Below are 55,813 nucleotides of genomic sequence, written 5' to 3' on the forward strand. Positions count from 1 at the left end.
ACAGGAGTTATGGGGATTACTGCTGGCTTATAATCTTATACGAGTAGCAATGACTGAAGCCTCTTCACGCAAAGGTATCTGGCCTAATCAACTAAGCTTCAGCGGGTGCTCTAGCGCAGTGGTTGCGTTCCTTCTAACAACAGGGCTTACAAGCCCCGGGAAGCTGCCCGTGTTGTATGAAAATCTTATCAATCAATTGACTTACTATGTGCTCCCGACACACCGAGAAGACAGGTTATATCCGCGATGTGTTAAACCTAAACCGGGTAAGTACCCCGCTAAAAAGAAAAATGCCAGTCAGCTTAACTGACTGTCATTAGCCTCATGGCGCCTTTTTCGTTTCCCAGATTACTCAGTGGTTTGCCTTATACTTCCGTCTAATATTCACGGCTGGGCGAATGGGGTATTTTCAAATGCCTGCTAATTCTTTGCTGCAATTGTAGAAGCATTGGTGTGTTCTCCTTTAAGATGATTTACTCTGTCTAAAAACATCAAAGGAAATAAAAGATATGAATCGGAAGTTGCTGTCACTTGTATTTGCTGGCCTAGCCTCTTTTACAGCTAGCGCTAACCCCATTAACGTTGATGAACTGGCTAATAAAGTTGAGCCGGACGTTATTAATTGGCGCCATCATTTTCATGAGTTTCCAGAGCTGTCGAACCGCGAGTTCAAAACCGCTGAGTATGTGGCTGATTACCTTAAGAGCCTAGGCTTACAAGTTCAAACTGGAGTGGCAAAAACCGGTGTGGTTGCCATTCTAGACTCGGGCAAGCCGGGTCCTGTGGTTGCGCTGCGTGCAGACATGGATGGACTTCCTGTAAAAGAGCAAAACGACCTAGACTATCGCTCAAAGCAAGTAGGCGAATATAATGGTAAAGAAGTGCCAGTGATGCACGCCTGTGGTCACGATACGCATATGGCTATGCTCATGGGTGCTGCAAAAATCCTTACTGAAATAAAGGGTGAATTAAAGGGTAAAGTGAAATTTATCTTTCAGCCTGCAGAAGAGGGCGCCCCCGCTGGAGAAAAAGGCGGTGCTGAAGTTATGGTGGCAGAAGGCGTATTAAAAAATCCTGATGTTGATGCTATTTTCGGTTTGCATATTAATGCCAACACCGATGTGGGCAAAGTGCGCTATAACGCCGGTGGCACTATGGCCGCAGTAGATCCGTTCAAAATTGTTATCCACGGTAAGCAAGCGCATGGCGCTTATCCGTGGAAAAGCGTAGACCCAGTAGTTACTGCTGCGCAAATGATAATGTCTATTCAAACCATTGTAAGTCGTGAATTAAAACTGATTGACGACGCGGCAGTGGTATCGATTGGCTCAATCCATGGTGGTAACCGCTCTAACATCATTCCAAATGAAGTGGAGATGGTTGGCACTATCCGTACTCTTAACGAAGCCGCTCGCGATCATATTTACGAGTCGCTTCCACGCAAAGTAAAAGCGATTGCAGAGAGTATGGGTGCAGAGGCAGAACTTACGTTACCACTAGATTACTATTACCCAATTACCTATAACGATCCAGAGCTTACAAAAGCCATGCTACCTACCATGCAGCGTACCGCTGGCATTGAAAACACATTGCTTTCCAAGCCGGTAACCGGGGCAGAAGACTTTTCATTCTTCCAAGAGCAAGTTCCAGGCTTATACGTTTGGGTGGGCGGTAAGCCGCTAGATGTATCAGAAGAAGACAGCCCCGCTCATCACACGCCAGAGTTCTATGTTGATGATGAGGGAATGAAGCTGGGTGTTAAGCTGCTTACTAACTTTACTTTAGATTATATGGCGCAAAACTAACACTGGCGGCTGGAGACATGTATTGAAAATTGGTAGTAATTCGTTTTCCATTTCATGGTCTCTGGCCTTCCAAGCATTAATTGTATGTGTACTTGGTGCAAGTTTAAATGCCCTCTCTCCACCTTTTGACAGCACTGGGATAGCCGCATTTGGTATAGGAGCGGCAGTTTACGCCTCTCTTCGCTTTTCCCCTTTTATTTCAATTCCCATTGCACTGCTAACCAGTCTTCCATTGTGGTTAAACGAAGGCAGCATTGTAGGTAAAGAAAGTCTCACTCTTTTGCCAATAGTACTTAGTTTTTTCGGCTACGATAAATCGCTAAAGCAGGTGATTAAAGTAGGCGCAGGTTTCTGGTCTATCGTCTTTTTACCCATTTTGCTGTTAGAACACTCTCTTTTCGATGATGACAACGTGAACATGGTGTTCTCGGGTGTTTTAGTTACTTGGGTCAGCGGTGTATTTGGCTTAATCATCGGCCATTTCGCGTACTTAGCCATTTATGGTCTGAAGCGGCAAACTTCGTACAAATCCGAGCGGGTCACGCTTCACTTTCTCTTCGGGTATTTTTTCTCTGGATGCTTCTTTGTCGCTTCTATGGCGGTGATATATCTGTCAGTAAGCCTGTTTCAGCATCAACAAGAACGGCAAATTCACAGTTATATGACCCAGCGCGTTAAAGTGCTGGAGTTTCAGCTTTCAAATTTTTTACGTCATCATCAAAATGCTATTACCGCCACAGCAAAAGTACTTTCTAATAGTGGTTCGGAAAAAAACGACGAAAACACCGCAGCCAAAAATCTACAAATTGTGGCTTCTAATAACCCTGAATTTTTAACCTTTTTGGTAGCCAATGAAGATGGTGATATTACGCATGCCTATCCACCAAGCATGTTGGAAAAAGCAAAGCGAAATGGGCGGCCCAATGTGTCTTATCGGCCTTATTTTTATGAGGTAATGCAAAGTGGGGCGCCATTCTTATCTAACGTTTTTCAAGGCCGTGGCTTTGGTAACGACCCCATTGTCGCGCTATCTGCGCCTATTTTAGATAGTAATGGGTCGCCTAAAGGTATTGTAGAAGGGTCATTATCACTAAAGAGCTTTCATGCTATTGATAACCTTAGTCTCGGTGGATTCTCGATGTTAATCGAAGATCAAAAGGGTGAGGTAATTTACGCCTCCGAGGCGTTAGCGTTAAAGCCCTTAACTAAGGCACCGTTTTATTCATGCGAGCCTAAATGTGCCATTGAAGTTGATAATGGCCCTCAAGGTAAGACGTGGCTTAGATTTACTGATAATGTTTCTTTTGCTAATTGGGAGGTTAGCTATTATTTCGATAAACGGCTTTTGATGGCATCAATGAGTAGTTATTTACTCAAAGATTTGCTTTTATTACTGGCCTTATCTGCATTCGGGACCTTTACAGGCTATGTAGTAGCGAAAATGGTGGGAGCACCCATTCGCCGTCTTATTCGCTACATAGCAGACTTCGAACCTACACAGCAACAAGGAAAAAAAGCGCCGCAAAGAGCACTCCACATTCAAGAGTTATCGTCACTAAGCGATGAGTTTATGCGCTTAGAAACCCGCTTGTTAGGTGCTTTTGATGAGCTTAAGAAAGCGCGAGAAATAGAGCAGGGGCTAAACGTAGAACTTAATGAGTTAAACCAGTCTTTAGAAAAACGTATAGAGGAAAAGACTGAGCATTTAGCGCTAGCGTTGAAAGAAGCTGAAGCTGCTAACGTTGCCAAAACCCAATTTCTTGCCAATATGAGCCACGAGATAAGAACGCCGATGAACGGTATCGTTGGCTCTTGCGAATTGATGTTAGACAATGACCTCCCCGAGCATATCGCAGTGAGAGCAAAAACGATTTCTCGTTCAGCTACTAATTTACTGATTATTTTGAACAGTATTTTGGATTGGTCGAAAATTGAATCAGGAAAAATGCTCAGTGATATCCAGCGCTGTGACATTCGTGAGTTGCTTATTGCTTCCTGTGAACTTTATCGCCATACAGCGCAGGTTAAGGGGTACGACATTGCGCTTAATATTAAAGACAATGTACCCGATGCTTTAAACATTGATGCTGGAAAAGTAGCTCAGGTTATTAATAACCTTCTTAGCAACGCGATTAAATTTACCAATGAAGGTGAAGTTTCGGTTGACGTTAGTTACGCGCACCAAGGGCTTAAAGTTTCGATACAGGATAGCGGCATTGGTATCGCTCCGGAAAAAATACATCTTATCTTTGAAAAGTTTGAACAAGCTGACACATCGACCACCCGCCACTTCGGAGGAACCGGTCTAGGCTTGGCCATATCCAAAGGGCTAGTTGAGTTGCTCGGCGGCGAGCTCTACGCTGAAAGTGAATTGGGCAAGGGGACTAATTTTACTTTCCATATTCCGGCCACTACGAGTAATAGCGATAAGCAGGAGCAACCTAAGACCTCAGTAACACTCCCCAGTGGTCTTCGCGTACTTCTTGCAGAAGATAACGATATAAACGCTGATATCGTGATGGATATGCTTAAATCAGCGAACATCAAATGTATTCGAACTAAGAATGGCAGAGATGCCGTACAAGCAGAGAAAAAACATGATTTCGACCTAGTTTTAATGGACTGTCAGATGCCCATAATGGATGGATTGGCTGCATCCACACTTATCCGCAAAGAAGGTAGAAATAAAACTAAGATTAAAATTATAGCGTTGACGGCCAACGCATTTGTTGAAGATAAAAATGCCTGCTTAGAAGCAGGCATGAATGCGCATTTAAGTAAGCCTATACGCAAGCAAGTGCTATTTGACTGTATTGCCCGTGAGCTTACTAGCGTTTGAGGCTACGTCAGTGTCATCACTTGGGGCATCACTTACCAGTCGCAATACAATGTAGCCCAAGCACGCAGACACAAGAGAACCCGCTAAAATTCCGACCCGCTCATCAAAGATCTGATTAATCCCGGTCTGTTCAAAAGCAAGTCCTCCTATGAACAGGCTCATAGTAAAACCAACGCCACACAGTAGTGCACAACCGTAAATATGCTTGAAGTTAAGATCGTCAGGCAACTTTGCTAGTTTTAGCTTCACCATTAAATAGCAAAACCCAAATACACCTATCTGTTTACCCACAACCAAGCCAAGGAAAATACCAAAGGTTACAGGGTGGAAAATTCCTTCTGGGCTAATATTGCCAAAACTAATGCCCGCATTAGCAAAGGCGAACAGAGGCAAAATGGCAAAACTTACAGAACCATTTAAGCCGTGCTCAAGTCGTGTTACGGGAGAGTATGACGCATCTTTTTGATCCCGCATGGGAATAAAACTAGCCAATACCACACCGGCTAACGTCGCGTGTACGCCCGATTTCAGCATAGCGACCCATAAAATGATGCCTACAAAAACATAGGCTGGAATATCCACTACATTTCGCTTGTTCATTTGCCACAGCAGTAACAAGCACCCAGCAGCAACGTACAACGCGCCAGCTGTAATGTTGTCGGTATAAAACAGAGCAATAATTACAATAGCGCCGATGTCGTCGATGATGGCTAACGTAACCAAAAATACTTTTAGGCTAGTAGGTACTCGGCTACCCAGTAACGCGAGAATACCCAACGCAAAGGCAATGTCTGTGGCAGCGGGAATCGCCCACCCCGCAATCGCCACAGGGTTATCCCAGTTTATGCCTACATAAATTAATGCAGGCAACGCCATGCCGCCAATTGCACCAGCAGCGGGCAAAATAATATCTTTAGGGTTTGCCAGCTCACCTTCACACACTTCACGTTTAAGTTCTAAGCCCACGTGAAAGAAAAAGACTGCCATCAAGCCATCGTTAATCCATAGCAGCAAAGGTTTATCGATAGCCCACGACCCAGCGGATATTTGAACTGGCATGCTGATTAAATGGTCATAAAGGGTATCTAATGGGGAGTTGGCAATAATGAGTGCGAGTATTGTCGCGGCCATCAGCAAAATACCGGGAGCCGCCTCGCGGTTTAAGAAGTCAGAGACCACGTCCTGTACTTCTTCTATTACTTCATCAAGTACGTCGGGTTCATGCTTATCTGTCATCAATAACCTCTTGCGCCATTTAACTACTAACACCGCAAATCTTGTAGAGTCGCGGTTGCTAATCCGTGTTATAAGGCAGTTTTTCTACACAAATTAATTATAGTTAATACGAATTATTAGGTTTAGATAGATCACCCTTAAAGGGAGAGTGCTTTTACACGAACGTACTCTATAGCGCTATATTTCACGCCATTTACGGTGGGATTTTGAACGGTTTTAAGCTACAATCGCGGCCTTTCCAAGGTTGTCCATTTTACCTACTCCGAGGATCTCTAGATGGCAAAAGTCGCGATTGTAATGGGTTCAACTTCAGACTGGCCTACCATGCAGCAGGCCGCAAAAATGCTGAAGTCGTTTGGTGTTGAATTTGAAGCGAAGGTGGTGTCGGCACATCGTACACCTAACTTGCTAGTAGAGTTTGCTGAAGGCGCTGCCGATGAAGGTTTTAGCGCAATAATTGCTGGCGCGGGCGGTGCAGCACACTTGCCGGGAATGATTGCCGCACACACTCATCTGCCGGTGTTTGGTTGCCCGGTAAAATCAAAAGCGCTCAACGGGTTAGATTCATTGCTTTCTATCGTTCAAATGCCGAAAGGCGTAGCAGTAGGCACACTAGCCATTGGTGAAGCTGGTGCAGCAAATGCTGGTCTACTTGCGGCGCAAGTCGTTGCGCTGCAAGACGAGAGTGTGCGTGAAGCCGTTATCGCTTTTAGAAAATCTCAGACTGAGACAGTACTTGCTTCAAGCAACACATTGGAGCTAGATGAATGAGAGTAGTTGTTTACGGCGCAGGCCAACTTGCTCAAATGATGTACTTAGCGGGAAGCCCGTTAGGTATTGAGGTTCAAGCTGTGGACGTAAACAACGATACCGTTGTACATCCAGTTAGCAAAACCCCACTCGATACAACACTAGCGCAAGCGCTAGAGGATGCCGATGCATTAACGGTAGAGTTTGAGCATGTACCTGAAAGATTGCTTGAAGAAGCGGCTAAAACAAACAAGTTGATGCCGAATATCGACAGTATTCTAGTTGGTGCCGACCGCGTACGCGAGAAAAAGCTGCTTGAAAACATGAAAGTAGCAAACTGTGATCACCAGATAGTGACCGACCTTGCTCAATTAGATGATTGCGTAAAACAGCTTGGTAGCAAACTTATTCTTAAAGCGAGTCGCGATGGCTACGACGGTTACGGACAGTGGCGTTTAAGTGATGAAGCGGATTTGCCAGCACTAAAACGCTCGCTACAAGGCCTGGACTTAGAAAACGTGCCATTAGTGGTAGAAAAAATGGTGGCATTCGATAGAGAACTATCATTAATTGGTGTACGCAACGCTAATGGCGACGTCAGAACCTACCCACTTGCTGAAAATCTGCATCACCAAGGTCAGCTTCATGTGTCGGTCGCGCCTGCAACTAGTGTGGATGATGCTCTTCAGGCTCAAGCTCACGATATTTTCGTGAAACTAGCTGAAGGCATGGACTACATAGGCGTGCTGGCAGTGGAGTTATTCCAAGTAGGCGATAAACTGCTTGTCAATGAACTTGCTCCGCGTGTACATAACTCTGGGCATTGGAGCCAGTCAGGCGCTGTAACCAGTCAGTTTGAGAATCACTTGCGTGCTGTTTGCGGTTTGCCTCTTGGCGATACGTCAGCCATAGGGCCTAGTGCTATGGTTAACATCATTGGTTGCAGCAGCTTTTCACGAGACCTGCTAAGCATTGATGGAAGTCACCTGCATTGGTACGGAAAGTCTGTTCGTGAAAAACGCAAAATGGGACACATCAATGTCACCACTAATAGTTATGAAAGTTTAGGTGAAAAGCTCATGGCGTTGAGCAAATATTTACCACTTGAGTACTTCCCGAAATTAGTTGGTGAAGCAACGCGATTAAAAGGTTGACACCCACGCGTTTATCGCTAGAATACGCATCCGCTGTCTAGGCAGCGGTTTTTAAAGTGTGCCGACTTAGCTCAGTTGGTAGAGCAACTGACTTGTAATCAGTAGGTCGCCAGTTCGATTCCGGCAGTCGGCACCATTTTTCTTTTTTCCTATGCCAAACTTACGTACACTTGCTTACGAATACTCATTCGGAGCAGACTGTATGTCACTTTTTTCCAAATCACTTAAACCTTTAGTTATCGTTACTGGCTTAATTTCTTTAAGCTTGTCTGGGACTATTTCAGCCCATGGCAATGATCATGATAACCACCACAAGCCAGAAGAGCAGCACAGGCACGCCAGTAAGCAAACTGACGTTATGGTGATGAATGGTTACGCCAGAGCAACCTTTGCCTTGGCAAAAACCGGCGCAGTGTACTTTACTTTACATAATCAAAGTAAAAGCGATAAAACGCTGATATCTGTTTTAGTACCCCAAGATATAGCAAGTGATGCGCAAATCCACACAACGGTTATGCAAGATGACGTCATGAAAATGCGTGAGCTAACCGAAGGGGTTAAGGTTAAAGCGGGCCAAATGATTGCGTTTGAACCAGGTGGTCGCCACATAATGCTGTTGGGACTGACCAAAGGTTTAAAAGAGGGCAGTGAAATAGCGCTAACACTTAAGTTTGACGATGCGAGCGAGGCTAAGGTAAGACTGCCTGTTAGAAAAGAGCCATCCGCTGGAAAAGAGCCGTCAGCTAAAGAAAAGCCGTCAGCTAAAAAAGAAACGGGCGATGGCCATCATCATCACCATTAGTCAGGTATCTAAGACAAAACGCTTAACGTCATCGATTAATACGATGGAAGCAATTAACTAAACCGTTAATCTAAATCAAAAATTATAGAGTATTATTAACCTATATTATCAAGACCTAGATTTTTGATGGCCAAGAAACTGGTTGAACGAAAATCTCTAAAAGGGTTTCAACGTTAAGGAGTGTGACATGAGCAAGATTGATATTGGTATTTCTGAAAGCGATCGTAACGCAGTAGCAGAAGGCCTGAAAAAGCTATTGGCCGATTCTTACACTTTGTACCTTCAAACGCATAACTTCCATTGGAATGTAGAAGGGCCGCAGTTCCGTGAACTGCATCTTATGTTTGAAGAGCATTACACCGAGCTTGCGGAAGCGGTAGACGAAATCGCAGAGCGTATCCGTACTTTAGGTGTTTCAGCGCCGGGCACATATAAGTCGTTCGCTGAACTTAGTTCAATTGAAGAAGTTGAAGGTGTGCCTGAGGCCAACGAAATGGTTCGCTTACTGACTCATGGTCATGAGCAAGTAGTGAAAACGTGCCGCGAATCATTAAAGCTAGCGCAAGATGCGGACGATGAATCATCTGCAGCGCTAATCGGTGACCGCATGCGTGTTCACGAGAAAACAGCGTGGATGCTTCGTGCAACGCTTCCAAAATAAATACGCCGCCGTGGTGAAGGTGGTTCGCGTCGTTTAGGCGACAAACTAACTTTATCGCATTAGCAAGTAAAACTATCACGAAGGGTACAGCAGCGCTGTACCCTTTTTTGTATACTGCTATAACTTAAAAAATAATAGAAGAAGTCTGTGCAACCAAACACAGCTTCTGTAAAAGAGGCTTCTAACGATGAAACCATTAAGCACTTTAGCAGTTAAGTCCAAACCCTTAAGCACGTTAGCGCGCCCGATAGCGTGCGCAGTAGCGAGTGCAATGGCGCTAACGGTAAGCCAATTTGCCCTAGCTCATGGCGATCATAAGCATGGCGAAGCGCATGAAATTGCTGACAGCGATATAACCGTAACCACGCTTGCTGAAGGTTTAGAACATCCATGGGGCATGGTGTTTTTACCTGATGGCGACTTGCTGGTAACCGAACGAGCGGGTGGTATCCAACGATTGTCAAAAGACGGTAAATTGTCAGGGCGCCTAAACAACGTACCAAAAGTGGTCGCGCAGAATCAAGGTGGTATGTTAGACATTACCATCGACCCAGACTTTGCCAGCAACAACACAATTTATTTCTGTTACAGCAAAGCGAGCGAGAAAGAAGACAAGCCTGGCAGCAGTAGTAGTGTTGCAAAAGCCACGCTTACTGATTCGGGCCTTGAGAATGTCGATGTTATCTTCAGTGCCGACTCTATCGTCGATAATGGCTTTCACTTTGGCTGTCGCTTAGCATTCGATGCTAAAAAGCAGTTATACGTGACCATGGGCGATCGCTATAAGTACATGAAAGAAGCGCAGAACACCGATAATCACTTTGGTAAAATTGTGCGTATCAACCGTGACGGCAGCGCAGTAGAGGATAACCCCTTTACCGATGGCAATGCCCCTGAAATATTTAGCTATGGTCACCGCAATGTCCAAGGCGTAACTATTCACCCTGAAACCGGCGCAGTTTGGGCGATGGAACACGGTCCTAAAGGCGGGGATGAAATTAATATCTTAGAGCGCGGTGCGAACTACGGTTGGCCAGAAATTACTTATGGCGTTGACTACAGCGGCGATATTATCAGCGATAAAACTCATATGGATGGTATGCAGCAGCCTTGGTTGTACTGGGATCCGTCCATTGCACCAAGCGGCTTAACCTTCTATCAGGGCGACATGTTTAAAGAGTGGAACGGCGATATATTAGTGGGCTCTTTAAAATTTACGCACCTTCGCCGTATCAAGGTAGAAGATGGAAAGCCAGATGAGCAGTTCGAGTATGTTCGAGACAATCACGACCGCATCCGCGACGTAGAAGTGGGGCCAGATGGTGCTATTTACTTACTGACAGACGCGCCCAATGGCAAAGTTGTGAAGCTGACCAAATAAGGGTCGATGATAAAAAAGAAAGGCGCCATTTTCACTGAAGGGCGCCTTTTTTTTTAAAGAGAGCTCATGGTTTAAACCGATTTACTCGCTGTCGTTGTCTTTCTTGTAGCGCTCAAACCACGCCACAATATTTCCCACCTTTTGAATCAAGCGAGATGGGCGGCTTGCAATGCCGTGTGAAGCCCCTGGAATTCGCACCATCGCCGCATCCACACCTTGCAGTTTCAGCGCTTGGTAGTATTGCTCGGTTTCACTGATGGGGGTGCGGTGATCGGCTTCGCCGGTTAGCAGCATAGTTGGCGTTACTACATTACCCACTAAACTTAGCGGGCTGCGCTGCCACAACTTATCGGCAATTTTCCAAGGCATATCCGCCATCCAATATTGGCTAAAGTAAGGATATGCATCAGCCGTCAACGAAAAGCTCATCCAGTTGATAACGGGTTTCGCCACTACTGCGGCACTAAAGCGCTCAGTTTTACCAATAGACCAGGCAGTAAGTGTACCGCCACCCGAGCCGCCGGTAATAAACAAGTTCTTTGAATCAACATAGCCTTGTTCAACAACGGCGTCTACCACGTCCATCAAGTCGTTGTAGTCTTCTGACGGGTAGTTATGGTGAATTAAATTACCAAAGTCTTCACCGTAAGAGCTACTGCCCCTTGGGTTAGCCCATACCACAACATAACCTTGCGCCGCCATTAGCTGAATTTCCATAGCAAAATGAGGGCCGTAGGCCGCATGAGGACCGCCGTGAATTTCTAATATCAGCGGGTATTTCTTGCTGCTATCGAATCCAGGTGGCAAAGCAATCCATGCGTCGATAGGTAGTTCGTCAACACTTGATACTACGGAAAGATCTTGTACCTCTGCCAACGTCTTATGGCCAAGTGCGTCGTTATTTAAAGCGGTAAGCACTGTGTCGTCTTTACCTTTTCTGTAAAGCGCTAAGTCGCCAGGCATGGTGCGGCTGGCAGTGGTATAAACGATGTCACCTTTGTCACTAACTGCAAAGTCACCTGACGTGTAAGGGCGGCCAAAGGCCTGACCGCCAATGCTTACGTCGATAGTTTTTACATCACCTTTAAGGTTGACTGTAGCAAGCTTAGTCTCGCCATGATCAAGATAAGAGAAAACTAATCCGCGACTGTCTTTACGCCACGTGAACTTACCTAAGCTTCTATCTAACGATGTAGTTAAGCGCGTGATATCACCACTTTTAAGCTCTAGTACAACAATGTCACCGTTTTGGTATGAAAGCTTTCTGTCGTTTAGCTGAGTAAACGCAAGGTACTTTCCGTCGGGGCTTAAGGTTGGTCTGCCTTCAGGGCCTTCCATATCGGTAACTTGTTCAACTGCCGCTGTGCTTACGTTCACTTTGTAGATATCGCCAGACAATGGGTACAACGCATAGTCTTCTCGTTGCGGTGTGGCGAAATAAATCCAGTCATTGTTTCTAGAAAAGGCAAGGGTACCGCCGCTTGGGAATTTCCCCGTTGTTAACTGTCGCGGTGTGCCGCCTTCCACAGGTAAAACAAAAATCTGATCGAAGCCTTCGCGCAAGTAGCCTCTGCCGTCACCTCTATATTTTACCGCGTCAATATAGGTGCCTTGGTCAGCCCACTTTGCTCCTTTTGGCTTGCTCGGCATTCCTGTAAACAATGGCTTTTGCTTTTCTTCTGTAAACTGCGTAAAGGCTAAAGTTTTGCTGTCGTGAGACCAGGTTAACTGGCGAGGTGTCTCGCTGGTATTGGTTAAACGCACAGACTGCATTGTATCTAAATAATAAAGGTGGATTTGTGCGCGGCCGTTGACCGATTTTGTATACGCCACCATTTTACCGTTGGGCGACAAAGTCGCCTGTGACAAGTTCTCGTCTAGTCCAATAAACGGGCGATGCTCACCTGATTTAATGTTCACCTGCCACAATCGGCTTTGTCGTCCGTCAGTCATGACATCCATGCTTTGACGAGAATAAATGACCGTTTCTTTATCAAGGAATTGAGGGTTAGCGACAAATTCCAAGTTAAAGGTATCTTCGTACGTTAGCGCATTTACGCTATCTGAATCAGAGCCAGAATTTTGCAACGCACTGGCTTGGCCCATACCTAAAACCAATAATGATAATGCTGTCGAGGTAGCTAATAAGCCTTGTCGCATAGGGCGAAGGGGGAAACGAGACACAAACATGTTTGTTCCTTTTGTTATTCTTGTTGCGCTAAGCGCGATAGGTAATGTGTTCGCAGTCGTGCTCTTAACGTTAACGCTAGGGTTAATTTAGTAAACTGTGAACCTTATTCTCAACCATATCGCTTTCGTTTCCATTATGTAAAGGGTGTGCGGTGAAGGGGCAGGATTGTCCGTTAAAAGTGCGTATTACTGCATGTATCGCAACACATAGCGCTATGTATAACAATGGGAGGCTAACAGCGGGTATTATCGGAAATAACGCAGTATCGCCGTTGTCTAATTCTCACAAGGCTTATTCGCCTTTAAGGCTAATTTTGCCCACCAGAATATCTTTAAACATAACCCAATCGCCCATCAAACTGTAAAGGGGGTGTTTGAATGTGGCGGGGCGATTTTTCTCAAAAAAGAAGTGTCCTACCCACGCAAAGCCGTAACCTACTAGCGGTATAAACCACAGTAGCGACCAGCTCGCCATATATATTGCCAGCGCTATAACGCTAAGTACTAGCCAAGAGCCGATAAAATGAAGCGTGCGGCATGTGCCGTCTTTATGCTCATTTAAATAAAACGGGTAAAACTCTTTGAATGAAGCAAACTGAGTGTCTGTGCTGGTTTGTGTAGTCATAAAACCCTCTCGGCCAAATCTTAAAGATGTAGGGTGGCTTGATAATAAAGTAGCTCAATAGAGCGAATTTACACTACATTAACATCCATTGGAATTGTAGATTGTCGTGAAAGCGACAAAGACGAAATGGCCGCTTTTATAAAAAGAGTATGTCGCTCGTTGCGAAACTAAAGATAACGCGCGTTAACCTTGTAATTTTACAGCGTCTGCCCCATATTCCTCTCAATACAAGAAATTAAAGGCCTGTGTTATGGAAAATCTCGTTGCAAATAGCCAAGCAACCATCGTGGATATTACGGTAGAAAACTTTCAGCAAATTATTGTAGAAGCATCACAAGAAAAACTAGTGCTTATCGATTTCTGGGCTGATTGGTGCGAACCTTGTAAAGACCTAATGCCCATACTAGAAAAGCTGGCAGGTGAATATAGCCAGCATTTGATTTTGGCCAAAGTAGACTGCGAAGCACAGCAAGAAGTGGCGGCTCAGTTTGGTATTAGAAGCCTACCAACGGTGATGGTGGTGCAAAATGGTCAGCCCGTCGATGGCTTTGCAGGTGTACAACCTGAGCAGCAAATTCGTGAAATGCTGGATAAATATTTGCCAAACCCAGAAGATGACCTACTTGCCACTGCTGGCAAGGCGATCCAACAAGGGGATTACGCAGAAGCACTGCCAGCGGCAAAAGAAGCCTTAACGCTTAACCCTGATAACGTAAACGCTAAGTATATGCTTATTGATTGCTACGTTGAGACTGGCTCTATCGATGCAGCTAAAGCTTTGCTTGAAGAGATTAAGCTAGTAGATCAAGACTCTCGCTATAAGAGTTTGGCGGGCAAAATTGAACTTGCAGAACAAGCGGCAGATACGCCTGAAATACGCCAGCTTCAAGCGGCAGTAGAAGCGAACCCTGATGACCTGCAGCTTAAGGTTGACCTAGCTGTACAGTTGCAGCAAGCGAACAAAGCACAAGATGCACTAGAACTTCTTTATACTGTACTAAAGAAAGAACTTGGCTTTGGCGATGCCAGAAAGTTAATGATGGATATGATGAACGCACTCGCTGACGGCGACCCGCTTAAGTCAGAGTATCGTCGTAAAGTCTATAGCTTGTTGTACTAAGCCTATTCGGGTTTTAGCGTTCACAGTAACGCTAAAACCATCGCCTTGGGCTATAAAACTAGCAAATAGGTGAAAATCCTTCCTTATGCAACCAGTTAAGTGCCTCGAAGTATTTTTCAAAATACTCCCGTTCATAGTTGCTCGTTTCAAAATCACGTTGGTTTGAAGGATGGGTGCGTTCTAGTTGAGCACGCTTGATCATTCCGCTATCTAGCACATACGCTGAACGACTAAGCCCTTTCGAAATATTTACCTTTATTGCATCCGCTAAACGGGTCTGACATTCCGGCGTAGATAATACCCAACGGCGTCCGTCCATTAAGGCTGCCCAAGGCTTATTGTCGAACCTATCAATAAGCTCATGCATTTCCTCTATAAAAAACTCTGTTGTTTTGAGGTTCCACGCTCCGGTAGCAAACACTTCAAGAACGTTACCTGAGACATCCAATGAATAATTTCCGTATTTAGGAAAACGCATAAAGTACCTTTAATGTGTGTCTGCGTGGAACAGATGGAGCTTGCTAACTAGACTTACAAAACCATCTCGCCTCTATAGGGTATAGCAGAGTTTTTTAGTTTTGCAGTGGGCGTATGTATATAAGAAATAACATTAAGCGCAACGACTTGGGCAAAACTATTTACACCTATTTTGTAAATAAATGTTTTGCTGTAGGCGTAGGTTCATGCGAAATACGCCGAAGTTTGATAGGGTTTAAGCGGTTTTTATATTAGGCAATAAAGCATGGCATATCAGCAGTTTTATACGGGGTTTCTCAACGCTAACAAAGGTAAGCAGCACTATGCGTGTCACAGCCATTATTTTTGGCCAGACTGCACACGCGAAGCAATGCTTAACTATTGGGATGACAGTGCTAAATACGTAGACGAAAAGTGGGGGTACTTTTTCCAAACTTTAGTACCGGAACTGCAACAGCGTATTAGCAAAATACTGAATACTGGCGCGCCTGAGCAAATCGTTTTTGCGCCAAATACTCATGAATTGCTTTATCGTATTATGAGCTGCATAGATAGCGCTGCACCTTATAAAGTGGTATCGACAGACAGCGAGTTTCACAGTTTTCAGCGCCAAGCGAGTAGGCTAGAAGAACAGGGTGCAATAGAACTTATTACCGTACCTACCAAGCCCTATCATACTTTTTCTTCACGCTTTAAAGCGGCTATTGCCGAACACAATCCTGAGCTAGTTTTCTTTAGTCAGGTCTTTTTCAACTCTGGTTATGTGGTAAGTGATATTTCAGATATTGTACATAGTGTGGCTAACGACAATACCCTCGTCGTAGTTGATGGTTATCACGGCTTTATGGCAAAGCCTACGGACCTTGCCGATATTGCTCATCGTATTTTTTATCTTTCAGGTAGTTATAAATACGCACAGGCGGGAGAGGGGGCGTGCTTCGCCCACGTGCCGGTGGGTTGTAAGCTAAGACCCACATATACCGGCTGGTTTGCCGAATTTGGCGAGTTAGACAAACCCCGCGAGACGGGCGGTAAAAATAACGTGCAATATAGTTTAGATGGGATGCGCTTTGCCGGTGCCACTATGGATTTTACAGCGCTCTACAGGTTAAGAGCTGTGCTTCGCATGTTTGAAGATAATAGTTTAGATGTTGCCGCGATAAATGATTACGTAATGAGCATGCAGCGAACATTTTTAAAAAAGCTTGCTGACTGCAATCATCCGTTACTCAATGAAAATCACTTAGCCGTTAACAATGAAAAGAATCGGGGTCATTTTCTTACCTTTGAATTAGATAATGCCGATGTGACAAAAGCCCTTGCTTCCAAGCTTAAAGCACATCATATTCTTACTGACTTCAGAGGTAACCGGCTACGCTTTGGTTTTGGCCTATACCATACCCCCGAATACATTGATTTAAATGTGCTGTCGGAAATATCTTAAAGGGCGACTTAATTCGTTGCAGGAAAGGCAGCGCAAAATGTTGCGCGCTCATTAACGGCACGCTCATTAACAGTACACGGTTTTAAGGATAAATTTATGGAGTGGCTACTACCCGCTTTCGCCTTGGTACTAATTATAGAGGGAATAGGACCGCTGCTTTTTCCGAATAAATGGCGCAATTATTTGCTTCAAATCAGTCAGCAACCGAGTAATCAGCTGCGCCAAATTGGCGGTACCCTTGTGATAATTGGCGCGCTACTGCTTTTTTATTTCAGTTAATGTAGGAAGAAGCTGTTTTGTGAGCTGCGAAGTTCAAGGTTGACCGCCTGTTCAGGTTTTACGCTAGCTAATGTTTAGAATGCTATAAAAATTAGCGATTTAGGAAATATGTTTTATAAAACAATAAGCCAAGCCTTATTGTAAAAAGCCGCCGGCGGCGCTTGAGCATCTTTGTAATTTCAAAAATAAAAACAAAATAGTCGTATTTTTGTTCGAAAAAGAGATGATCCTTGCCCTAGAATTTTGTAGAATCCCCGCCTAATTTTCTTACACATATGATTCATGGCAAAGAACGTTGTGGTACTCGGCACTCAATGGGGTGACGAGGGTAAAGGCAAGGTCGTAGACCTACTCACTGATCGCGCAAAATATGTTGTTCGTTACCAAGGCGGACACAATGCAGGTCACACTCTAGTAATCGACGGTGAAAAAACCGTACTTCACTTAATCCCATCAGGCATCCTACGCGATAATGTTACCTGTATTATTGGTAACGGTGTTGTGCTTAGCCCTGACGCACTAATGAAAGAAATGACTATGCTTGAAGAGCGTGGCGTTCCAGTGCGCGAGCGATTAAAGATTAGTGAAGCTTGTCCGCTAATTCTTCCTTATCACATTGCACTTGACGTAGCGCGCGAAAAAGCCCGTGGCGCAAAAGCAATTGGTACAACGGGTCGTGGTATCGGTCCTGCTTATGAAGATAAGGTAGCTCGTCGCGGTTTACGCGTAGGCGACTTATTTAACGCCGAAGACTTCGCAGCAAAGCTGAAAGAAGTGCTAGATGTGCATAACTTCACGCTTACACAATACTATGGCGCAGAAGCAGTAGATTTCGATGAAACCTTAAAAGGTGCAATGGAAGTTGCTGATATTCTAAAAGCAATGGTTGTTGATGTAACTGACGAACTAGACAAAGCGCACAATGCTGGTCTACCTATCATGTTTGAAGGTGCTCAAGGCACACTTCTAGACATCGACCACGGTACGTATCCTTATGTAACTTCGTCTAACACTACCGTTGGTGGTGTGGCAACAGGTGCTGGTTTCGGTCCGCTTAAGCTAGATTACGTATTGGGTATCGTAAAAGCATACACCACGCGTGTAGGCTCAGGCCCTTTCCCTACTGAACTAGATTGTGAAGTAGGCCAACACTTAGGTGTTAAAGGCCACGAGTTTGGCGCAACCACAGGTCGTAAGCGCCGTACAGGTTGGTTTGACGCAGTTGCGATGAAACGCGCAGTACAAATCAACTCTATTACAGGTTTCTGCTTAACCAAGCTTGACGTGCTAGACGGTCTTGAAAGCCTTCAAATATGTGTTGGCTACAAAGATGCAGAAGGCAATGTAAAAGACGTTCCACCTATGGCCGCTGACGGTTACGAAAAAGTAACGCCAGTATATGAAGAAATGCCAGGTTGGACAGACAACACCTTTGGTGTAACTGAGTTTGAAGCCCTTCCACAAGCGGCGAAAAACTACATTAAGCGTCTTGAAGAGCTAACAGGTGTGCCAGTTGATATCGTTTCAACAGGCCCTGACAGAAACGAAACTATCGTTTTACGCAGCCCTTACGACGCGTAATAGCACCTCATTAAATACCTTTAAAAGCCCAGTGTTTACTGGGCTTTTTTGTTGCACACAAACTTTACCTCTTTTCATTTTCCTTTATCACGCTCCATTTTTTAGCACCTGCATTTTATTCCTATTAGTCCTACGGTTAGGGCGTAAAACGCAATCGCATTAAACATTAATTAACAATTTAGTTGCGTTGTCTTCGAACATCCCTATTAATATAAGATAGTTTCAGTTAATTATTACGCTGCTTTGCCCGACAACAATCTTAAGATGAGTCATCGAATTGTTGCAGTGGGTGTTATGCTATCGGAGCCTTCTTATGCCAAATAGACCTTCTCTTCACGCAGTGGAAACCGGTGTGTGTTTCGTTGACGTCGTTCACAAACTTAATGACAGTTTTGATACAGGGAAAACCCAGTCCCTGGAATGGCGTAAAAGCCAGTTAAAGGCATTAGAAACTTTACTGAAAGACAATCAGCACGACATTTTACAGGCCCTTAAAAATGACTTAGGCAAATGTAAGACCGAAGCCATGGTGGCCGAACAAGGGTTTCTGCTTTCTGATATAAAACATACGCTTAAGCACTTGGATAAATGGGCAAAGCCGCGCAAAGTATCTACGCCAATGGCGGCGTGGCCCGGTAAAAGCTTTCGCAAGCCTGAACCCCTTGGCACTGTGCTTATCATTGGTGCGTGGAATTACCCACTTCAGTTATTACTTGCTCCTTACATTGCTGCCATTGCGGCGGGTAACTGTGCAGTATTAAAACCTTCCGAACTAGCACAAGAAACATCGTCGCTGGTGGCTAAGCTTATCCCTCAATACATGGATAACTCATGTGTTGCTGTGGTTGAAGGCGGTAAAGATGAAGCGACGGCGCTACTTGCCTGCAAATGGGACCATATTTTTTACACCGGTGGTGAAGTGGTGGGCAAAATTGTCATGAGCGCCGCGGCCAAGCATTTAACGCCAGTAACCCTTGAGCTTGGCGGTAAGAGTCCCTGTTTTGTTGATAAAAACACAAACCTTGCTGTCACCGCGCGCCGTCTAGTGTGGGGTAAATGGATGAACGCAGGCCAAACTTGTATTGCGCCCGACTATGTCATTGTAGAGAAGGGCTTTGAGCAAAAGTTTATTGAAGCGGTTAAAAAAGAGCTGAAAAAGCAATACGGCAAAGCGCCTTTATCGTCTCGAGACTACGGCAATATTATTAATCATCGTCACTTAAAGCGCCTAGAGAGTTATCTTGAAGGCGTCAATGTGGTGTATGGGGGCGAGTTAGATGAATCTCGTCCAGCAATGGCGCCTACCCTTGTACTAGAGCCATCGCTAGATAGCCCGCTGATGAAAGAAGAGATCTTCGGCCCTATTCTACCTATTATCACTGTCGACAACATGGAGGCGGGCATTAAGTTTGTGAATAGTAGACCTAAACCACTCGCGCTTTATGCATTTAGTGATAAGAACGATGTGCTTGATAATATCATCAGCAAAACCAGTTCAGGTAGCGTGTGTACGAACGACACTATGCTGTTTATGACTAACCCTGAGTTGCCGTTTGGCGGCGTAGGAAATAGCGGCATGGGTAACTATCATGGGCAAGCAGGTTTTGATACATTCAGTCATATCAAAACAGTGATGAAGCGTTCTTTTGCGTTAGACGTGTTCTTTCGTTACGCACCGTTTTCAAAGTTCAAGCTATCGTTACTTAAGAAGTTTTTATAACAGGAGTTTTCATGGTTCAGCCTTTTCACCTTGCCATACCGGTCACTAATCTAACCGATGCTGAAGCGTTCTACGGTGATTTATTGGGTTGCGAGAAAGGGCGCAGCGATGCACAGTGGATAGACTGGAATTTCTTCGGCCATCAGTTAGTGACACACTGTGTAGAGGCCATGCCGTCGCCGCCTTCGCATAACGGGGTAGACGATCATGCTGTGCCGGTGCCGCACTTTGGCGTTGTGCTAACGATGGATGACTGGCAAGAATTGGCAAGTAAACTGGAAGCTGCTGATATTGAGTTTGTTATCGCACCTTATATTCGTTTTAAAGGTAAGCCGGGCGAACAAGCCACCATGTTTTTCAAAGACCCTTTCGGTAACGCGTTAGAATTTAAAGCGTTTGCAGATATTAATCAGCTATTTGCAAGTTAAAAAGCCATTTCAAGGCTAATAGGTATGCCTATTGAGACATCTCAATAGGCATATATCGATAGAGCTTAGTCATAAGGTTACTGATCTACTTCAATATAGTTGCCTTCTAACTCTACATCAGGGTCGCTTTTTTCAACCGCAACTTCTGGATCTGGCTGCTCTACTTCTATTTCAGGGTCTCGTTGTTTTACATCTACGGCAGGCTTTCCTGCTTTGATATTCACTCTAGGCTGAGCTTGAGAGATAGTTACCTCAGGATCCGGCTGATCTACGGTGATATCTGGATCATTAGTGGTGATCGTTATTTCAGGCTTAGGCTGACGCACCGTAACTTGTGCAGGCTTTTGGTTAATAGTTACTATAGCAGGCTTTTGCGTTACGGTGACCTTGTCGCCTTTACGCTCATTGTTTTGTTCACTTGCCATGTACTGGGCTAACTCACTTTTATCAAGCTCCCCGTTTTTGTTTTTGTCATAAGTGCGCATAATTTTATCGTACTTACTTGGCTCTAGCGTCGAACTCATTGTTTCTTGTGCGAAGCTACTTGTGCTAAACAAAGCTGATGTCAGTAGTGCAGATGTTATTAAGGCTTTACTCTCGATTTTCTTAAAATTCATGGTCATTTCCTTTGGTATCTATTTTACATTGTTCATCTATTGAAAATTGCGAAGGTTATTCAGCTGACAAAATGTTTTCTAACGTTTTCTGCTTTTCGCTTATAGATGAATAACGAGATTCTACGTACTCCGGGAACTGCTGAATTTCTCTGCTTGAAGAAAGCAGTAAATTACCCTCTTCTAATTTCACTTCATCTAGAGGAATGACGCTCTTCTTCTCGCCAAGACCCATCATGCCGCCCGATTCTACGACAAGGTAAACATCGTTACTTTGCTTTTGCATCACAACTTCTTCAATTGATGCGACTTCTTCACCGCGAGTGTTTACCACGTCGTTATCTTCTAATTCGTTAATAGTCATGTGTGCAACCATTGCCTTATCACTATCTTCACGAATGTCGCCACTTGCGTCTCGACGGACAATATTTATTTCGGGCTCGCTACTCTCAATAGTGATTTCGGGCTCCGCTTGATTTACGGTCACCTTTGGCTTCGCCGCATTAACTGTTATCTGAGGTTCTGCTTGCACAACATTTACTTCAGGCTCTTGTTGTTTCACAGAAATTTCCGGGTCCTGATAGTCTATATCAACTTCAGGTTTGCCAACGGCTACATCAACTTGAGGATCTTGTTGTTTAACTTCTACTGACGGGGCTGGCTGTTTTACATCAACATCCGTTTGTCCCTTAATCACTTCAATTTGAGAGCGTTCGGCTTCATCGAGCTCCTGTGCACTTACACCACTACTCAGCCCTAGTGCTACGACAGCAGCAATCGAGCTTTTCTTTAATAGCGACGCGTTTTTTTGTCTTTTACGAATATCCATCTTTTTCTCCTTGAAAATTAAACTACCTTGAATTTTGTCTACCGCTTAAAGACAAAACTGACGTTGCAACCGGTATACCGTCTATTTAATAGATAATGTTTTTAACAAAGAGATAAAGCTTTTTTTGAATTCGATAAAGTTAATTGTTATTTTAAGTTTTAAAATCTAAATTTTTTGTAGGTATCTGATTATTTTTGAGTTTTACTAATTTGAGTATTTGTTTTAAATTTATTGTTTTTATGAAAGTAAGAAGTAATTTTACGAATATAAAAATCCACTATTCTTAATAAATAAGAAAAGAGAAAAATATTTGGTCTTACCAATTTTAAGATTGCAATGATTACGTATTTACACACGGTAGACCAATCTTTACATTGTGTTCGCTGGTACGTATAAATTATTAACAAAAAATAATGACAGGAACATAAATTGATATGTGCTAAGTAACTGTTCATTAATAAAAATTAACCTTTTAAATAACGCTGGTATTCATGTTGCTTCCCATAAAGTGACGACACGAAGTTACTTTAATTTGGAACAAGGAAATCATCATGCGTAAATTAAACCATCTTTTTTTGGCGAGCATTTTATTGCTGCCCTCTTTAGTTAGCGCTCAAACCGTAGTAGAAGATACAACCTCTTTATCAGGCGTGTTTTTTACTAGTGTTATTACCGGTGTTGTTGTTGCGGTAGGTATTCAATTTCTTTTAAGTAATTTAGCTATTGCGTCAGGTATAAGTGCTATAGGAGATATTTCCGATAATAGCGATAATAGCTCTAGTAGTAAAAATAGTAGTTCATCACATAATACTAAAAAAACCGGAAGGAAAGTTTCCTCCGCTTTCGGTATTTTTACCATGGTGACTATGTCTATTTCTGTTTTTGTTGCAACATTATTAGCCATCGAAATTAGTGTGGCAGAAAGCCTTTTAAATGGCATGATTTTAGGTGTAGTTATATGGTCGCTGTTTTTTATTAGCACGCTTATTTTAGATGCGAAACTAACATCGTCGATTCTTGGCAATATGATTGGCTATTTACGTAAAGGTGCGGCGGCAATTACAGGTGCTACTGTGAACAGCTTTTCTCAAAGTGACGAAGCAAAGGCCAAAGCGTTTGCAAAAGAAACGGTTAAAGCGGTTCATGATGAAGTGCGTGATGAGTTTAATACCTCAGACATTGATAAGAAAATTAAGCAGTATATCGATAGAACTACCCAGTCGCAGTTTTCAGCGAAAGACTTGCGAAAAGAATTAGAAACGCTAATTAATGAAATCGAAGTAGAGGAACAATACTCTACGGACGATTCTGGTGTTGCGAAAAAGCTCATTCTTGATATCGCGAATCAACGCCCTTCGCTGAACGACGAACAAAAGCAGCAGCTATCTCAAACTTATGATGAAGTAAAAAACACTCTTAAAAAAGAAGGTTCAAACAAGCAAAAAGCAACCGCGCTGTTTGACAAGTTATCTCCAGGCGATGAAGAGAAAGGAAAGCAGTATCGTCAGCAGTTAATTACTTATCTTAATGATTCTGACCAAGAAGCAGTAACACCTGAAACATTGGAAAAAGATCTCAATGACATTTTTGACAATCCTAAAGGTGCATATCGCATTTTATCTAACCGAGCAGCGAATCTAGATAGAGAATCCCTTAAAGGCTTACTGCAGCACCACGATAATATGGATGAGCAAAAGGCGGACAGAGTACTTAAAGCTTATGATTCTGCGATTTCATTTATGCAAAGTAAAACTAGCGCTAGTGAAAATACTTATGAAGAACAGGCAAGTAATTTACCCGCAAAACGTTCAAAGGTAGAGCAACGCATTCAGGCTTGGTTCGATCGTTTAGATAGACCAGAGCTTCAATACCGTAACCTTAAAGCCGACTTCATGGAAATGTTGGATAATCCAAGTCATACACCCGATGTAGTACTAAATCGCGTCAAGAAAATGGACGAAAACTCTATTCGCGCTCTATTAACTAACAATCAGGCTATCAGTGAACAAGATATAGATAACTATATTGCTAAGTATAATGATGCGCGTAATGATCTTCTAAAGAGATACGAAGATGTAAAAGCGGAAACGGCAAAACGTATTAGTGCCCTCAAACAGGCTGCATTAGACGAAGCCGAAGGTGTAAGAGCAACTGCTGCATCGGTAGCTTGGTGGTTGTTTGCCAGTGCTTTGGTGTCGTTATCGAGTGCTGCTATAGCAGGTGCGGTGGCAACAAACCTTATTTAAGCACATGTAAAACCTTAGTAGAGCACTGTATTAAAACGGCAAAGTTTAGCTTTGCCGTTTTTTTCGTGGTTTGAACCTTTGATACAGTAAGCCTACACCAGTTAACGTAAATAGAAGGGCACTGCCAGAGAAAGCAATGAGCCAAGGCGAGTTAAAGTTACTTCTATCTTTATAATCCATAATGTGTAGCATCCACATAAAATCAAAAAGTCGCCATGTGTCGGTACGTACCCGTGAAACGCTGCCTGTATTTGGGTCGATGTAAAACCGGGTATTGAACTCGTCGTTAAAGCTGACCTGCCACAAAGGGGCTGACAAGTTTTGTACTTCTTGCGGTAGCTCAGCTAAACGCTGTGCCTCGACAATGTCACCATCACCTGCATATTGCTTTGTAGCTGCTTTTCGCACAGCTTTTTCCTGAAGTGCGTTCAACCGTTCACCTGTTAAGGCGCTATAGCGATAAGCATTATCGCCATCCATGACATAATAAACTGGGATAGCATCAAGCGAAGATTGTGAGGTATTCACGCGATAGGTAAGAGAAAGCGACGCTGAGCTACTGTGCTCACTTAATATATCTGAAGGGGAGAACGCTGCTTTGTGCCAGGAAGTGATGATACTGTTCTTCAAGTGGTTACCTCTTACTTCATCTATGGGTAACAAGGCCATGACTAAGCCACTTAAAAACCATAGACCTATTTGCACAAACAAAATTAAGCCCAGGTAATTGTGCGCTTTGCGCATAAATTTCATCATCAGGTTTTTTGGTTTTACTAGCAAAAGGCTATAACATCAGAAAACATCAACCGAGTAAATCGATAAAGAGAGTGGTTTTGAAAAAAGCTTTAGTGCTTGTAGACGTACAAAACGTGTATTACACGTGCCGTCAGGCGTACAAACGTAACTTTAATTACAACCAGTTTTGGCGTGAACTTAGCTACAACTTAGATATAACCCATGCTTTTGCATATGCCATCGACAGGGGCGACAGTAAACAGCGTGAATTTCAAAACATTCTTCGCGCTATTGGATTTGAAGTAAAGTTAAAGCCTTTTATTCAGCGCGCCGACGGCTCGGCAAAAGGCGATTGGGATGTAGGTATTACGGTAGATGCACTTGAACATGCCAATGATGTTGATGAGGTCATTCTGGTGTCTGGCGACGGTGATTTCGATATTCTTGTAAATGCTCTTAAAGAAAAAGGGAAAACCGTAACAGTGTACGGCGTTCCCGCATTAACGGCTGAAAGTATTCAAAAAGTGGCGTCTAAGTACGTGCCTATCGACACCGCTCTGTTGCTGTAGTTACTAGTTTTTACCTTGCTGAATGCCGAAACCTTAAGGCAGAGCCAATACGGCTCGCCTATAGATTTACGTTCATGACTACAAGCTAATGAGGCTGTGCTAGTACGACTGTACTAATACGGTTGTACTAGACTTTTACCCCGGCCGCTTTTCTCAGACGCGGCTTCCACACCCTCTTTAGTGCGTTTAATTAAATGCACATCACCAAATCGACGGTTATCAATGGTATAGCCCATGGCTTTAAGCTCATTTACGGTTGTCTCTGTAAACCCGTCGTGCATACGAATAGTGTCTTTTGGCAGTAGCTGGTGATGAAAACGTGGTGAATTTGCGGCTTCTTCGGCACTCATATCGTAAAGTAGGGCATTCAAAAGTGACTGAGCAACTGACGAGATGATAGTAGTGCCGCCCGGCGAACCTGTTACCAGAACTACTTGGTCGTTTTTAGTAACCAGTGTTGGTGTCATAGAAGATAGCATGCGCTTGTAAGGCTCAATCGCATTCGCTTCACCACCTACAGCACCAAAAAAGTTTGGCACACCAGGTTTAGCGCTAAAGTCGTCCATTTCATCGTTCAACAAGAAGCCGGCACCAGTCACAACAACGCCACTACCAAACGTAAGATTGATGGTTGTGGTATTGGCAACGGCGTTACCCCATCTATCCATAATCGAGAAGTGAGTAGTATCTTCGCTCTCTTTCAAGCCCGGCTTTATGCTTGGCGTATCGGAAATGCTGGCAGGCTTAATATCGGCTGCGCGTTCGGTAATGTAGTTAGCGTCTGTGAGCGCTTTTACTGGAACACTAACAAAGTCGGGATCGCCCATGTATTCAGCGCGATCGGCAAACACACGCTTGCCTATTTCAGACATAACGTGAATGTACTCAGTGCTGTTTTGCGCGGGCAAATCGTGGGTTGCATCATAGGCTTCCAGCATGCCAATCCATTGCGCTACGGCAACGCCACCCGAACTTGGAGGGGGAGCGGTAACTAGCTCGTAGCCCTGCCAGTTTAAGTGAAGTGGCGCACGCCACACGGCTTTGTAAGCTTGCAAATCTTCGTAGGTAATAAGGCCGCCATTTTGCTGCATAAAATCAACAATATGTTTTGCTACATCGCCTTTATAAAAGCCGTCTTTGCCCTGTTGCTGAATAGCTTTAAGTGTTTTTGCTAGCTCAGGCTGCTTAAAAGTAGTGCCCGCTTTTGCATCTGCAAAGTATTCACTGAAGTTGTTGTCGATGCCTTTTTCTTGGGCGCGCGAAATATAACGGGCAATGTTATTTGCTAATTTTTCATGCACCACAAAGCCCTGTTCAGCCAAGTTTACTGCTGGCGCAAGTAGGCGCTCCCAATCCAATGTGCCGTATTTTTTGTGTGCCGCCCACATACCCGCAACAGTACCAGGAATACCCGACGCTTTAGCGCCAAACAAAGATTCTTTGTGCTTTACGTTACCTTTTTTATCAAGGTACATGTCGCGGTGAGCCTTTTCAGGCGCCATTTCACGATAATCAAGAAAGTCGGTACTATCTTCAAACTTTATTGTCATAAAGCCACCGCCGCCAACGTTACCCGCCTCTGGCAATGTTACGGCTAAAACAAACTGAGCAGTAATAGCCGCATCAATAGCGTTGCCGCCTTCCTGAAGTACCTGCATAGCAGCATCGGCGCTATAGCTGTCAGGCATGGCAACGGCCTGCTGACTTAAGCCTACGGCATTTTCTCCAACAGTATTAACTGTGTCGTTTGGCGAATGTGAACATGCTGCCACTACCGAAATAAATGCTACTATCATCGAGATAAACCCGATGTTTGCTATCCGTCTTTTCATTAGAAAACTCCTTGCTACAGATATTGCTAACGCCTTGATATTAGCAATCGGCTACCAACAAACCTTAGTCACATGTTTAGCCAAGCATGACTAAGCTTGCTACAAAATAGGCAATAAGCGTAAGTGCGCCGGCAAATAGTGCGTAAGGAAACTGGGTTTTAACGTGCGTTAATACGTCAGTACCCGCTGCTAGCGAAGATACGGCTGTGGTATCGGAAATAGGCGAACAGTGATCGCCAAATATACCGCCACCCAATATAGCGCCAATAACCAAAGAAGGAGGCAACCCTAAACTCTGAATTAGTGGTACACCAATAGGTATAAGGATGGCGAAGGTACCCCATGACGTGCCTGTGGTAAACGACATGATCCCGCCGGCAATAAATAACATGGGAACAATCAGCACCATTGGAAGGTATTCACCCACTATTCCTGCCACAAATACGCCGGTTCCTAGCACCTTAAGGCTATTGCCTAAGGTTAATGAAAGTAACACTATGGTAACTAGGGGGAGTAGTTCACCCATCCCTTTAAAACCGATGTCTACCGCTTCTTTATGAGTAAATCGTTTATGAACGAGAAGCAGACCGTAGGCAATAGCAGTGGCAAGAGCCGTCGCATAAAGAACTGATTTACTGCCGCTGCCTTCAGATAAAACGCCGTTACCTGTCCAGAACATGAAGCCAACCATACTCAATACCATCACCAGCAGCGGAACCAGCATAAATCGCGCTTTAGTGGCGGGCTCAGTCGTGTGATTTACCTCAACATGAGACAGTGCTTTTTCTTCTTCAGCCATAGGGCCGTGCACTTTATCAGTGGAAATTGTGTAAGCCACAATAAGTAAGGTGAAAATAGCGTAAAAGTTAAAAAATACGCTGCCCCATAAAATGGAAGCTGACGAAGCGGGTAGTTCGTAGGCATCGAGTAGGCTGAGTATAAAAGCGCCCCAGCCGTTTAATAAAATCAAAATACAAACTGGCGCGCTGGTGGAATCAATTATGTAAGCTAAACGTGCGCGGCTCATGTTGAAACGATCAAACAACCCTCGGGCGAATATACCAGCAGTAAGCACGCTCAAGTTCGACTCTATGAATACGGCAATACCAGTAAACATCGTTAAGCCGCCTACTTGTTTACGGCTTTTCGCTACGCCCTTATTAACCAGAAAGTTAACGGTTGCCGTTACGCCACCAGAATCACGAATAAAAGCCAGTAGTGCGCCGACTAGAACGGAGAAAATAAGCACCCGCGTGTTCCCTGGGCTAGCAGCGGTATCAACCACACGTTCTATGGCATTAATAGGGGCCATATAGCTGGTTGTGATATCAGCATTAACAAGAATTAAGGCTTCAGCAGACAGTACGGCCAGCGCCAATGCTAAGATAACTTCTTTTTTCCAAAAAACGACGGCAATAGCCACAAGAGGGGGGATGACTGACATCCAATCCATACTTCTTTCCAAACTTAAATTTATGTGTGCTTAGAACCTGCTGCTATAGATTGTTTACCTAAGTTCAGCGTGCCCTACAGGTATGTCTTTTCACGTAGCAAATTATATAAACTAACGCGTAAGAGAAGGTGTGAATACAGTTCAAAGTTGGCGAACATGCTTCTCTCATTTATGCTAGCGTACCGTATTGTGCTCTGTGTTACCAAGGATTAGATAAACATTGTTATTCCAGCAAGTTATTTGTAAAAAGCGTACTTCTGTATTGAGCTTAAGCCATTTTCTTTCAGGCATTTTAGTTTTATTTAGTGTCGGCATTTTTGCTGCTAGCGCAACGGCAAACGCTTTAAACGGCGACACATCTACCCCAAGTGTCACCAATACTGAATTGCCCCCAACTAACGCTAAAAAGGCTAGCGCTAACAAAATCACCGCTAAAAAGGTTGCTGCTAAAAAAGCTGGCGATGAAACGGGTAGCGCGAAAACGATTAGCAGCGAAGCTGTCAGCGCAGTAAAGAACATGCTTGGGCAAAAGATTATTTTGGATTTTCGCTATTTTTGTGAAGATGGTACGCCATCGTCACGCTGTCGCACGCCCATGACCGAAATTCCTCCTTCGCTTTTAAGTGTGCTCAGTACACACAACATAGGCGGCGTTATTTTATTTTCGGAAAACATTCAAAATGCCGAGCAGTTAATTACGCTTAATTACACCATGCAGCGACATATGGTAAATGCAGGTAGACAACCGCTATTCATTGCTGTCGACCAAGAAGGGGGGAGAGTAGCGAGACTGCCTTCAGATATGCTTTCGCCGTTTGCAGGTAACATGGCCATCGGTGCTACCTTTCATCAGCGGGGCCATGCCTTTGCCCAAAGCGTAGCATCGCACATTGGCCAAACGCTGTTACCTTTAGGGGTTAACACTAATTTTGCGCCGTCGGTGGATGTAAATAGTGAGCCAAAGAACCCCGTTATAAACGTACGCAGTTTTTCTGAAAAACCAGAACAGGTGGCGGCACTCGGACAGGCGTTTTTAAGTGCGATGCAAAGTACGGGAGTCTTGGCTGCTATTAAACACTTTCCAGGTCACGGTGATACCCATGTGGACAGTCACAGTGGCTTACCGCAAGTCACGCATACCAAGGCTCAAGCAATGGCAGAGGATGTTCTTCCTTTTGCTAATATAATTAATAGTGCGACCCCGCCGGCAATGGTAATGAGCGCACACATTCAATATCCGTCTTTGGATGATACTGAAATTGCAGACAAGAATGGCAAGCTGCAAATTGTTCCCGCTACCTTGTCGAAAAAGATACTAACCGACATGCTTCGCAAGCAATTAGGGTATAAAGGCCTGGTAGTTACAGATGCGTTAGATATGGCTGGTATTACACAGTTCTTCTCGCATGAAGAAGCACTCGTTCGCGCATTCAGTGCCGGTGCGGATATTGCGCTCATGCCTTTCACCATAAGAAATAAAATGGATATCAACGCATTCTCAAAGCTTTTAGATAATGTGGCAATAAGACTTGTAAACAAGTCATCAGACTCATTTTCAGAAAGCGCTTTCTTGGTGTCTTCCTATAATCGTATTCTCAAAGCAAAACAACAGTTTACTTTAGAAAACTTCGTTTCTAAACCTGTATCTTGGTGGCTTGATGAGGCAAAAGAAAATACAACGATTGATAATCCTAACAGTCTAAAAAACAAAGGAATCCGAATTGAGAAAGCGCTTTCTAAGGCTTCGGTCTCGGTGCTATATGGAAAGGGGAAACTTCCGGTAACATCAACGCGCTGGCTTGCGCTAATGCCTGATGCCGCAAGGTGTTTAGCCTTTGAAAGTGCACTGATACGAGCAAGTTCAAAGAGTACTAATAAGCCCCTAGAATTTGCTTGTCTACCCTTAACGGCATTGCCAAAAAAACAGCTAGCTATGATGCTTTTAAAACAGGCAGAAGTACTAGTGGTGGGTAATATTAATCCGCTTCACGCGAACTACGAGTTAGGTGGGCTTGATCTACCTGAACATATAAAGCATCGCGCAAGTGAATCTGATGTGATGGCATTTAGCAAAATGATGATGACTGCTGCGAAAACACAGAAGAAAACCGTGGTTTTTGCTCCCCTACGTATGCCGTATGAAGCAAATGATCTCAAAAATGTGACAGACATCGCTATTGCAACATTTAGTTATGCGATAAGCATAGACGAGCAAGTTGGTAAGGGTGATAACAAGGTTACCAGCTATAGTCTGAACGCACTGGCCGATGTTTTAGTTGGTAATGCAGTTGCCGAAGGTCGTGCACCAGTTTCGTTAGAGTAGCTTTCTCTATACCTAAAAGCGGCAGTTTGAGCGACAATGTGAAAGGCTAGTTTAAAGGTGTTTCTTTAGCCAACCTTAAAGGAAAACATGTGAATACAGAAAACTTATCAGATACTACGCGAGAATTACTAATGGACTCTGTGTTCAGTACGTTCCTTACATTTGTTCCTCTACTCGTTGCTATAGCATTGGTTGTAAGTACACTCGTTACTCTACATTACCTTTTGCTTGCTAAACAAAGCCACCTTACCAGCGAGCAGAAACTGCCTCGTCAAGTTGGCATGTTAGTACTTACTATTATTGGAGCAGTTGTTATAGCGATGACTCTTCCAGTAAGTGAAAGTACGCGAAATCAAGTTATAGCACTAATCGGTGTACTTATTTCTGGTGTCATTGCTTTTTCATCTACCACGATGGTGGGTAATTTGATGGCAGGAATAGTACTTAGGGTAAACCGCCCCTTTAGGGTCGGTGACTTCATAAAAGTAGAAGGTTATAGCGGGCGCGTTACTGAAATGGGATTGCTTGATGTTGAAATTCAGACGGAGAGCAGAGAGCTAATTGCTTTCGCCAACACGCTTATGGTGAATTCGCCTGTTTCGGTCACGCGTGCTTCTGGTGCAATTGTTAGCGTGGATATTAGCTTAGGCTATGATATTCACCACAGTGTCATTGAAAAGCATCTACTTGCTGCTGCTGAAAATGCAAAGCTGGCAGAGCCTTTTGTACAGGTCATGGGGCTAGGCGATTTCTCTGTAAGCTATCGTATTTCAGGGTTACTAACCGAAGTAAAGAGCTTGCTGAGCGCTCGCTCAAGGCTGCACAAAGCTGTACTTGATGCCTTACACGATTCTGATATTGAAATTGTTTCGCCTAGTTTCATGAACCAGCGTCCTCAGGCCGATGGTTTGAAAAAGATTGCTAAATCGCCCAGCCAAAGCACCAAAGAAGAAGCGTCTCCAGAAGACGTGATTTTTGACAAGGCTGAAGAAGCGGAGCAAAAAGAAAAGAACAAAGGAATGTTAATGCAGACCATTGCCGATATTGATGCAAAAATCGCAGAGAGCGACAGTGAAAATAAAGACGAGCTAAAGCAACAAAAAGCCACAGCAGAAGCTAGACTTGCAACACTGGTAAAAACTAAAACAGAGGAAGGTTAGTTTTCACTAACTTTTTTAAGACTTGTGATATAAGCCTTAAGGGATAAGTAAGTATTTACTTTAATGTTAACCCTTTCAATGCTCGCTGATCGTGCCTCCCGATTTTGTCTATCTAACAGCTTGTTAAATTAGCAAGGCTACGTGAGTTATTCTTGACGTCGTTCGATGTCTTCATAAAGTAGATATGGCTTTCTTTTTTCTCTGAACGCACTCAAACTCTTTTGCCAACTTTGGCGAATCTTAGCATATGTTTTCCCGGTTTGGATTTGATTCCTTAGTGCATCAGTACCCGCCAATTTATCGAAAAATTCTGGGCGTGTGAAAAATGTTTCTGTAGAACTTCCACTAACGGTGGCAATACGGTTGTATTCAGAAAAGCGAGAATAGGCATTAATCAAGGTTTCTATTTCCAATCCGCTAACTGGTGAACCTTCTCTATTCTGTAACTTAAGGCTTGAGTTTTCCAAGTCCATAAGATCTGCGCGGGTAAAAACGTGAGCATTTAGTAAAGTGTTTTCATGTTTAGGGTAAGGCGCTGCACTATTTGCTTTTACCAGTATTTGAGATTCACCGAATTCGATATTAGGGTGACCAACAAGCTGAAATGGGAAGTCAGTGCCACGGCCAATACTGACATCGGTTCCCTCGAAAAAGCATAGCGTGGGGTATAGCTGGATAGACAAATCGTTTGGTAAGTTAGGACTAGGTGCCACCGGCAGGGAATAGTGCGCAGTGCGTTCATAGTCCTCTACCGGCACTACGGTAAGTTTTGCTTGGTTGTAGTTAGTTGCCTCAATATCTAACCAGCGCTCTCCAACGATCATTTGAGCAAGTTCACCTAATGTCATGCCGTGCAAAACGGGAATAGGGTGCATGCCAATAAACGATGAAAATGCTGGCTTTAGCACTGGGCCGTCGACATATCGGCCATTAGGGTTTGGTCTATCTAGCACCACAACTTGAATGCCTTGGGCAAAAGCGGCTTCCATTACATAGTGCAACGTACTTAAGTATGTGTAAAAACGTACGCCCACATCCTGAATATCGAAAACAATTATGTCGGTATTTTCCAGCATAGCCGTCGTGGGCTTTTTAGTTGCCCCGTAAAGCGAATGAATAGGTAAACCCGTTTTAGCGTCAATATCGCTATTTACCTTTTCACCTGCGCCTTTATCCCCCCTAAATCCGTGCTCGGGTGACATAATACTTACTAGGTCAACATTACGTTGTAATAAGGCATCCACCAAATGCTGATAGGGTTGGTTTGCTTTTATCGTTCCTGAAGGACCAGTTATCTCGTTATTTCTAACCAAATCATCTCTAACTAAAGAGCTTTGGTTTACTACCAAACTAACTCGCTTACCTTCTAACAAAGGGAGGTATCTTGAATAGCGTTCAGCACCTACAGCAAGTTGATTGGCGTTTAAGTCTTCATTAGCCAGCCCACTTTGTTTTGCTTTTAAACTGTCACCATCAGTTGTATATACATGTGTAGATAAGCTGTTTTGCGCACATGAGGTCAAGAAGGAAAAACTGACCAGTAAGGTAAGCGCGATAATCAATGCGCTCTTTGTATGACGTGTAATATTTGTGCTCATATTGGCTAAACCTGAATCCCCTTATTGCAGTCCCTTATTGCAGAGAAGCGCCTTAGCTATTTACTTTCTACTACGGCTTTACGTAAGTAGCCATCGTTAGCACTTAGCTGTGCGGCTGCCTGCTCTGCGGTTTGCCCTGTTAGTACCATTAGAATGGCGACCTTTGCTTTGTTGTTGCATGCACTAAGCGCTGCTAAAGCGGCATCTTCACTACAGTCGGTAGCCTGCATAACAATGCGAAGAGCACGAGCTTTTAGTTTTTCGTTAGTAGCATTCACATCTACCATCAAATTTTGGTAGGTTTTTCCCAGCTTAATCATAGCGCTGGTGCTAATCATATTAAGTACAAGCTTTTGTGCCGTACCCGACTTCATACGTGTACTGCCGGTAAGTGCTTCAGGGCCGACAACGGGGCATATGGCCGTGTCAACACTTTCAAAAATAGCTGCGTTAGGGCTACAAGCAATTGCGCCGGTAAAGCAGCCAAGGGAACGGGCATATTCCAATGCTCCACTTACATAGGGCGTGCGACCGCTAGCTGAAATACCAATAACTGTATCGTTCTGCGTTAGTGATAAACTTTCAAGGTCAGTTCGACCTGCATTAAAATCGTCCTCTGCGCCTTCAACTGCGTGCTGAACGGCCTTCTCTCCGCCGGCTATTACACCCACAACCATTTCATCGGGTACACTAAAGGTAGGGCGACACTCAACTGCGTCAAGAATGCCCAGCCTACCGCTGGTACCTGCACCGATATAAATAAGTCTTCCGCCGTTTTTAATGCTGATAGTTGCGGCATCAACCGCTTTCGCTATTTGGGGTATTTGAAGTGCTACCGCGTTTGCGACTTTAGCATCCTCGGCGTTAAGGCGGGAAAGAATGCCTTGGGTACTTAACGTGTCTATATCCAAGGTATCGGGGTTTCTGCCTTCTGAGACGACTTCATTCAGTGATTTAGCTAATTCATTCACGGTGGGAGTATCAACTGCCGCTTTGTTTTTAATACGGGTGTTTGCGGGCAAATCTGAAGTAGAAGGGTTGTGCGAAGACATGATAAACCTTGAAGCGACGAAATGATTATAATAAGCGAGCGCAAAGCATAACGGTATTTTAAACCATAAGAAACCTTGCGTTAGACAGTCGTTTTTTCAATATTAATCCTGCGCCCTTAATGCGCTTCTCGTGGTACACTTCGGCTTTATATGTTTCCCCATTAAACATTTAAGGAACGTGTTTTTCAGTGAGCCGACAAACGCAAGCTATTATTCATGCTGACGCCATTTTACATAATTTCAAAGCCCTTGCCGCTTTAGCGCCATCAAGCCAATCTATGGCGGTGGTGAAAGCTGATGCCTATGGTCATGGAGCCGTAAATGTGGCGCGTATTCTTCAGCATGTTTCTTCGCGTTTTGCTGTAGCTATTATCGAAGAAGCTATTGCCCTTCGCGATGCGGGAATTACCGCGCCAATTGTTGTTTTAGAAGGGGCTCATCAAGCAAAAGAGTGCCAAATGGCGTTTCAGCATAACTGCATTTTGGTTATGCATTGTGAAGAACAGCTTGCATGGCTAGAAAAATGCCCTGAACAACAACGCCCCCACATTTGGTTGAAAGTAGATAGCGGTATGCATCGCTTAGGCTTTGCGCTTTCAAAAATCGAAGAGATTACTGACAAATATCGACATCTATTAAGTGATAACACGGTTATTGCTACACACTTTGCATGTGCCGATGATGTGGATAACAGTTTCACCCATACTCAAATGAGTGGGTTTAATCAGGTTGCTGAAAAGCTGGGCTTACCTACTAGCGTGGCTAACTCTCCGGCTACGGTAAATTGGCCGGCAAGTCGAAATGCATGGAACCGGTTGGGAGTGGGCATTTACGGTGGTGCGGTTTCAACCTCGCAGAACGTTGATGTTGAAATGTATCCTGCCATGACCCTTCGCTCAAGCGTACTGGCTGTGCGAACTATATCGGCAGGCGAGGGTATCGGGTACGGGCAAACCTGGGTGGCGAATAAAACCAGCAAAATTGCAACCGTAGGTATTGGTTATGCCGACGGCTACCCTAGGCATTGTAAAAACGGTACGCCAGTCATGGTTAGGGGTAAGCGCGCTTATTTGGCTGGTCGCGTATCTATGGACATGATCACCATTGATGTGACCCATATCGACAACGTAGCTGTGGGCGATGAAGTAGAGCTGTGGGGACAGAATGTATCTATTCAGGAAGTTGCAGCCAATGCTGATACCATCGACTACGAATTAATGACGCGAGTTTCTCAGCGTGTACCGCGCATTGTGAAATACCTTTAGTTATCAACGCAATGCCATTTTGAGCAATCTTTATACAATACCAGTCCGCACAGATAATTACCCACTCAGCGAGAGTTAAAATGTTCGTAATCGCGACGTGTTACCGCAGATATAGTGGTTCTATATCAAGGTGACACAACAAAGAGTACGGGCATTTTAAACTCGCCCTTCGGGAAGGTCTGGCAAGCTTCCTAGCTACATTCTGGGAATTTGAAAGGGAACAGCTATTCCTGCATTCCCACGCTTTGCTAGGAAACTTGCCAGCGCCTTCTGAGTGGGCAATGATCTGTGCGGATTGGTATAATTTAATAAAGCACTATTCATTAAAAGAATGAGACTTTTACCCTCAATTTGGGTTTTACTGTTGTAGCTTAGTGATGGGATTGCGGCGAATATTTCGCCTCCAACTGTTCTGAGCATAAACTCATAAGTGAGGTTTGTATGCGTACTTCGTTTTCTCGACCGAGAGTGAATCGTGGAGTAGTTAGTCGACCGTCAAGACCTGTTCAAAAGAAGTAATAGGTTTGTTGTAGGCGTCAAGGAATACAAATAAAAGATACAATAAAGCCCGGTTAGGTTTGCCTAACCGGGCTTTCTATTAACTACTTATGTGCACCGTTAAGTACTTTCAGCTTGCCGGTATCTGTTTACACGCTTGAGCTTTTAAACGTAAACGCAAAACCATAAGAACTGACTACCAACTTAGCCGTTTTGGGCGCGAAGCTCGCTGTCTATGCTGTTATGCTCATTGCTATCCACACGCTTCGCGTCAGCCTTTTTTGATTCTGTTTTAGCCTTGTCTGAACTGTCTTCGCCGAGTACTGGGAAGTAACGCTCAGGTCTATGGTTGAGCGAAATTACCATATTTAAACAAAACGCCGCGAGTATCGAGATAAGCACTAATGGCCACGAAATAAAAAACAGTGCGCTAAGCAATATGCAGCTATCTACAGTTAACTGGAAAGTCCCAGCTCTGATATTAAAGCGTTGCTGTAAGTAAAAGGCCATAATACCAACGCCGCCTAGGCTAGAGCTGTGACGGAACATCATCAGCATGCCTACACCAATTAAAATTCCGCCAAATACCGCTGCGAAAAACGGGTTAACGTGGCTAATATCTACAAATGCCGGAATTTGCTCGGTTAACACTGAAACAGTGGTAACAGAGATAAACGTATTGATGGTGAAACGTTTACTAATTTGCGTCCACGCTAGAGTATAAAAAGGTAGGTTAATCAAAAAGAATAACAAGCCGAAGTCCATGTCGAAAGCATAGGTACCTAATAGCGCAAGACCTGCCGCGCCACCTACCATTAGGTCTTGAGACTGAAAAAGATATACGCCAAAAGCAACAAACAAGCCGGCGCTTATCAGGGCGAAAACATCCTCGATGACACTGTGTTTTGTTTTTTGCATAAAAAAGAGTTTGCGTTAAGAAGACACAGCGTAATTATACGTTTACAGCACATTCGGTGACAGCAAGATGAAAAGTTAAGTCAGTACGATAAAAGTAAGAAGGTAAGTTTGCCTTTACGACTTTTAGCGCTTCGGTGAATAGGGTGTTGCGGCAATGTAAACGCTGCACCAAGGTGGTTCAGTTTTATAACTTGAAAAGCGCAATGCGCTCTTAATATTTATAGGCTGTATGATTATTCAACAATAGAGAACACTACAATATCTTGCTTATTAAATTCTACACTGCACTTCATGATTCCTAAATGCAGTGGACTATATGCTTCAATTTTGCTGCCATTTGCTACAAACTCAGTATCCCACAACAATAAGTCTGCGGTGTTAAGCTGGCGTTCAACGCTTTTTTTCGACACCCCTGGCGTAAAGTTGTCGCAAAGAATAATGACCTCACGTCTTGCTTCAATCCAGTAAAAGGTAGTGGTGATCAACAGTGCTATCGCCGCTATTGCAACAACATCTGCAACAATAGAACGTTTCATGGCCTGCACGTTTTACTTCTCCTCTACGTCTTTACTGTGAATGATAAAACCTTGTGATACAAAATGCGCTATAAGCAAGGTGCACCTGTATAAAGTGCTATTCAGAGGTTTGGATCAAATCCCACTTATTGCCAAACCTATCTTTAAAGATGGCTACCGTACCATAAACTTCTTCACGGGGAGTTTCTAAAAACACCACGCCTTTACTTTGCATTTCGTTAAAGTCGCGCCAAAAGTCATCGGTATTTAAAATTAAAAATACTTTGCCTGCGGCTTGGTTACCAATAAGCGCTAATTCAACGTCGTTTTTAGCTTGTGCTAGCAGCAAGCTGGCTGAACTGTTTGGCGGCGTTACTAACACAAAGCGCGAGTCTTCTCCGGTTGCTTTATCTTCAGTTAAGGTGAAATTTAAAACCGTTGTGAAGTACTCAATTGCGTTGTCGTAGTCGTCTACAAAGAAGGTAATCGCCGAAAGGTGCTGTCTCATAAATGTAGTTCAGTTCAAATTGGTTAAGTGAACTCGGCATACTACCTAAAAGCTCACCGAGCTGAAATGCGGATTATCAGTTATTGCATGAAGTTGAGCGATTTCATTAAGGGCAATATTTTCTACATTACCGTTAATGCGCATTTGTATACATTCTGTTGGCGCGTCACCGTGTTTATCTATAACGGTATTTAGTGCCTTGCCGTTTTTTAGTTCCCCACTTTTTAATACGGCGCTTACCTCAAGTTTATACATGCAGGCTATTTCTATGTAGTCATAAAGCTGACAGGCTATATTCACAGGCTTTCCTATAGTTGCTTTTAAAGTGTTGCTCAAATTTTAGATAAGCCCTGGCGTTCACGGCAAAAACTTCTTTATTTACCGTACATTCATTCCACTTCACTTTAAACATTCGACTGCCAATGTTTAAATGCCGCCGCCTATCGGGGCGGCGAAGTTTCTCAACTCAAATCACAGAAGTCAGACCTTAACAAATGATCTTTTTTTAAGGTTTGCTCAGTATTGTAAGTACTGAAGGATTTATTTTGGTGCACGAAATTCCTAAGCGCTTAAACGCCCCTTTACTCATTAGAGGCAATTTTTAGCAAAGGGTTCCCGCCAAAAATTCAATACAGGAACAGTAATGAACAAGCTACTATCCGCATTTTCTTTAGTTTCAATTGCTACATGCGCTTCGAGCGGCGTAAAAGCCGACGAACTCCCCTTTAATTTGAGCGGTCACGTAAGGGTTAATTACGGACATCAAGATTGGCAAATTCCCGAGTTTAGAGATGGTTTTGAGTTCGAATCATTCAAGCTTGGCGTATCCGGCGAGTCAGATCAGTTTAGCTATAAAGCAGAGTACCGCTGGTACGAAAATACCGATTTTGATACCGTTCGCTTCGCTGATCTTACTTATCATTTTGATGATCAAACCGAAATTACCGCAGGTATAACGCAAACCCCGTTTGGTCTACAGCCCTTTGCCAGTAACAACTTTTGGTTTTCAGTTAATTACTATCTTGGCTTCGAAGATGACTACGATGCTGGGGTCAAAATCAATCACGACTGGGGTAAATGGGATTTTCAAGCCGCTTACTTTATGAATGATGAGTACAATGACGCAGCCGAATTTGGTCGTTACTCATTTGATGTAGCAGATGACGGGGAATACCGAAATAAAGAAGACGGGCAGTACAATCTACGTGCTAACTACTCTGCGAATTTTATTCGCGGTGCCACTACCGATATCGGCGTGTCGTATCAGTACGGTAACATTTTAAACTTAGATACATTAGACGATGGCGATATGAATGCTTATGCCGTTCATATGCGTCACACTCAAGGTGACGTAAAAGTTGAGTTACAGTATATCGACTATGAATACGATTTAGCTGCACCTGAAGGGCAGGCTGATGACCGTATAGCGCTATCGTCTTTTACCTTTCCTTTCTTGGCGGCTGCTGACGGCAAAACTTATTCAGCAAACCTTGTGTACTCGGTGCCCTATAAGTTTACGCATATAGAGTCACTTACCTGCTATTCAGAATACAGTGTTGCCAAAGGCGAAGGAAATGAAGGGAAAAACTCTTCACAGTGGATAAATGGCTGTAGCTTTGGCTGGGATAAATTGTTTGTATATGTAGATAGTATCCAAGGCAAAAACATGTGGTTTTCAGGCGGACCTGGCGTAGGGCTAGACTTAGGCGGTAGACAAGAAACTACCCACAGGTTGAACATAAACCTTGGCATTTACTTCTAATTAATAACAGGACTTTGACATGCGATTACTACTTATAGCGACATTGATACTAGCGCTAATTCCAATGCAAAGTTTTGCCCATTCATGGATGAAACTGCGCATAGCGACCACAGAATATGCGCCTTACACGTCAACTGATATGCAGCACGAAGGTTACATAAACCATATTATCGCCGATGCGTTCTTAGAGACGGGCGTTGTGGTTGAGTTTGTATCCTTACCATGGGAAGAAGCCTTAGAGGCAACGCTAAAAGGTGAATACGACGCAGTTTCCTACGGTAACTTTGTACGTTCTCGAGAAAGCGAGTTTTTTCACAGCAACCCAATAAGCGCAGAGAGCCTGGTGTTTTATGTTAATGCCGAAAAAGGCCCCGATAGTTGGAGTGACCTTAGCGATATGCAAGGTCTAAAAATGGGGATCACAGAAGGGTATCTATATAACGATGAGCTTGCTGCCTTCATTAAAGGTAACGAAAGCGTAGTAGAGCGCAAGACTGATAAAGCGAACCTAGAAGCGCTAATAAACGGTGATATCGATGTTTTCCCCATTGATGAACTTACCGGTTGGTATTTGCTACAGCGAGACTTCAACATTGGAGACCGTCGTGATGTCATGCCTATTAAACCTTTTGTTTCTACGGTAACCACGCATTTGTTAGTGCCTAAAGGGCAAGGCGATAGCCAGCTTATTTTGTCTTTATTCAATAAAGGACTAGAAGAGCTAACGTTGGAAGGTAAACTAACTCGCTTCAAGCGTCTGCTAAAAGAAGGTTATTATCAGCACCCGCAGAAAAAGGTAAATTTCGACCGACGCTAACACACAGCCGTGTTTTAAACGCATGCTAATCCACGATTTTTCAATTTGAAAAAAAGGTTGCGAACCAAATGCGGTTCGCAACCTTTATTCATGCTGCTTTCTCATCACTTAGTGTCTTTTCTGCTGATTATTAAACTGATATGGTTAACGGCTATTTTCTAATGCCCATTTAGAGGTTGCCTTGTCGTACTCAGCTGAAACATCCTTCCTTGCCCGCGTTACCGCCTTACTAAAATTACTCGGTCCCGGTGTGCTTATGGCAACGGCGGCGGTAGGTGGAAGCCATTTGGTGGCCTCAACTCAGGCGGGTGCAAAGTTCGGATGGCAGTTAGCGCTTCTCATATTGGTGGTAAACCTACTTAAATACCCGTTTTTCAGGGCAGGCGTAAGTTACACCATCAGCACGAAGCAAACCCTGCAGCAAGGCTATTTAGAGATGGGTAAACGCTACCTAGCCATTGCCTTGTGCTTAAATACTATCGCATCGGTAGTCAATGCTGCGGCACTGTTACTGTTTGCAGCAAGTTTATTGTCGTATTTTATTCCATTTGATATAGCTATAGCGGTGTCTGCCTCAGTAGTTTTAGCGCTCATATTACTGATTTTACTGGCAGGGCATTTTGAAGGGCTAGACAACATTGCCAAAGGCATAATGGGTGTGCTTGTGGTGGCAACCATAGCAGTGTTTATCGTTGCACTTAGTAATTATACTGCGCCAATGGTGCCTGCCGAAGAGCAGCCTTCGCCTTGGACGCTTGCCACGCTCGGTTTTTTAGTGGTAACAATGGGGTGGATGCCTGCACCTATTGAAATATCGTCTATTACTTCTCTTTGGTTAAAGCGACAATGCAAAGGTCAAGCGGTGACCCCGAAGTCGGCCCTTTTTGATTTCAACTTAGGCTATGCGGTAACCGTATTGCTTGCTCTGCTGTTTTTGGGGCTAGGCGCGTTAATTCTGTATGGCAGCGGCACAGAACTTAGTACTAGTGGTATTGGCTTTTCTCACCAGCTTATCAGCATGTACTCGTCAACCATCGGGGAGTGGGCGCATCTGCTTATTGCGATAGTGGCGTTTCTATGCATTTTCGGCTCGGCGTTGACGGTATATGATGGCTATGCGCGAGTGGTTGCAGAAGCACTTGCGCTACTGTTTAACAAGGATAAAGCTGCCCGCAATACACTTGTGACACCAGTATTGCTTTTCATGGCAATATTCAGCTTTGTTATTGTGCTCTTTTTCAAATCTGCTTTATTAGCCATGCTAGGCTTTGCTATGACGTTAGCTTTTGTTACCACGCCCATGTTTGCTTGGCTTAACCATAAGCTGGTGGCACAAACTAAACTGCACCCTGATGCCGCGCCTAATAAGGTAGTAAAGTTACTTAGTTTGCTAGGCCTGGTTTACCTGTTTGGGTTTCTTTTGATATTTGTTTGGTGGAAGTGGTTTAGCTAACGGCTTACCCCAGAACATGGCCTCTCTCGCCACCACCTTTGCCAGCCGGTTACTGCTATTGCTAGCCGGCCCACTTCAGCAATTTAATACGAATCTTTTGAAAGCGCCTAAAGACATGAGAACCCCTCGGTTGGTGCTTTATTTCTTCGAGCAGTAGTAAATTAGTTTAATTATTTATACCAGTCCAAGTATTCATTTAAGACTCATCTATACTAAAAGCGACGCTGCTAAAGGAGTGCGCAATTCGGTGCGTAAAGTAAAATTATTTCCATCACTACATTCAGGCAAATACATAAGCTTTGTGTTGCTTTGCTTCGTATGTTTGACGATGTGGGGATGCACAAAAGATGAGCCGAAATCCATACAGTGGAACAATGCTTATGATATTGAAAGGGAGCTTCACCTTCTAGGGCAGCAGGATGACCCGAGAGAAATTTATAAGCGTTTGCAGGGCATGAAACTGCAAGCATCGCTTCAGCTATCCCAGCTTCGCAAGACACGGCAGCACGACCCACTATTTACCGAATGGCTAGAGTCATTAAGAATAAGTTTGTCGCTAGCACCACTGTATAGCAACACAATCGAAACCTGTGACGTGTGGCAAAATTCAATGGAAGAAGCGTGGGGCGTTCAAACTATTGAGTTTAACGAACGAGCTAAACTCGTGTGGCGGGTAATGGTCGCTACCTGCAACGCACGAGTTCGCTCTTTGTAAGCCGTTAGGTTTTACTGAGTGTAAACAGGGCGAGCAGCAGTTAGCGTAGCAACCTTATCTTTAACTTGCTGAATAAGATTATTGTCTTCAGGTTCTGATAACACATCGCAAATCCAGTTAGCTAACTGGGCACAATCGTCTTCGCTAAAATTACGAGAAGTCACCGCTGGCGTACCTATCCGAATGCCACTTGTAACAAAGGGCGACTGTGGGTCGTTAGGCACAGTATTCTTATTAACAGTGATATTCACACTATTTAAAATAGCGTCTGCCTCTTTACCCGTCATCCCCTTACTAACCAGACTTAGCAAAAACATGTGGTTGTCAGTTCCGTTAGAGACCACATCAAATCCACGCCTCATAAATACGTCTGCCATCGCGCGTGCATTGGTAACCACTTGCTTTTGATACGCTTTAAATTCGGCTGTCATGGCTTCTTTAAACGCAACAGCTTTAGCGGCGATAACGTGCATGAGTGGACCACCCTGAATCCCCGGGAAAATAAGTGAGTTAAACTTCTTTTCAAGTTCAGGGTTTGATTTACACATAATGAGCCCGCCGCGAGGGCCACGTAGTGTTTTGTGGGTAGTGGTAGTAATTACGTGCGCGGCGTTAATTGGCGAGGGATAAACTCCCGCTGCGACAAGACCTGCTACGTGCGCCATATCTACCAGCAAATACGCGCCTACACTATCGGCAATCTCTCTAAACTTTTGCCAATCGACAACACGAGAATAAGCTGAAAACCCTGCCACGATCATCTTTGGGTTATGCTCTTTAGCTAAGGCTTCTACTTGGTCGTAGTCAATCTCACCGGTTTCGGTGTTTAGCCCATATTGAATAGCATTGTATAGCTTGCCTGAAAAATTAGGTTTTGCACCATGGGTTAGGTGACCACCGTGATCAAGACTTAACCCGAGTATGGTATCGCCAGGGCTTAGCAGTGCCATGTAAACAGCAGTATTCGCTTGCGAACCAGAGTGGGGCTGAACATTAACATAATCAGCTTCAAACAGGACTTTGGCTCTGTCGATAGCAAGCTGTTCAACTTTATCCACGGCTTTACAGCCACCGTAATAGCGCTTACCCGGATAGCCTTCCGCATACTTATTCGTTAGCTGACTTCCCTGTGCCTGCATAACGGCTTTGCTGGTGTAGTTCTCTGATGCGATTAGCTCGATGTGATGTTCTTGGCGTTCGTCTTCTTGTGCAATAAATTGGGCGATATCTGGGTCTTGCTGAGTAAGGCTTTGGTTTAGCGTATTCATGCTTTCTCCTAATTGTCGTTGTTGTGTACTCGATACTAGAAGTGCAAAATGAATAAATAAAATTAATAAAAAATATGGCATTATAATTTTATTAAATGTTCGCAGCTGTACTTTTGGCACGGCTCGTTTGTGTTTTGTCTGTAGTAAAGCGGCTAATAGAGTGAGCCTTTAAACTTCGTTGGTGAAAGGTCAGTGTTTAGTTGAGCTATTAAAGAAGGTGTAAAGCAAAGTAATGAAGAACTTGTCCATAGATTTCCTACGTTCGTTCGTGCTTATCGCACAGACGGGAAGCTACACACAGTGCGCCGAGCAGCTGCAACGGACTCAACCTGCAATAAGTCTTCAAATTAAAAAACTAGAAGAAATGATTGGGGAGAAGCTATTTTCTCGCGACAAAAATCGTCTAGCGCTTACTGGCGCTGGTAGTCGCTTATTGTCATATGGTGAGAAAATAGTAGCGCTTAATGACCAAGCTATGGCTGAGTTCGGTAAGCCTCAAGTGACCGGAAATATTAAGTTAGGCATCCCCAGTGAATTTAGCACCACGCTTATGCCTAAAATCATTCGGCGGTTCACACAAACTTACCCGGAAATATCGCTAGAGGTGCATTGCGCGCTAAGCAAAGATTTGTTGAGCGAACCGTTAAAAAGCCAGTTCGACTTAATTTTGTCATTACAGGAAACACCAAATCCACAGCAGGATGGCTTCATCATCTCAGATCAACTGGTATGGGTAGGCAGTCAGCGCTTTGTTAACAGTGTGCCTGCTAAGCTCCCTATTATTGCCGCCCCCTCACCGTGTATTTATCGCAAGCGTGCCACTAACCTTTTATCCGCAATAAAAAAGCCGTGGCAGGTGGTATACACCATTGCAGATTTAAACGGTATTCAAACTGCTATTAATGAAGGGCTAGGCATTACGGTACTGGCAAAAAGCTCAGTACCGTCAGGATTGCACATTTTATCTAATTCAGAAAACTTGCCCGAACTTGGACATGTAGGCGTTTGCTTAGTTAACCCTCAGAAAGTATCATCTAAAGCGATTAGCCTGCTGACCGAAACCATTACTAACGAGGTCGCTAATTTCTAAAGTGATATATTGTTTGTCTATGCTTTTTTAACAAACTGCGCGGTAAGCATCATTTCACCGGCACCATCTACTTTACAGTCTAGCTGGTGGTCTTTGGCATCTTTCACATGACGGATAACCGCTTTGGTACCAATTTTAAGTACAAGCGAGCTGCCTTTTACTTTCAGATCTTTTGCCAGCGTTATCTTGTCACCAGCAACTAACGGCGTACCGTTATAATCTTTTGCAGAGACTTCTTCTTCAACCTCGTTCGGGTTCCACTCGTGACCACATTCGGGGCAAATAAGTAAAGACTGGTCTTCATATACATATTCAGACTGGCAATGCGGGCAAGGGGGTAGTGACATGTGGAATTCTCTTAAAATACTAAATTAAAGCGCTCGGGTCATAAAGTGACTGTTAGGGTTAAGCGAATAGCTACCAAAAGGGCCGCAGTCGACAAAACCGAACTTTTTATAAAGCGTTCTTGCCGCTAAAAAGTAGTCTTGCGTTCCTGTTTCTAAACTTACCGAACTAAACCCTTTCATTTTCGCATGTTCTAAGGCAAAAAGTAATAACTGAGAAGCCACGCCACACCCTCTATAGGGCTTTGCCGTTCTCATAGATTTTAGCTCTGCGCTTTGCGCATCAAGAGCTTTAATAGCAACACAACCCGCAAGCTGTTGCTGCTTCCAACCACTAAAAAAAGTAATGTTAGGCGCTTTTAGTGCATTAACATCTAGTGCGTGCACGCACTCTGGCGGCGACGTTGCATACATATCTGACAAATGCTCTTCTAAAAGCGCTAGTACATCTCCTCCCGTAAGATCATCAATTATAATCTTCATGTACTTTGTCCTTTATATGTATCGGGAATTGGCGACCATAAAAGCCTGTGGGTCAATTGTGTAAAGGTTTAACCATGTTATAAAAGCGATCGTCTTCACTACTTACAACAAAGCCCACTTTATTATAAAGCGAAATCGCTGGGCTAATTTTGAAAACCCGCAAAGTTAGCGAGTTAACCTTGGCCGCTAGAGCAAGCTTTTCTGCTTCTTTAATAGCTGCACTACCTATGCCCCTATTTTGCGCACTTGGTATAACTTGAAGATCGCGTAAAACACAGTTGTTATCTTCAAACTGTAGGCGCATAACACCCACTGTTTGGTTGTCTAATTGAATGTCGTAATTAACTAGCTCAGCCGTAACCTCTAGCACTTTTTCAGCGTTCCAGTCAGGAGCGAATTTAGCGTAATAATTTTGCATGTTCGCGAAGGTAAACTCGGCTGCTCGCTGAAGGTTTGTAGTTTTAAAGAAAGTAATCTCCATGGTTATAACTACACCTCAATTTTTGTCTTTACGACAAACTCAAACATGACGATAAACATCGGTATATCCTCCAACCGCTATTCGCAAACCATTGCGGCTTGTTGCTTACACTTTGAAATAGATTCTGTCTCTGTATTACCACCCATGCAGAAATCTAACCTCAATAGCTTTTCTTCGCGTTTAGGAGTTTTGCTCTTAACCAATGTCCACTCCCAATCTTGAATAACTTTTGTTGCCGGCTTAGAAATAACCTTTTTAGGTACTGAACTTATAAGCTCAATGCTTTCGGTCAAACCACTTTCGTCCACTATTACTTTAAATACTCCGCAGCCAACAATGCCTTTTTTTGCTAATTCAACGGGGTAGCGTGGCATAAATTGTTTTTCTCTCAACCAGGTGGTTTCAGCAATTGTTGGCTTTAGATGTGTCAACTCCACAGAAGCATAATTAACTGCTGCGAGTGTGCCAGTAGATAAAAAATAGATGACGAAGAGTAAATTCTTATAGTTCATACAACCTTCCTTAGTGGGTTCAAAAAAATATTCGCATAAAAGCTCAAATACGGCTTCTATGGACGGAGCGATGGGACGAAGTCTAATGTAGCGTGTCAGTTTACGAAGAAACTTTATTGTTAGGTGCTTGCATTTTCAGACCCACAGACAAATGTTTCTTGACCCAGATGGTAGACATTATTAATAGCTACGTATGTGCCGGAAACAACACCTGATATGGGGAGTAGTACAAGGCCACTAATTGAATAAAAGGTATTGGTATCCTTAAATCCATTAATAACTTTTAGGGTTTTGCGATCCGATGATATCTCACACTTGTTCACTTTAGCCGTATCGGTTTCTGCAACGACTACACGAGTACTTAGCAAAGGCACACTTAGAATTAAAAACGGGACTAATTTCATAAAATAATTCCTTTTATCTTTCGTCACACAGATTAGCACATATTTTCGCCTAGCCTACAAAGAGGGCGAACTAAGTTTTTTGTTATACGTGCATCATTGAGCCAACACATAAAAGTATAAAAGCGCAAAGAAAATATTTACTACTAACTGAGTTGACGCTTACATTTTGTTTGAACCAAGCCTTCACTGGCATGGTTAACATGTACGGCGATGACAACAATCCGCGTAATAAACATAAGACGCCCAATGTCATGGTGATAGAACCGAAGTTCAGTGTCTTAGTGTTTTGGTAAGCGACTGCTTCTATAAGAATCACGGCTGCCATAGCTACTTTGATTAAAATTGCAGCCCTTTGGGCTTTAATTGCTTCGTATTCCATTGCGAATAAATCCTAATAGTACTTATAACATCCACTAAGGGGCAGTAATGTATAGATTGAAGATAATTAACCATCTAACATAGTGCGATGAATTGAGATTATAGGATCTTCCATATACAGCTTATGCCCCGCCAGTATATTTCCCCTCTAGCGAAACGAGTGTGTTAATTAGCTCTTTAAGCATGTTCACCCATAACTTTCAGTTGCGATATGTCCATTACCCTCACATGCGTTTGGTAATAGTATTTACCAGTAGGTTTACCATCTGATAGAAATGCAATCTTAACCCGCTGAGCAATACCATTAACTACTATTGCTTTATTTATAAAGTATTCCTGTGGTGGCATTCCATATCTAGCAGATAACTGTGCAATTACTTTCGGATGTAGAGTGACGGTTATAGCTCTCTGATCACGATAGTCTTTTTCAGTATTCAAATATACATATTTCCCTTGGCTACCAGTGGCTACTATTTGAAGTGAGTATTGCCCAGGAACACCTTTGGGCGCTGAATCTGCAGCAGCCTTTATTATTGCCATTGTGTCTGAGAATGTAGACTCAGTGTGTAAAGTTGTGGAAGTGCAACCAGCGAGTAAAAAGATAAACGTCAAAACAACAATTTTCATAATTTATTTCCTTATAGCACCATACTAAAGGGCGATAGCATGTGGGCTAAAATAGGTAACGAAATGAGTAGCCCATGAGTAAGCGTCCCAGCGAACGAAGTGAGTAACTTAATTTTCTTTGTTAGGTGCCAGCACACTTTCTACTGCCGCCATAACTTTATTGTGCCTAATAAATAAAACGTACCATAAATACAGCATATAATTGAGCTAACTAACCAAAAGGTTATTGAATTTTGGTGCACCACAGGGTCTGAAGTTAGAAAGGGACCAACTAAACCTGCGATACCACGCAACAAATAGATGGCAGTAATTAAAGCTAAACAGGTTTTTAGTAGTGGTAATTTGATGATGATACCTGCACCAGAAAATGCATATAAGCCCCAGCCAGTAAGAATTGAAGCAATTACCAAAGTTGCAATTGTAGGGTAAGGGTCACCCTGAGCTGCGAGTTGAGCCATGCGTTGACCAGCACCAAAAAAGATATACCAATCAGGACCACCGAAAATACAACTGATATGAAGTAGTGCGGCTAAGAAGCTTAAAATACCAGCGATTAATAGTTGGTTATTCTTGTGCATTCAAATTCCTTTTGGCACATAACATCGCCCGCAAAGGCGAGCACGTAGTACGATTTTACTTGGCCTTGTTACATGTTTTCAAAAAATAACCTTATGTCTGCTTGCTTGGCCAACAATGAAATATTACTACGTTGATTTAGCGGGCAAACGAAAAGCACTAAAACATCACTACTATCGTCTATTGCTAAAATAGCCAAATTTGCGGCACGAGCGCAAGTAAAAATATCGGGGCTATGCTCTACGCTACCAGCACCACCTACAAGTGAGCCAAATCCAAACTCAGTTTGTGCGTAGAAGTTTTTTAAGTCCTCATAGTGGGTACTTTTTTCTAGAAGGCCTTCGGATCGAAGATTCAATTTATCTAAGACTGATAACGGTTCTTCACGGCCATTGGCAACTGCCAACAGATTCGACTCATAAAGAGCACGGACTAGAACAAAGGTGGTTGAAATATCTGTGGGCGATTCTATAAAACAGTCGTCTTTTAAATCTTCATCAAGTGCCTCAAAATATTTGTTCGGCGAAGACTCAAAAAGCCAAACTTTTCTCATCACCTCTGGGTTGTTTCGAGAAACGAGTTTCGACAAAGCCACTAAAGGCTGCTGATCCGATTTAGGGCCTCGTAACAATTTTTTTAAAAACTCCCTCATCTGGTGTACCTCTTTGAGATGTAACTTTTAAATAAGGGTCGCAGACGCGTGGGGCATAATGGCGAAGCAGCCCCGCGAGTATGCGTTTCAGCGAACGCAGTGAGTGAGTTGATTGGGGGGGTTAGGCGTTTGAAGTATGCGCCGATTCGAGCTTGGCATAGTTACCTTTAAAGCTAAATGCTTCCTGAGTTTCTCCATTTTCCCTAAGGTGCTCCAATTTGGCCATGGCTTCTTGTACGGTTGGTATATGGCCTTCTGGAATCCACCACAACACGTAAGATGCTTCGCCAAGCGAAATAAACCATTCTTTTTTGCGCTTAAGAAAATCGATGTGATGCGTTTTAAACATGAAGTTTTTAAGCGACTCTACGCTTTCCCAGACCGACATATTTACGATGATATCTGGGTTGTTTTCTACTTCTATACTAGTGGCATCGCCTGTTTCATCTTTTAAGCGCCAAATAAAACCCGGACTCTTTTCTGCAATAGCATTAATAGGCTCTAAATTATTAACAAAGTCCGACATTTCCGGTGACTCTAGATCAAATCTTACTTTTGCAATATTAAGTTGAGCGAGGTGCATTTAGTCTCCTTAACGCATAACAATTTATTATGTCTCACTAGCAAAAAACTTCCTTGAACAGACTTAGAGTCGCACTAATCATTTAAGATGGCTACTACAAAGTGCTTTATAGCAAGCCCCGCATCTATTTCACACTATGTCATAGTTCTGTTTTTTTCCTCATACAAAATTAGGGGAAAGATTGAGGTTGTTTCCTCAATGCTGTCTGATACCAGCCATACAGAATAAGAAATTTGACCTTCAAAATTTTTCTGAGACATAACGCTAAGCGTCTTGTTTACTGCCCGTGTCAATTCGAAGCAGCTTTTCATCTTTTATGTACCCTAATTGGAATAGTTCCATTGCAATTTGTTTAAGCTGTTTATTTTGCTTAGTGGTTCTGTTTTCCGTCTCTACAAGTAATTGATAGCGTTTTTGTAAGCTTTTGGTATTTCTTGAGTGCCTTCGGCAATCTGGGCATCGGTTGCAATGCGCATCTACATAAAAGCCCAACTGTTCGAACCAAAACATTTGCTCCTTGGCGAAAAAGATGAACGCTCTTTTACAAATGTTGCATGTTTCCTCAATATCTACGTAGATTTTGCGCGGGTATAAACCGTAATTTTGCTTTGATATATCAGCTTTTATAGCGGTTTCTTTGAAGATCTTAAGCGATGAGTAGCTCCAGTGAGCAGATAAAATATCTTCTTCAGAGTAGCTTTCGCCTGATGGGGTAGGCTTATTTCCATATCTGGGGTGTTTTACATAATTCATTTGGATGGAAATAACCTCTGGCGGATCCGCCCCGCATGTATGCGTCGCAGCGTGCCCGCTCTTTGCACACGACTTGAGCGTCTTGTCATATTTTGTCACACCGCCGCCAAACTTTTGAGGTTCCAGAGCCCGAGTCGAAATATTTGATATTTGCGACTAATTCTCCATTTGATTCTTTCAATGACGACTCGCAACCAGCAACCACCATTTCATAATTAAGATGATATTTTTTTCCGCTTTCTGGGGTGAAACTAAATTGCACATGACAGTTCCAGCTTGGTTCAGTTGTACCAAACTGAAAATACAACTCTTTGTTAGTGGGTATATTGATAATGTTAGTTGCAATATCCGAATGTTCGGAAATGACATGTCCTAAAACATTTTCCGTGTCATAGTCTTCTTCATAACAGCCATCAAATATTTCTAACTGCGTTACTTTACCATGCAGAAATATTCCCTTGAGGTTGGCTGAAATAGCAAGTTCTGCGCTTTCATTAATTGCTGGTCCATTATATATGGGCAAATTAGTTGACTTACAGCTTACAATTAAAATCGCTAACACCAATATAAAAAGCTTTTTCAATTTAAACTTCTTTTGAATTAAAAAAATTGGTCTTACCCACTAAAAGTGGACATCCATGTTAAGCGTATGTCGCTTCGTATTCATATGGGCTGATATAGCCCAATGTTGAATGCTGACGCACGCGATTATAAAAAATTTCAATGTACTCGAAGATACAAGATTTGATTTCTTGAAGCGAGTTGAATTTCTCCCCGTATATGAGTTCGACTTTCATACGACTGAAAAATGACTCCATAACGGCGTTGTCCCAGCAGTTGCTCCTTCTGCTCATGCTGGACACAGCACCGATGCTCATTATCAGGTCTTGGTATCGCACAGAGCGATATTGAACACCTCTGTCGGAGTGAATGATTAATCCAGGCTCTATGTCTCGTCCACTAATCGCCATATTAAGTGCGCGTATAATAAGTTCTTCGGTCATATGACTATCAAATGCCCAGCCAACAATGGCTCTTGAGTACAAGTCCATCACGGTAGCCAAGTAATGCCATTGGCCTTTAAATCGAATGTATGTGATGTCAGTGACCCACTTTGTATTGGGCTTTGTTGCTACAAATTGTCGGCGCAAAACGTTTTCACTCACGCGAACATTACTGTGACTATATTGCGAGTATCGAAACGCTCTACCGTTACGAGCACGTAACTGTAGTTGCTGCATGATTTTCGCAATGGTATTAACGCAGCAGGGGACGTTTTCTGCTTTCAAGGCGCGCGTTAACCTGGGGGCACCATAACGCTTTTGGTACTTTTCAAAGAGCGCCATGGTATGCTCACGCAGCTGTTTGCGACGTTGCTGGTGTGCGGGGATGGCACTTGTAAGGTACTTATAATAGCCAGAACGAGAGACTTTAAGTGCCCGGCACATCACCGTTACTCTGAATTGTCCCGCATACACTTTAATGAGTGCGTACTTTACTCCTGGTCGCTCGCAAAGTACGCGGCAGCCTTTTTTAAAAATGCATTCTCTTCTTTAAGGTCAGCCAGCTGGCGCTTGAGGGCTTGCACCTCTTCAGAGTCTTCTTGATGAAACTTCACGCCTTGAATAGTTGAGAATTGATTACCGCCACAGCGCTTGAACTGTCGACGCCAGTTGTAGATTTGTTGCGCGGAAATACCCAGCTCTGCGGCTACGGATTGGTTGGAGTTTCCTTTTTGGTCTGCTCGACGAACAGCCTCCTTGCGGAACTCTTCAGTGTAAGCATGAACCTTCTTTTTATTAGCCATAAGTCACCTCTTATATAACTATAGGAGATGTCCACTAAGTTTGGGTAAGTTCTGCTTATAACTTTCCAATAACGGGCGCAGACATGTGGGGCATAATGGCGAAGCCGCGCCGCATGTATGCGTCCCAGCGAACGTAGTGAGTGTGTTGATTGGATTGTTATATGCCATTGTTTCCACGAGTTCCCTACATGCCACCGTCAGGAGTACCGGGACCACCACTGTTGTTCCAACCACCACCAAACTCTTTATGCCTTTTATTACTCTCTGAATCTTGGCTTTTGCACAACAACCAAAGTCCGATTGACGCAAAATAGGGAAACAACCAAACAACAATAATTTGAGCCACTTTTTGAAAAGCGTCCAGGTCATCTCTTCGAGAAAGAAAGATAGAGACTAGAATGTTTAAGACTATAGCAATTCCGATGAAAACATATAAAACGTAGCTACTCATTAAAATCCTTCTTTGGCATATAACTCCCAACTTTGGGGCACAAATACATGGGCTAAAATAACGAGCGAAGCGAGGGAGCCCATGTGTTTGTATCCCAGCGAACGCAGTGAGCGACAATAGTTGTTTGTTAGACTTTTTGATTACTTATGATAAGTTTGAAATCATCAGATTTTAATAATTCTTGCCCGATAGAAAGTAAACAATAATGGCAAGCTTCCATATCAGCTATAACCATATGTTTTGCTCTAGCTTCTATTTTTTTTATGAGTTCTTTCTCTCGAGTACGCGCCTTTGATGACCCTAAATGGACACCACCTTTCGTGTTAGCCATGTACTTAATAATGTCGGCTTTTTTTATAGGTTTATTTCTAACGAGCATGCAAGTTTGTTGTAGAAATGTACTCAGACCTAAGAGCTCTTTCCGAAATATATTTGTGTCCCCCGGATAATCAGTTTTTAAATCAAAAAATAGGGTTCCCCCACAAATAATTCCCCGATTATCGGCTCCTCCGCTATGTATGAATGACGCATAATCGCCAATTTCTGGGGAGTTAGATAGATCTATATACTGACAAAATATTTTAGGTTCTCTTTCAAAACCCAACGCACGCCAAGTTTGCCCTAATATTCCTTCTACAAGTAATCTTCTTAAAATTGCGCTTCCTCTTCTAACGTCTCCCTCACTTGGACTCTGAAGCCATGTCTTTTCTAGGAATTTTAAATCATCGATTACAATATTTATTTCATCTCTATTTAACACAGAAAACTTCCTATGGATGCGATGCAAGTCTAACTTTCCAATAACGGGCGCAGACATGTGGGGCATAATGGCGAAGCCGCCCCACGTGAATGCGTCCCAGCGAACGTAGTGAGTGTGTTTATTGGCTTGTTAGGTGCGTGTAGATACATCCTAGTTTTGCTTACTTGTGATTAAATAAAACGCTTTTATTGTTTGTTTCACTGAATAGTAAATCGCATACAAAGTTCCAAAACTGACGACAATAAATTTTACGCCTTCTGGCATGTTATTTAAGAAGCTCAATTTTAGACTAACAAATTCCAAACGGTCGTCATTCATCCATGCAGTAAAAGATTTGCTGAAAATCCACATAACAACACCAGTGAATATCCAATATAAAAGAGCGATAAAGGACTCTTTAAAAACACCACTGACTTTTCTATTCAAAGAAGCACCTAACATTAAGCTAAGCGGCGCAGTTGCGTGGGGCATAATGGCGAAGCCGCCCCGCGTAAATGCGTCCGAGCGACCGAAGGGAGTGGTCTTTAGCGCTTTGTTAGAAGCAGAGCCAGTTCCTTTGGTCTGTTTAAAAAACTAATGAAGCCAGCATACGATTGATTATTAACACAAACAAGCAAAACGACGGTGCAGTGAAGGTTTTGATTTGACAGAAGCTAGCTGCCATTTGAACTAACAAGTGTAATGGCGCTTACTGACTTTAAATAAATGCTTGTCGATAAAGAGCCTATTACACCACCTTCAAAGTGAATGCGGCGGAATAAAACCTACCACAAGCCAGAGCGATGCAAATGAAAACAGGTGAGGGTAGTTTTACTGGGATTTTCATAAAGCCAAACGCAGTTTAGGCTGACGCCTTATAACTTCCAAATATGGGGCGCAAACACGTGGGCAATAATGGCGAAGCCGTGCACGTGTTTGCGTCCCAGCGAGCGGCAGCGAGTGACATAATTTGTTTGTTATACGCAATAGCCAAAATCAACCGCCATATTGCATTATTAAGTAAAAGCCACAAACTAAACATACCGAGACAAAGCAAGGAATACCAAATAACTGCAGTTTTTGTTTTAGCGCCAGAGACTTTGAGCTAGCTGAAAGAACAATACAAGGGAGCAATTGTGATATGAAAATAGGAATGATGAAAACGCTTATTGGATAACCAACATAATTTGCAATGAAATCGCCTGCATTACCTACATACCAAATTTGAAGTAAAAAATTGAGTAAGCAAACTAATACAACAAGACCAATAAATTCCTTTTTACTCACAGGTTTCCTTTTGCGTATAACTTT

The 55,813-nt window shown here is 43.4% G+C and carries 57 protein-coding genes, 1 tRNA gene and 1 pseudogene; 25 read left to right on the forward strand and 34 right to left on the reverse strand.

Annotated elements, in window-relative coordinates; translation table 11 throughout:
* The 3 genes and pseudogenes from ACYTPF_RS18815 to ACYTPF_RS18825 form a co-directional block, all read left to right on the forward strand.
* A pseudogene (locus ACYTPF_RS18815) lies at positions 1-310 on the forward strand (IS4 family transposase); the annotation flags it as partial.
* A gap of 199 nt (positions 311-509) precedes the next feature.
* The gene (locus tag ACYTPF_RS18820) at positions 510-1,805 is read left to right on the forward strand and encodes an amidohydrolase (protein WP_461853276.1); all 1,296 of its coding nucleotides are present in this window, start codon (positions 510-512) and stop codon (positions 1,803-1,805) included.
* 22 nt (positions 1,806-1,827) lie between these two features.
* The gene (locus ACYTPF_RS18825) at positions 1,828-4,644 is read left to right on the forward strand and encodes an ATP-binding protein (protein ID WP_461853277.1); all 2,817 of its coding nucleotides are present in this window, start codon (positions 1,828-1,830) and stop codon (positions 4,642-4,644) included.
* On the opposite strand, the gene nhaA is transcribed toward ACYTPF_RS18825, so the two are convergent.
* Positions 4,606-5,880 (reverse strand): Na+/H+ antiporter NhaA, encoded by a 1,275-nt coding sequence (nhaA, locus tag ACYTPF_RS18830; protein ID WP_461853278.1) that lies wholly within the window; start codon positions 5,878-5,880, stop codon positions 4,606-4,608. The genes ACYTPF_RS18825 and nhaA overlap by 39 nt on opposite strands.
* A 276-nt stretch (positions 5,881-6,156) precedes the next feature.
* Between nhaA and purE the strand changes: the two genes are divergently transcribed.
* From purE to ACYTPF_RS18860, 6 genes are all read left to right on the forward strand, one after another.
* The gene (purE, locus tag ACYTPF_RS18835; protein WP_269918229.1) at positions 6,157-6,651 is read left to right on the forward strand and encodes a 5-(carboxyamino)imidazole ribonucleotide mutase; all 495 of its coding nucleotides are present in this window, start codon (positions 6,157-6,159) and stop codon (positions 6,649-6,651) included.
* Complete coding sequence (locus tag ACYTPF_RS18840; RefSeq protein ID WP_461853279.1) at positions 6,648-7,784, forward strand: 5-(carboxyamino)imidazole ribonucleotide synthase; 1,137 nt, start codon at positions 6,648-6,650, stop codon at positions 7,782-7,784. The genes purE and ACYTPF_RS18840 overlap by 4 nt, the downstream gene beginning before the upstream one ends.
* Positions 7,785-7,844: 60 nt before the next feature.
* Positions 7,845-7,920, forward strand: a tRNA-Thr gene (locus ACYTPF_RS18845).
* A gap of 66 nt (positions 7,921-7,986) precedes the next feature.
* Positions 7,987-8,586, forward strand: a complete 600-nt coding sequence (locus tag ACYTPF_RS18850) for a copper chaperone PCu(A)C (protein ID WP_461853280.1) — start codon at positions 7,987-7,989, stop codon at positions 8,584-8,586.
* Between the two features lie 187 nt (positions 8,587-8,773).
* Positions 8,774-9,247, forward strand: coding sequence for a Dps family protein (locus tag ACYTPF_RS18855; RefSeq protein WP_118490413.1), 474 nt, complete (start codon positions 8,774-8,776; stop codon positions 9,245-9,247).
* Between the two features lie 187 nt (positions 9,248-9,434).
* Positions 9,435-10,628, forward strand: coding sequence for a PQQ-dependent sugar dehydrogenase (locus ACYTPF_RS18860; RefSeq protein ID WP_461853281.1), 1,194 nt, complete (start codon positions 9,435-9,437; stop codon positions 10,626-10,628).
* A gap of 81 nt (positions 10,629-10,709) precedes the next feature.
* Here ACYTPF_RS18860 and ACYTPF_RS18865 read toward each other — a convergent pair whose 3' ends face one another.
* Positions 10,710-12,818: a S9 family peptidase gene (locus ACYTPF_RS18865; RefSeq protein WP_461853282.1), complete on the reverse strand. Its 2,109-nt coding sequence runs from the start codon at positions 12,816-12,818 to the stop codon at positions 10,710-10,712.
* Positions 12,819-13,110: 292 nt separating this feature from the next.
* Positions 13,111-13,443 (reverse strand): Mpo1-like protein, encoded by a 333-nt coding sequence (locus tag ACYTPF_RS18870; RefSeq protein WP_179982221.1) that lies wholly within the window; start codon positions 13,441-13,443, stop codon positions 13,111-13,113.
* A 250-nt stretch (positions 13,444-13,693) separates the two neighbouring features.
* On the opposite strand from ACYTPF_RS18870, the gene trxA reads away from it, so the two are divergent.
* Positions 13,694-14,563 carry a thioredoxin gene (gene trxA / locus ACYTPF_RS18875; protein ID WP_461853283.1) on the forward strand — a complete coding sequence of 290 codons (870 nt, stop codon included), beginning with the start codon at positions 13,694-13,696 and terminating at the stop codon, positions 14,561-14,563.
* A 58-nt stretch (positions 14,564-14,621) separates the two neighbouring features.
* Here the strand turns inward: trxA and ACYTPF_RS18880 are convergent, their stop codons facing one another.
* On the reverse strand, positions 14,622-15,041 hold the full coding sequence (locus ACYTPF_RS18880) for a hypothetical protein (protein ID WP_179982223.1): 420 nt from the start codon (positions 15,039-15,041) through the stop codon (positions 14,622-14,624).
* A 264-nt stretch (positions 15,042-15,305) separates the two neighbouring features.
* On the opposite strand from ACYTPF_RS18880, the gene ACYTPF_RS18885 reads away from it, so the two are divergent.
* The 5 genes from ACYTPF_RS18885 (at position 15,306) to ACYTPF_RS18905 (ending at position 20,492) form a co-directional block, all read left to right on the forward strand.
* Positions 15,306-16,484 carry an aminotransferase class V-fold PLP-dependent enzyme gene (locus ACYTPF_RS18885; protein WP_461853284.1) on the forward strand — a complete coding sequence of 393 codons (1,179 nt, stop codon included), beginning with the start codon at positions 15,306-15,308 and terminating at the stop codon, positions 16,482-16,484.
* 96 nt (positions 16,485-16,580) lie between these two features.
* Positions 16,581-16,763 carry a DUF2065 domain-containing protein gene (locus tag ACYTPF_RS18890; protein WP_071816877.1) on the forward strand — a complete coding sequence of 61 codons (183 nt, stop codon included), beginning with the start codon at positions 16,581-16,583 and terminating at the stop codon, positions 16,761-16,763.
* A gap of 282 nt (positions 16,764-17,045) precedes the next feature.
* Positions 17,046-18,344 (forward strand): adenylosuccinate synthase, encoded by a 1,299-nt coding sequence (locus ACYTPF_RS18895; RefSeq protein ID WP_461853285.1) that lies wholly within the window; start codon positions 17,046-17,048, stop codon positions 18,342-18,344.
* A gap of 313 nt (positions 18,345-18,657) precedes the next feature.
* The gene (locus ACYTPF_RS18900) at positions 18,658-20,064 is read left to right on the forward strand and encodes an aldehyde dehydrogenase family protein (RefSeq protein WP_461853286.1); all 1,407 of its coding nucleotides are present in this window, start codon (positions 18,658-18,660) and stop codon (positions 20,062-20,064) included.
* A gap of 11 nt (positions 20,065-20,075) precedes the next feature.
* Positions 20,076-20,492: a VOC family protein gene (locus ACYTPF_RS18905; RefSeq protein WP_461853287.1), complete on the forward strand. Its 417-nt coding sequence runs from the start codon at positions 20,076-20,078 to the stop codon at positions 20,490-20,492.
* Between the two features lie 77 nt (positions 20,493-20,569).
* Here the strand turns inward: ACYTPF_RS18905 and ACYTPF_RS18910 are convergent, their stop codons facing one another.
* Both ACYTPF_RS18910 and ACYTPF_RS18915 read right to left on the reverse strand, forming a co-directional pair.
* Positions 20,570-21,109: an EF-hand domain-containing protein gene (locus ACYTPF_RS18910; protein ID WP_461853288.1), complete on the reverse strand. Its 540-nt coding sequence runs from the start codon at positions 21,107-21,109 to the stop codon at positions 20,570-20,572.
* Between the two features lie 55 nt (positions 21,110-21,164).
* Positions 21,165-21,935: a PRC-barrel domain-containing protein gene (locus tag ACYTPF_RS18915; RefSeq protein WP_461853289.1), complete on the reverse strand. Its 771-nt coding sequence runs from the start codon at positions 21,933-21,935 to the stop codon at positions 21,165-21,167.
* Positions 21,936-22,486: 551 nt separating this feature from the next.
* Here ACYTPF_RS18915 and ACYTPF_RS18920 point away from each other — a divergent pair.
* Positions 22,487-24,181: a hypothetical protein gene (locus tag ACYTPF_RS18920; RefSeq protein WP_461853290.1), complete on the forward strand. Its 1,695-nt coding sequence runs from the start codon at positions 22,487-22,489 to the stop codon at positions 24,179-24,181.
* Between the two features lie 45 nt (positions 24,182-24,226).
* On the opposite strand, the gene ACYTPF_RS18925 is transcribed toward ACYTPF_RS18920, so the two are convergent.
* Complete coding sequence (locus tag ACYTPF_RS18925; RefSeq protein WP_461853291.1) at positions 24,227-24,925, reverse strand: PepSY domain-containing protein; 699 nt, start codon at positions 24,923-24,925, stop codon at positions 24,227-24,229.
* 89 nt (positions 24,926-25,014) lie between these two features.
* On the opposite strand from ACYTPF_RS18925, the gene ACYTPF_RS18930 reads away from it, so the two are divergent.
* Positions 25,015-25,485, forward strand: a complete 471-nt coding sequence (locus ACYTPF_RS18930) for a LabA-like NYN domain-containing protein (protein ID WP_269918242.1) — start codon at positions 25,015-25,017, stop codon at positions 25,483-25,485.
* A 113-nt stretch (positions 25,486-25,598) separates the two neighbouring features.
* Here ACYTPF_RS18930 and ggt read toward each other — a convergent pair whose 3' ends face one another.
* Both ggt and ACYTPF_RS18940 read right to left on the reverse strand, forming a co-directional pair.
* A complete protein-coding gene (gene ggt / locus ACYTPF_RS18935; protein ID WP_461853292.1) occupies positions 25,599-27,317 on the reverse strand; it encodes a gamma-glutamyltransferase in 1,719 nt (572 codons plus the stop codon).
* A gap of 76 nt (positions 27,318-27,393) precedes the next feature.
* Positions 27,394-28,770 (reverse strand): Na+/H+ antiporter NhaC family protein, encoded by a 1,377-nt coding sequence (locus ACYTPF_RS18940; RefSeq protein WP_461853293.1) that lies wholly within the window; start codon positions 28,768-28,770, stop codon positions 27,394-27,396.
* Between the two features lie 220 nt (positions 28,771-28,990).
* Here ACYTPF_RS18940 and ACYTPF_RS18945 point away from each other — a divergent pair, with 220 nt between their 5' ends.
* Both ACYTPF_RS18945 and ACYTPF_RS18950 read left to right on the forward strand, forming a co-directional pair.
* Complete coding sequence (locus ACYTPF_RS18945) at positions 28,991-31,093, forward strand: glycoside hydrolase family 3 N-terminal domain-containing protein (protein WP_461853294.1); 2,103 nt, start codon at positions 28,991-28,993, stop codon at positions 31,091-31,093.
* Positions 31,094-31,182: 89 nt separating this feature from the next.
* A complete protein-coding gene (locus ACYTPF_RS18950) occupies positions 31,183-32,253 on the forward strand; it encodes a mechanosensitive ion channel family protein (protein WP_461853295.1) in 1,071 nt (356 codons plus the stop codon).
* 146 nt (positions 32,254-32,399) lie between these two features.
* Here the strand turns inward: ACYTPF_RS18950 and ACYTPF_RS18955 are convergent, their stop codons facing one another.
* Together ACYTPF_RS18955 and murQ are read right to left on the reverse strand one after the other, a co-directional pair.
* On the reverse strand, positions 32,400-33,851 hold the full coding sequence (locus tag ACYTPF_RS18955; RefSeq protein ID WP_461853296.1) for an exo-beta-N-acetylmuramidase NamZ family protein: 1,452 nt from the start codon (positions 33,849-33,851) through the stop codon (positions 32,400-32,402).
* A gap of 56 nt (positions 33,852-33,907) precedes the next feature.
* On the reverse strand, positions 33,908-34,903 hold the full coding sequence (gene murQ / locus ACYTPF_RS18960) for an N-acetylmuramic acid 6-phosphate etherase (RefSeq protein WP_461853297.1): 996 nt from the start codon (positions 34,901-34,903) through the stop codon (positions 33,908-33,910).
* Positions 34,904-35,091: 188 nt separating this feature from the next.
* On the opposite strand from murQ, the gene alr reads away from it, so the two are divergent.
* Entirely contained in the window at positions 35,092-36,168 is a 1,077-nt protein-coding gene (gene alr, locus ACYTPF_RS18965; RefSeq protein ID WP_461853298.1) for an alanine racemase, read from the forward strand.
* A gap of 702 nt (positions 36,169-36,870) precedes the next feature.
* On the opposite strand, the gene ACYTPF_RS18970 is transcribed toward alr, so the two are convergent.
* The 4 genes from ACYTPF_RS18970 to ACYTPF_RS18985 form a co-directional block, all read right to left on the reverse strand.
* A complete protein-coding gene (locus ACYTPF_RS18970; protein WP_179982233.1) occupies positions 36,871-37,584 on the reverse strand; it encodes a YitT family protein in 714 nt (237 codons plus the stop codon).
* 233 nt (positions 37,585-37,817) lie between these two features.
* Complete coding sequence (locus ACYTPF_RS18975) at positions 37,818-38,129, reverse strand: hypothetical protein (RefSeq protein WP_461853299.1); 312 nt, start codon at positions 38,127-38,129, stop codon at positions 37,818-37,820.
* Positions 38,130-38,217: 88 nt separating this feature from the next.
* Positions 38,218-38,607, reverse strand: coding sequence for a VOC family protein (locus ACYTPF_RS18980; RefSeq protein WP_461853300.1), 390 nt, complete (start codon positions 38,605-38,607; stop codon positions 38,218-38,220).
* 45 nt (positions 38,608-38,652) lie between these two features.
* Complete coding sequence (locus ACYTPF_RS18985; protein ID WP_461853301.1) at positions 38,653-38,907, reverse strand: Rho-binding antiterminator; 255 nt, start codon at positions 38,905-38,907, stop codon at positions 38,653-38,655.
* Between the two features lie 343 nt (positions 38,908-39,250).
* On the opposite strand from ACYTPF_RS18985, the gene ACYTPF_RS18990 reads away from it, so the two are divergent.
* The 4 genes from ACYTPF_RS18990 to ACYTPF_RS19005 all read left to right on the forward strand — a co-directional run bounded on the left by ACYTPF_RS18990 (position 39,251) and on the right by ACYTPF_RS19005 (position 43,354).
* The gene (locus tag ACYTPF_RS18990; protein ID WP_179982237.1) at positions 39,251-40,369 is read left to right on the forward strand and encodes a TonB-dependent receptor; all 1,119 of its coding nucleotides are present in this window, start codon (positions 39,251-39,253) and stop codon (positions 40,367-40,369) included.
* 19 nt (positions 40,370-40,388) lie between these two features.
* The gene (locus ACYTPF_RS18995; protein ID WP_179982238.1) at positions 40,389-41,186 is read left to right on the forward strand and encodes a substrate-binding periplasmic protein; all 798 of its coding nucleotides are present in this window, start codon (positions 40,389-40,391) and stop codon (positions 41,184-41,186) included.
* Between the two features lie 181 nt (positions 41,187-41,367).
* Positions 41,368-42,639, forward strand: coding sequence for an NRAMP family divalent metal transporter (locus ACYTPF_RS19000; protein WP_461853302.1), 1,272 nt, complete (start codon positions 41,368-41,370; stop codon positions 42,637-42,639).
* Between the two features lie 247 nt (positions 42,640-42,886).
* Entirely contained in the window at positions 42,887-43,354 is a 468-nt protein-coding gene (locus ACYTPF_RS19005) for a hypothetical protein (protein WP_461853303.1), read from the forward strand.
* Between the two features lie 11 nt (positions 43,355-43,365).
* Here the strand turns inward: ACYTPF_RS19005 and glyA are convergent, their stop codons facing one another.
* Positions 43,366-44,622 (reverse strand): serine hydroxymethyltransferase, encoded by a 1,257-nt coding sequence (gene glyA / locus ACYTPF_RS19010; RefSeq protein WP_461853304.1) that lies wholly within the window; start codon positions 44,620-44,622, stop codon positions 43,366-43,368.
* Between the two features lie 232 nt (positions 44,623-44,854).
* On the opposite strand from glyA, the gene ACYTPF_RS19015 reads away from it, so the two are divergent.
* On the forward strand, positions 44,855-45,712 hold the full coding sequence (locus ACYTPF_RS19015; RefSeq protein ID WP_179982242.1) for a LysR family transcriptional regulator: 858 nt from the start codon (positions 44,855-44,857) through the stop codon (positions 45,710-45,712).
* Positions 45,713-45,729: 17 nt separating this feature from the next.
* Here ACYTPF_RS19015 and ACYTPF_RS19020 read toward each other — a convergent pair whose 3' ends face one another.
* The 18 genes from ACYTPF_RS19020 to ACYTPF_RS19105 all read right to left on the reverse strand — a co-directional run.
* Complete coding sequence (locus ACYTPF_RS19020) at positions 45,730-46,059, reverse strand: zinc ribbon domain-containing protein YjdM (RefSeq protein ID WP_118490383.1); 330 nt, start codon at positions 46,057-46,059, stop codon at positions 45,730-45,732.
* A gap of 24 nt (positions 46,060-46,083) precedes the next feature.
* On the reverse strand, positions 46,084-46,539 hold the full coding sequence (locus ACYTPF_RS19025; RefSeq protein ID WP_461853305.1) for a GNAT family N-acetyltransferase: 456 nt from the start codon (positions 46,537-46,539) through the stop codon (positions 46,084-46,086).
* A gap of 52 nt (positions 46,540-46,591) precedes the next feature.
* Positions 46,592-47,020, reverse strand: a complete 429-nt coding sequence (locus tag ACYTPF_RS19030; protein WP_461853306.1) for a GNAT family N-acetyltransferase — start codon at positions 47,018-47,020, stop codon at positions 46,592-46,594.
* A 77-nt stretch (positions 47,021-47,097) separates the two neighbouring features.
* A complete protein-coding gene (locus ACYTPF_RS19035) occupies positions 47,098-47,532 on the reverse strand; it encodes an energy transducer TonB (RefSeq protein ID WP_461853307.1) in 435 nt (144 codons plus the stop codon).
* A 119-nt stretch (positions 47,533-47,651) separates the two neighbouring features.
* Positions 47,652-47,936: a hypothetical protein gene (locus tag ACYTPF_RS19040; protein WP_461853308.1), complete on the reverse strand. Its 285-nt coding sequence runs from the start codon at positions 47,934-47,936 to the stop codon at positions 47,652-47,654.
* Between the two features lie 82 nt (positions 47,937-48,018).
* On the reverse strand, positions 48,019-48,315 hold the full coding sequence (locus ACYTPF_RS19045) for a hypothetical protein (RefSeq protein ID WP_461853309.1): 297 nt from the start codon (positions 48,313-48,315) through the stop codon (positions 48,019-48,021).
* Positions 48,316-48,491: 176 nt separating this feature from the next.
* A complete protein-coding gene (locus ACYTPF_RS19050) occupies positions 48,492-48,941 on the reverse strand; it encodes a hypothetical protein (protein WP_269918265.1) in 450 nt (149 codons plus the stop codon).
* A 140-nt stretch (positions 48,942-49,081) separates the two neighbouring features.
* On the reverse strand, positions 49,082-49,519 hold the full coding sequence (locus ACYTPF_RS19055) for a hypothetical protein (protein WP_461853310.1): 438 nt from the start codon (positions 49,517-49,519) through the stop codon (positions 49,082-49,084).
* A gap of 68 nt (positions 49,520-49,587) precedes the next feature.
* Positions 49,588-50,169: a DUF6630 family protein gene (locus ACYTPF_RS19060; RefSeq protein WP_461853311.1), complete on the reverse strand. Its 582-nt coding sequence runs from the start codon at positions 50,167-50,169 to the stop codon at positions 49,588-49,590.
* Positions 50,170-50,290: 121 nt separating this feature from the next.
* Positions 50,291-50,752 carry a DUF3291 domain-containing protein gene (locus ACYTPF_RS19065; RefSeq protein WP_461853312.1) on the reverse strand — a complete coding sequence of 154 codons (462 nt, stop codon included), beginning with the start codon at positions 50,750-50,752 and terminating at the stop codon, positions 50,291-50,293.
* A gap of 264 nt (positions 50,753-51,016) precedes the next feature.
* On the reverse strand, positions 51,017-51,505 hold the full coding sequence (locus ACYTPF_RS19070) for a zinc-ribbon domain containing protein (RefSeq protein ID WP_461853313.1): 489 nt from the start codon (positions 51,503-51,505) through the stop codon (positions 51,017-51,019).
* Positions 51,506-51,590: 85 nt separating this feature from the next.
* Positions 51,591-52,088, reverse strand: a complete 498-nt coding sequence (locus tag ACYTPF_RS19075) for a hypothetical protein (protein WP_461853314.1) — start codon at positions 52,086-52,088, stop codon at positions 51,591-51,593.
* Positions 52,089-52,146: 58 nt separating this feature from the next.
* Positions 52,147-53,046 (reverse strand): IS3 family transposase, encoded by a 900-nt coding sequence (locus ACYTPF_RS19080; RefSeq protein WP_461853320.1) that lies wholly within the window; start codon positions 53,044-53,046, stop codon positions 52,147-52,149.
* Positions 53,001-53,312 carry a transposase gene (locus tag ACYTPF_RS19085; RefSeq protein WP_461853315.1) on the reverse strand — a complete coding sequence of 104 codons (312 nt, stop codon included), beginning with the start codon at positions 53,310-53,312 and terminating at the stop codon, positions 53,001-53,003. The genes ACYTPF_RS19080 and ACYTPF_RS19085 overlap by 46 nt, the downstream gene beginning before the upstream one ends.
* A 184-nt stretch (positions 53,313-53,496) precedes the next feature.
* Positions 53,497-53,763, reverse strand: coding sequence for a hypothetical protein (locus ACYTPF_RS19090; RefSeq protein ID WP_461853316.1), 267 nt, complete (start codon positions 53,761-53,763; stop codon positions 53,497-53,499).
* 127 nt (positions 53,764-53,890) lie between these two features.
* On the reverse strand, positions 53,891-54,523 hold the full coding sequence (locus ACYTPF_RS19095; protein ID WP_461853317.1) for a hypothetical protein: 633 nt from the start codon (positions 54,521-54,523) through the stop codon (positions 53,891-53,893).
* Positions 54,524-54,673: 150 nt separating this feature from the next.
* Positions 54,674-54,994: a hypothetical protein gene (locus ACYTPF_RS19100; RefSeq protein ID WP_461853318.1), complete on the reverse strand. Its 321-nt coding sequence runs from the start codon at positions 54,992-54,994 to the stop codon at positions 54,674-54,676.
* Between the two features lie 504 nt (positions 54,995-55,498).
* Positions 55,499-55,813: hypothetical protein (locus ACYTPF_RS19105; RefSeq protein WP_461853319.1), on the reverse strand; the 315-nt coding region annotated here is incomplete at its 5' end.

It is taken from the genome of Alteromonas sp. HB246098, assembly GCF_054890645.1.

Excerpts from the sequence above, each read along its gene's own strand:
- ACYTPF_RS18820 (WP_461853276.1), top strand. The coding sequence starts at position 510 with ATGAATCGGAAGTTGCTGTCACTTGTATTTGCTGGCCTAGCCTCTTTT.
- nhaA (WP_461853278.1), bottom strand. The coding sequence starts at position 5,880 with ATGACAGATAAGCATGAACCCGACGTACTTGATGAAGTAATAGAAGAA.
- purE (WP_269918229.1), top strand. The coding sequence starts at position 6,157 with ATGGCAAAAGTCGCGATTGTAATGGGTTCAACTTCAGACTGGCCTACC.
- ACYTPF_RS18840 (WP_461853279.1), top strand. The coding sequence starts at position 6,648 with ATGAGAGTAGTTGTTTACGGCGCAGGCCAACTTGCTCAAATGATGTAC.
- ACYTPF_RS18850 (WP_461853280.1), top strand. The coding sequence starts at position 7,987 with ATGTCACTTTTTTCCAAATCACTTAAACCTTTAGTTATCGTTACTGGC.
- ACYTPF_RS18855 (WP_118490413.1), top strand. The coding sequence starts at position 8,774 with ATGAGCAAGATTGATATTGGTATTTCTGAAAGCGATCGTAACGCAGTA.
- ACYTPF_RS18860 (WP_461853281.1), top strand. The coding sequence starts at position 9,435 with ATGAAACCATTAAGCACTTTAGCAGTTAAGTCCAAACCCTTAAGCACG.
- ACYTPF_RS18865 (WP_461853282.1), bottom strand. The coding sequence starts at position 12,818 with ATGTTTGTGTCTCGTTTCCCCCTTCGCCCTATGCGACAAGGCTTATTA.
- ACYTPF_RS18870 (WP_179982221.1), bottom strand. The coding sequence starts at position 13,443 with ATGACTACACAAACCAGCACAGACACTCAGTTTGCTTCATTCAAAGAG.
- trxA (WP_461853283.1), top strand. The coding sequence starts at position 13,694 with ATGGAAAATCTCGTTGCAAATAGCCAAGCAACCATCGTGGATATTACG.
- ACYTPF_RS18880 (WP_179982223.1), bottom strand. The coding sequence starts at position 15,041 with ATGCGTTTTCCTAAATACGGAAATTATTCATTGGATGTCTCAGGTAAC.
- ACYTPF_RS18885 (WP_461853284.1), top strand. The coding sequence starts at position 15,306 with ATGGCATATCAGCAGTTTTATACGGGGTTTCTCAACGCTAACAAAGGT.
- ACYTPF_RS18890 (WP_071816877.1), top strand. The coding sequence starts at position 16,581 with ATGGAGTGGCTACTACCCGCTTTCGCCTTGGTACTAATTATAGAGGGA.
- ACYTPF_RS18895 (WP_461853285.1), top strand. The coding sequence starts at position 17,046 with ATGGCAAAGAACGTTGTGGTACTCGGCACTCAATGGGGTGACGAGGGT.
- ACYTPF_RS18900 (WP_461853286.1), top strand. The coding sequence starts at position 18,658 with ATGCCAAATAGACCTTCTCTTCACGCAGTGGAAACCGGTGTGTGTTTC.
- ACYTPF_RS18905 (WP_461853287.1), top strand. The coding sequence starts at position 20,076 with ATGGTTCAGCCTTTTCACCTTGCCATACCGGTCACTAATCTAACCGAT.
- ACYTPF_RS18910 (WP_461853288.1), bottom strand. The coding sequence starts at position 21,109 with ATGAATTTTAAGAAAATCGAGAGTAAAGCCTTAATAACATCTGCACTA.
- ACYTPF_RS18915 (WP_461853289.1), bottom strand. The coding sequence starts at position 21,935 with ATGGATATTCGTAAAAGACAAAAAAACGCGTCGCTATTAAAGAAAAGC.
- ACYTPF_RS18920 (WP_461853290.1), top strand. The coding sequence starts at position 22,487 with ATGCGTAAATTAAACCATCTTTTTTTGGCGAGCATTTTATTGCTGCCC.
- ACYTPF_RS18925 (WP_461853291.1), bottom strand. The coding sequence starts at position 24,925 with ATGCGCAAAGCGCACAATTACCTGGGCTTAATTTTGTTTGTGCAAATA.
- ggt (WP_461853292.1), bottom strand. The coding sequence starts at position 27,317 with ATGAAAAGACGGATAGCAAACATCGGGTTTATCTCGATGATAGTAGCA.
- ACYTPF_RS18940 (WP_461853293.1), bottom strand. The coding sequence starts at position 28,770 with ATGGATTGGATGTCAGTCATCCCCCCTCTTGTGGCTATTGCCGTCGTT.
- ACYTPF_RS18955 (WP_461853296.1), bottom strand. The coding sequence starts at position 33,851 with ATGAGCACAAATATTACACGTCATACAAAGAGCGCATTGATTATCGCG.
- murQ (WP_461853297.1), bottom strand. The coding sequence starts at position 34,903 with ATGTCTTCGCACAACCCTTCTACTTCAGATTTGCCCGCAAACACCCGT.
- ACYTPF_RS18970 (WP_179982233.1), bottom strand. The coding sequence starts at position 37,584 with ATGCAAAAAACAAAACACAGTGTCATCGAGGATGTTTTCGCCCTGATA.
- ACYTPF_RS18980 (WP_461853300.1), bottom strand. The coding sequence starts at position 38,607 with ATGAGACAGCACCTTTCGGCGATTACCTTCTTTGTAGACGACTACGAC.
- ACYTPF_RS18990 (WP_179982237.1), top strand. The coding sequence starts at position 39,251 with ATGAACAAGCTACTATCCGCATTTTCTTTAGTTTCAATTGCTACATGC.
- ACYTPF_RS18995 (WP_179982238.1), top strand. The coding sequence starts at position 40,389 with ATGCGATTACTACTTATAGCGACATTGATACTAGCGCTAATTCCAATG.
- glyA (WP_461853304.1), bottom strand. The coding sequence starts at position 44,622 with ATGAATACGCTAAACCAAAGCCTTACTCAGCAAGACCCAGATATCGCC.
- ACYTPF_RS19015 (WP_179982242.1), top strand. The coding sequence starts at position 44,855 with ATGAAGAACTTGTCCATAGATTTCCTACGTTCGTTCGTGCTTATCGCA.
- ACYTPF_RS19020 (WP_118490383.1), bottom strand. The coding sequence starts at position 46,059 with ATGTCACTACCCCCTTGCCCGCATTGCCAGTCTGAATATGTATATGAA.
- ACYTPF_RS19025 (WP_461853305.1), bottom strand. The coding sequence starts at position 46,539 with ATGAAGATTATAATTGATGATCTTACGGGAGGAGATGTACTAGCGCTT.
- ACYTPF_RS19030 (WP_461853306.1), bottom strand. The coding sequence starts at position 47,020 with ATGGAGATTACTTTCTTTAAAACTACAAACCTTCAGCGAGCAGCCGAG.
- ACYTPF_RS19035 (WP_461853307.1), bottom strand. The coding sequence starts at position 47,532 with ATGAACTATAAGAATTTACTCTTCGTCATCTATTTTTTATCTACTGGC.
- ACYTPF_RS19040 (WP_461853308.1), bottom strand. The coding sequence starts at position 47,936 with ATGAAATTAGTCCCGTTTTTAATTCTAAGTGTGCCTTTGCTAAGTACT.
- ACYTPF_RS19045 (WP_461853309.1), bottom strand. The coding sequence starts at position 48,315 with ATGGAATACGAAGCAATTAAAGCCCAAAGGGCTGCAATTTTAATCAAA.
- ACYTPF_RS19050 (WP_269918265.1), bottom strand. The coding sequence starts at position 48,941 with ATGAAAATTGTTGTTTTGACGTTTATCTTTTTACTCGCTGGTTGCACT.
- ACYTPF_RS19055 (WP_461853310.1), bottom strand. The coding sequence starts at position 49,519 with ATGCACAAGAATAACCAACTATTAATCGCTGGTATTTTAAGCTTCTTA.
- ACYTPF_RS19060 (WP_461853311.1), bottom strand. The coding sequence starts at position 50,169 with ATGAGGGAGTTTTTAAAAAAATTGTTACGAGGCCCTAAATCGGATCAG.
- ACYTPF_RS19065 (WP_461853312.1), bottom strand. The coding sequence starts at position 50,752 with ATGCACCTCGCTCAACTTAATATTGCAAAAGTAAGATTTGATCTAGAG.
- ACYTPF_RS19070 (WP_461853313.1), bottom strand. The coding sequence starts at position 51,505 with ATGAATTATGTAAAACACCCCAGATATGGAAATAAGCCTACCCCATCA.
- ACYTPF_RS19085 (WP_461853315.1), bottom strand. The coding sequence starts at position 53,312 with ATGGCTAATAAAAAGAAGGTTCATGCTTACACTGAAGAGTTCCGCAAG.
- ACYTPF_RS19090 (WP_461853316.1), bottom strand. The coding sequence starts at position 53,763 with ATGAGTAGCTACGTTTTATATGTTTTCATCGGAATTGCTATAGTCTTA.
- ACYTPF_RS19100 (WP_461853318.1), bottom strand. The coding sequence starts at position 54,994 with ATGCCCCACGCAACTGCGCCGCTTAGCTTAATGTTAGGTGCTTCTTTG.